Source organism: Burkholderia sp. 22PA0106 (genome assembly GCF_047497155.1).
Taxonomy (GTDB): domain Bacteria; phylum Pseudomonadota; class Gammaproteobacteria; order Burkholderiales; family Burkholderiaceae; genus Burkholderia.
Map to the genome: position 1 here is coordinate 343,079 of NZ_CP163163.1, position 55,479 is coordinate 398,557.

The 55,479-nt window shown below is 66.9% G+C and carries 53 protein-coding genes, 1 tRNA gene and 2 pseudogenes (2 of these 56 only partly in view); 20 read left to right on the plus strand and 36 right to left on the minus strand.

The genetic code is table 11. The annotated features are described in order from the left end of the window. Positions 1–62: the 5' portion of an acyltransferase family protein gene (locus AB4850_RS16410; protein WP_414444091.1), read on the minus strand. 1,051 nt of this gene lie to the left of the window's left edge; 62 of the gene's 1,113 nt are visible here — the first part of the coding sequence; the start codon lies at positions 60–62; its stop codon lies beyond the left edge, outside the window. A gap of 176 nt (positions 63–238) precedes the next feature. Between AB4850_RS16410 and AB4850_RS16415 the strand changes: the two genes are divergently transcribed. From AB4850_RS16415 to AB4850_RS16430, 4 genes are read left to right on the plus strand one after another with little or no spacing between them, the layout of a single operon-like run. Continuing rightward, on the plus strand, positions 239–1,114 hold the full coding sequence (locus AB4850_RS16415) for a glycosyltransferase family 2 protein (protein ID WP_414445532.1): 876 nt from the start codon (positions 239–241) through the stop codon (positions 1,112–1,114). After that, positions 1,111–2,070 (plus strand): UDP-glucose 4-epimerase family protein, encoded by a 960-nt coding sequence (locus tag AB4850_RS16420; RefSeq protein WP_414444092.1) that lies wholly within the window; start codon positions 1,111–1,113, stop codon positions 2,068–2,070. Before AB4850_RS16415 ends, AB4850_RS16420 begins: the two co-directional genes overlap by 4 nt. Before the next feature lie 5 nt (positions 2,071–2,075). Further along, positions 2,076–3,089, plus strand: a complete 1,014-nt coding sequence (locus AB4850_RS16425; protein WP_414444093.1) for an MraY family glycosyltransferase — start codon at positions 2,076–2,078, stop codon at positions 3,087–3,089. 10 nt (positions 3,090–3,099) lie between these two features. Further along, complete coding sequence (locus AB4850_RS16430; protein ID WP_414444094.1) at positions 3,100–4,971, plus strand: polysaccharide biosynthesis protein; 1,872 nt, start codon at positions 3,100–3,102, stop codon at positions 4,969–4,971. Positions 4,972–5,042: 71 nt separating this feature from the next. Here AB4850_RS16430 and AB4850_RS16435 read toward each other — a convergent pair whose 3' ends face one another. The 5 genes from AB4850_RS16435 to AB4850_RS16455 all read right to left on the minus strand — a co-directional run bounded on the left by AB4850_RS16435 (position 5,043) and on the right by AB4850_RS16455 (position 10,700). Beyond that, complete coding sequence (locus AB4850_RS16435) at positions 5,043–6,155, minus strand: MraY family glycosyltransferase (protein ID WP_414444095.1); 1,113 nt, start codon at positions 6,153–6,155, stop codon at positions 5,043–5,045. 250 nt (positions 6,156–6,405) lie between these two features. Beyond that, a complete protein-coding gene (gene galE, locus AB4850_RS16440; RefSeq protein WP_414444096.1) occupies positions 6,406–7,428 on the minus strand; it encodes a UDP-glucose 4-epimerase GalE in 1,023 nt (340 codons plus the stop codon). A 14-nt stretch (positions 7,429–7,442) separates the two neighbouring features. After that, the gene (locus AB4850_RS16445; protein ID WP_414444097.1) at positions 7,443–8,579 is read right to left on the minus strand and encodes a glycosyltransferase family 4 protein; all 1,137 of its coding nucleotides are present in this window, start codon (positions 8,577–8,579) and stop codon (positions 7,443–7,445) included. A gap of 34 nt (positions 8,580–8,613) precedes the next feature. Next, positions 8,614–9,441, minus strand: a complete 828-nt coding sequence (locus AB4850_RS16450) for a glycosyltransferase (protein WP_414444098.1) — start codon at positions 9,439–9,441, stop codon at positions 8,614–8,616. Continuing rightward, entirely contained in the window at positions 9,438–10,700 is a 1,263-nt protein-coding gene (locus AB4850_RS16455; RefSeq protein WP_414444099.1) for an oligosaccharide flippase family protein, read from the minus strand. The genes AB4850_RS16450 and AB4850_RS16455 overlap by 4 nt, the downstream gene beginning before the upstream one ends. A gap of 299 nt (positions 10,701–10,999) precedes the next feature. On the opposite strand from AB4850_RS16455, the gene AB4850_RS16460 reads away from it, so the two are divergent. The 4 genes and pseudogenes from AB4850_RS16460 (at position 11,000) to waaA (ending at position 15,853) form a co-directional block, all read left to right on the plus strand. Next, on the plus strand, positions 11,000–12,394 hold the full coding sequence (locus AB4850_RS16460) for a phosphomannomutase/phosphoglucomutase (RefSeq protein WP_414444100.1): 1,395 nt from the start codon (positions 11,000–11,002) through the stop codon (positions 12,392–12,394). 119 nt (positions 12,395–12,513) lie between these two features. After that, positions 12,514–13,553 (plus strand): annotated as a pseudogene (waaC, locus tag AB4850_RS16465) (lipopolysaccharide heptosyltransferase I). 10 nt (positions 13,554–13,563) lie between these two features. Further along, complete coding sequence (locus AB4850_RS16470) at positions 13,564–14,472, plus strand: Kdo hydroxylase family protein (RefSeq protein WP_414444101.1); 909 nt, start codon at positions 13,564–13,566, stop codon at positions 14,470–14,472. Positions 14,473–14,512: 40 nt separating this feature from the next. Further along, the gene (gene waaA, locus AB4850_RS16475; RefSeq protein ID WP_414444102.1) at positions 14,513–15,853 is read left to right on the plus strand and encodes a lipid IV(A) 3-deoxy-D-manno-octulosonic acid transferase; all 1,341 of its coding nucleotides are present in this window, start codon (positions 14,513–14,515) and stop codon (positions 15,851–15,853) included. Between the two features lie 62 nt (positions 15,854–15,915). On the opposite strand, the gene ureG is transcribed toward waaA, so the two are convergent. The 7 genes and pseudogenes from ureG to AB4850_RS16510 form a co-directional block, all read right to left on the minus strand. Next, positions 15,916–16,560: an urease accessory protein UreG gene (ureG, locus tag AB4850_RS16480; protein WP_414444103.1), complete on the minus strand. Its 645-nt coding sequence runs from the start codon at positions 16,558–16,560 to the stop codon at positions 15,916–15,918. Between the two features lie 10 nt (positions 16,561–16,570). Beyond that, entirely contained in the window at positions 16,571–17,251 is a 681-nt protein-coding gene (locus AB4850_RS16485; RefSeq protein ID WP_414444104.1) for an urease accessory protein UreF, read from the minus strand. A gap of 208 nt (positions 17,252–17,459) precedes the next feature. Continuing rightward, positions 17,460–18,155 (minus strand): annotated as a pseudogene (gene ureE, locus AB4850_RS16490) (urease accessory protein UreE); the annotation flags it as partial. Between the two features lie 3 nt (positions 18,156–18,158). Then, on the minus strand, positions 18,159–19,865 hold the full coding sequence (gene ureC, locus AB4850_RS16495; RefSeq protein WP_414444105.1) for an urease subunit alpha: 1,707 nt from the start codon (positions 19,863–19,865) through the stop codon (positions 18,159–18,161). An 82-nt stretch (positions 19,866–19,947) separates the two neighbouring features. Continuing rightward, positions 19,948–20,253: an urease subunit beta gene (locus tag AB4850_RS16500; protein WP_414444106.1), complete on the minus strand. Its 306-nt coding sequence runs from the start codon at positions 20,251–20,253 to the stop codon at positions 19,948–19,950. A gap of 8 nt (positions 20,254–20,261) precedes the next feature. Further along, positions 20,262–20,564, minus strand: a complete 303-nt coding sequence (gene ureA, locus AB4850_RS16505) for an urease subunit gamma (RefSeq protein ID WP_414444107.1) — start codon at positions 20,562–20,564, stop codon at positions 20,262–20,264. 226 nt (positions 20,565–20,790) lie between these two features. Then, entirely contained in the window at positions 20,791–21,678 is an 888-nt protein-coding gene (locus tag AB4850_RS16510) for an urease accessory protein UreD (RefSeq protein ID WP_414445533.1), read from the minus strand. A gap of 330 nt (positions 21,679–22,008) precedes the next feature. Between AB4850_RS16510 and AB4850_RS16515 the strand changes: the two genes are divergently transcribed. Further along, positions 22,009–24,252, plus strand: coding sequence for a filamentous hemagglutinin N-terminal domain-containing protein (locus AB4850_RS16515; protein ID WP_414444108.1), 2,244 nt, complete (start codon positions 22,009–22,011; stop codon positions 24,250–24,252). A gap of 209 nt (positions 24,253–24,461) precedes the next feature. Here AB4850_RS16515 and AB4850_RS16520 read toward each other — a convergent pair whose 3' ends face one another. After that, positions 24,462–24,680, minus strand: coding sequence for a hypothetical protein (locus AB4850_RS16520; RefSeq protein ID WP_414444109.1), 219 nt, complete (start codon positions 24,678–24,680; stop codon positions 24,462–24,464). On the opposite strand from AB4850_RS16520, the gene AB4850_RS16525 reads away from it, so the two are divergent. Further along, complete coding sequence (locus AB4850_RS16525; RefSeq protein ID WP_414444110.1) at positions 24,679–26,403, plus strand: ShlB/FhaC/HecB family hemolysin secretion/activation protein; 1,725 nt, start codon at positions 24,679–24,681, stop codon at positions 26,401–26,403. The two genes, AB4850_RS16520 and AB4850_RS16525, sit on opposite strands and share 2 nt — an antisense overlap. Positions 26,404–26,504: 101 nt before the next feature. Beyond that, positions 26,505–26,819 (plus strand): antibiotic biosynthesis monooxygenase family protein, encoded by a 315-nt coding sequence (locus AB4850_RS16530; RefSeq protein WP_414444111.1) that lies wholly within the window; start codon positions 26,505–26,507, stop codon positions 26,817–26,819. A gap of 45 nt (positions 26,820–26,864) precedes the next feature. On the opposite strand, the gene urtE is transcribed toward AB4850_RS16530, so the two are convergent. From urtE to hemN, 9 genes are all read right to left on the minus strand, one after another. After that, entirely contained in the window at positions 26,865–27,557 is a 693-nt protein-coding gene (gene urtE / locus AB4850_RS16535) for an urea ABC transporter ATP-binding subunit UrtE (RefSeq protein WP_414442280.1), read from the minus strand. Between the two features lie 12 nt (positions 27,558–27,569). After that, positions 27,570–28,433, minus strand: coding sequence for an urea ABC transporter ATP-binding protein UrtD (gene urtD, locus AB4850_RS16540; RefSeq protein WP_414444112.1), 864 nt, complete (start codon positions 28,431–28,433; stop codon positions 27,570–27,572). Further along, positions 28,430–29,617, minus strand: a complete 1,188-nt coding sequence (gene urtC, locus AB4850_RS16545; protein WP_414444113.1) for an urea ABC transporter permease subunit UrtC — start codon at positions 29,615–29,617, stop codon at positions 28,430–28,432. Before urtC ends, urtD begins: the two co-directional genes overlap by 4 nt. A gap of 3 nt (positions 29,618–29,620) precedes the next feature. Next, entirely contained in the window at positions 29,621–31,252 is a 1,632-nt protein-coding gene (urtB, locus tag AB4850_RS16550) for an urea ABC transporter permease subunit UrtB (RefSeq protein WP_414444114.1), read from the minus strand. Between the two features lie 149 nt (positions 31,253–31,401). Next, positions 31,402–32,703 carry an urea ABC transporter substrate-binding protein gene (gene urtA, locus AB4850_RS16555; RefSeq protein ID WP_414444115.1) on the minus strand — a complete coding sequence of 434 codons (1,302 nt, stop codon included), beginning with the start codon at positions 32,701–32,703 and terminating at the stop codon, positions 31,402–31,404. Between the two features lie 479 nt (positions 32,704–33,182). Beyond that, positions 33,183–33,506 carry a rhodanese-like domain-containing protein gene (locus AB4850_RS16560; protein ID WP_414445534.1) on the minus strand — a complete coding sequence of 108 codons (324 nt, stop codon included), beginning with the start codon at positions 33,504–33,506 and terminating at the stop codon, positions 33,183–33,185. A 49-nt stretch (positions 33,507–33,555) separates the two neighbouring features. Then, positions 33,556–34,209: a protein-L-isoaspartate O-methyltransferase family protein gene (locus AB4850_RS16565; protein ID WP_414444116.1), complete on the minus strand. Its 654-nt coding sequence runs from the start codon at positions 34,207–34,209 to the stop codon at positions 33,556–33,558. A gap of 111 nt (positions 34,210–34,320) precedes the next feature. After that, entirely contained in the window at positions 34,321–34,578 is a 258-nt protein-coding gene (locus AB4850_RS16570; protein WP_414444117.1) for a hypothetical protein, read from the minus strand. A gap of 78 nt (positions 34,579–34,656) precedes the next feature. Beyond that, positions 34,657–36,045, minus strand: a complete 1,389-nt coding sequence (gene hemN, locus AB4850_RS16575) for an oxygen-independent coproporphyrinogen III oxidase (RefSeq protein ID WP_414444118.1) — start codon at positions 36,043–36,045, stop codon at positions 34,657–34,659. A 130-nt stretch (positions 36,046–36,175) separates the two neighbouring features. On the opposite strand from hemN, the gene AB4850_RS16580 reads away from it, so the two are divergent. Further along, positions 36,176–36,469 carry a YkgJ family cysteine cluster protein gene (locus tag AB4850_RS16580; RefSeq protein ID WP_414444119.1) on the plus strand — a complete coding sequence of 98 codons (294 nt, stop codon included), beginning with the start codon at positions 36,176–36,178 and terminating at the stop codon, positions 36,467–36,469. 12 nt (positions 36,470–36,481) lie between these two features. Here the strand turns inward: AB4850_RS16580 and AB4850_RS16585 are convergent, their stop codons facing one another. Beyond that, a complete protein-coding gene (locus AB4850_RS16585; protein ID WP_414444120.1) occupies positions 36,482–37,045 on the minus strand; it encodes a hypothetical protein in 564 nt (187 codons plus the stop codon). A gap of 282 nt (positions 37,046–37,327) precedes the next feature. Here AB4850_RS16585 and AB4850_RS16590 point away from each other — a divergent pair, with 282 nt between their 5' ends. Further along, a complete protein-coding gene (locus AB4850_RS16590) occupies positions 37,328–37,915 on the plus strand; it encodes a DUF1439 domain-containing protein (RefSeq protein WP_414444121.1) in 588 nt (195 codons plus the stop codon). 86 nt (positions 37,916–38,001) lie between these two features. Beyond that, positions 38,002–38,832, plus strand: coding sequence for an undecaprenyl-diphosphate phosphatase (locus AB4850_RS16595; RefSeq protein ID WP_414444122.1), 831 nt, complete (start codon positions 38,002–38,004; stop codon positions 38,830–38,832). Positions 38,833–38,938: 106 nt separating this feature from the next. Here AB4850_RS16595 and trmB read toward each other — a convergent pair whose 3' ends face one another. Then, positions 38,939–39,706, minus strand: coding sequence for a tRNA (guanosine(46)-N7)-methyltransferase TrmB (gene trmB / locus AB4850_RS16600; RefSeq protein ID WP_414444123.1), 768 nt, complete (start codon positions 39,704–39,706; stop codon positions 38,939–38,941). Between the two features lie 166 nt (positions 39,707–39,872). Further along, positions 39,873–39,947: transfer RNA gene (locus tag AB4850_RS16605), tRNA-Gly, on the minus strand. A 138-nt stretch (positions 39,948–40,085) separates the two neighbouring features. Here AB4850_RS16605 and crcB point away from each other — a divergent pair. Next, positions 40,086–40,466, plus strand: a complete 381-nt coding sequence (gene crcB, locus AB4850_RS16610) for a fluoride efflux transporter CrcB (RefSeq protein WP_414444124.1) — start codon at positions 40,086–40,088, stop codon at positions 40,464–40,466. A gap of 70 nt (positions 40,467–40,536) precedes the next feature. On the opposite strand, the gene AB4850_RS16615 is transcribed toward crcB, so the two are convergent. Then, positions 40,537–41,100: a YggT family protein gene (locus AB4850_RS16615; protein ID WP_414444125.1), complete on the minus strand. Its 564-nt coding sequence runs from the start codon at positions 41,098–41,100 to the stop codon at positions 40,537–40,539. Between the two features lie 80 nt (positions 41,101–41,180). Beyond that, complete coding sequence (locus AB4850_RS16620) at positions 41,181–42,110, minus strand: Rossmann-like and DUF2520 domain-containing protein (protein ID WP_414444126.1); 930 nt, start codon at positions 42,108–42,110, stop codon at positions 41,181–41,183. A 390-nt stretch (positions 42,111–42,500) separates the two neighbouring features. On the opposite strand from AB4850_RS16620, the gene AB4850_RS16625 reads away from it, so the two are divergent. Beyond that, the gene (locus AB4850_RS16625; RefSeq protein ID WP_414444127.1) at positions 42,501–42,785 is read left to right on the plus strand and encodes a hypothetical protein; all 285 of its coding nucleotides are present in this window, start codon (positions 42,501–42,503) and stop codon (positions 42,783–42,785) included. A 103-nt stretch (positions 42,786–42,888) separates the two neighbouring features. On the opposite strand, the gene AB4850_RS16630 is transcribed toward AB4850_RS16625, so the two are convergent. After that, entirely contained in the window at positions 42,889–43,566 is a 678-nt protein-coding gene (locus tag AB4850_RS16630; protein WP_414444128.1) for a LysE family translocator, read from the minus strand. 86 nt (positions 43,567–43,652) lie between these two features. Continuing rightward, complete coding sequence (locus AB4850_RS16635) at positions 43,653–45,224, minus strand: UbiD family decarboxylase (protein WP_414444129.1); 1,572 nt, start codon at positions 45,222–45,224, stop codon at positions 43,653–43,655. A gap of 578 nt (positions 45,225–45,802) precedes the next feature. Between AB4850_RS16635 and AB4850_RS16640 the strand changes: the two genes are divergently transcribed. Beyond that, on the plus strand, positions 45,803–46,927 hold the full coding sequence (locus tag AB4850_RS16640) for a transglycosylase SLT domain-containing protein (protein ID WP_414444130.1): 1,125 nt from the start codon (positions 45,803–45,805) through the stop codon (positions 46,925–46,927). Between the two features lie 100 nt (positions 46,928–47,027). On the opposite strand, the gene AB4850_RS16645 is transcribed toward AB4850_RS16640, so the two are convergent. The 4 genes from AB4850_RS16645 to ribBA all read right to left on the minus strand — a co-directional run bounded on the left by AB4850_RS16645 (position 47,028) and on the right by ribBA (position 50,428). Then, a complete protein-coding gene (locus tag AB4850_RS16645) occupies positions 47,028–48,221 on the minus strand; it encodes a pyridoxal phosphate-dependent aminotransferase (RefSeq protein WP_414444131.1) in 1,194 nt (397 codons plus the stop codon). Positions 48,222–48,298: 77 nt separating this feature from the next. Then, complete coding sequence (gene nusB / locus AB4850_RS16650) at positions 48,299–48,730, minus strand: transcription antitermination factor NusB (RefSeq protein ID WP_414444132.1); 432 nt, start codon at positions 48,728–48,730, stop codon at positions 48,299–48,301. After that, a complete protein-coding gene (ribH, locus tag AB4850_RS16655; RefSeq protein WP_414444133.1) occupies positions 48,727–49,239 on the minus strand; it encodes a 6,7-dimethyl-8-ribityllumazine synthase in 513 nt (170 codons plus the stop codon). Before ribH ends, nusB begins: the two co-directional genes overlap by 4 nt. Before the next feature lie 61 nt (positions 49,240–49,300). Continuing rightward, a complete protein-coding gene (ribBA, locus tag AB4850_RS16660) occupies positions 49,301–50,428 on the minus strand; it encodes a bifunctional 3,4-dihydroxy-2-butanone-4-phosphate synthase/GTP cyclohydrolase II (protein WP_414444134.1) in 1,128 nt (375 codons plus the stop codon). Positions 50,429–50,718: 290 nt separating this feature from the next. Between ribBA and AB4850_RS16665 the strand changes: the two genes are divergently transcribed. Then, positions 50,719–51,363, plus strand: a complete 645-nt coding sequence (locus tag AB4850_RS16665; protein WP_414444135.1) for a LysE family translocator — start codon at positions 50,719–50,721, stop codon at positions 51,361–51,363. 37 nt (positions 51,364–51,400) lie between these two features. Here the strand turns inward: AB4850_RS16665 and tatA are convergent, their stop codons facing one another. After that, on the minus strand, positions 51,401–51,634 hold the full coding sequence (gene tatA / locus AB4850_RS16670) for a Sec-independent protein translocase subunit TatA (protein ID WP_414444136.1): 234 nt from the start codon (positions 51,632–51,634) through the stop codon (positions 51,401–51,403). A 276-nt stretch (positions 51,635–51,910) separates the two neighbouring features. Here tatA and AB4850_RS16675 point away from each other — a divergent pair, with 276 nt between their 5' ends. Together AB4850_RS16675 and AB4850_RS16680 are read left to right on the plus strand one after the other, a co-directional pair. Next, positions 51,911–53,167 (plus strand): cupin domain-containing protein, encoded by a 1,257-nt coding sequence (locus tag AB4850_RS16675; protein ID WP_414444137.1) that lies wholly within the window; start codon positions 51,911–51,913, stop codon positions 53,165–53,167. Between the two features lie 121 nt (positions 53,168–53,288). After that, positions 53,289–54,593, plus strand: a complete 1,305-nt coding sequence (locus AB4850_RS16680) for an Nramp family divalent metal transporter (protein ID WP_414444138.1) — start codon at positions 53,289–53,291, stop codon at positions 54,591–54,593. On the opposite strand, the gene AB4850_RS16685 is transcribed toward AB4850_RS16680, so the two are convergent. Further along, positions 54,480–55,479, minus strand: partial view of a LysR family transcriptional regulator gene (locus AB4850_RS16685; RefSeq protein ID WP_414444139.1) — the 3' portion only. Its footprint extends 137 nt past the window's final position; 1,000 of the gene's 1,137 nt are visible here — the last part of the coding sequence; its start codon lies off the right edge, out of view — the gene reads right to left on this strand; its stop codon occupies positions 54,480–54,482. The two genes, AB4850_RS16680 and AB4850_RS16685, sit on opposite strands and share 114 nt — an antisense overlap.

Consider the following 55,479-nt stretch of genomic DNA (forward strand, 5'->3'; position numbering starts at 1 on the left):
AGAACATAGAGCGCGGCAAGACCACGCAAGGAATCGATAAATCCAAGCTTGGGGGGATGCATCTTCGGGTCCGGCGGATGAGCGTCGGGCATCATAGCATCCTGACAGAAGGCTTCTCGGCCAAGGAAGGGCGTCCGCGCGATCGCCGAGTGCATCGCCGTACCGAGGCCGAATCCGCCGTGTCGTCGCGCAGCGCCCCGAGTCGTTCGACGTAACGATGTCCCCACCATTACTCAACATGCACGAACACGTGGCATCCGAATCCGTTCCGCTTGCGTCATCCCCGATACCGTCTTCCGACGCCGATCGTCTGTCGGTGTCGATCGTTGTCTACCACCCCGAACCGGCGGTGATCGCGCGGACGCTGTCGAGTCTTGCCGTCGCATGCGCCGCATGGCGGGCGCAGCGCGGCGGCGCGGTCGACGTCTGCCTTGTCGTCAACGGCGGCACGATTGATCTGACGGAATCGATTGCCGAACTCGAGGCGGCGGGCGTCGCCTGCACCGTGATGTCGGGGCACGGCAACGTCGGCTACGGGCGCGGCCACAACCTCGCGATCGAGCCGGCGCGCAGCCGTTATCACCTGGTGCTCAATCCCGATGTGGATCTGGAGGCGGACAGCCTCGTCCGTGGCATTGCATTCCTCGATGCCCATCCCGATGCGGGCTTGCTTGCACCGCGCACGTCCGATGGCAAGGGTCGGCTCCAGTATTTGTGCCGACGCTATCCGGCCGTGCTCGACCTGTTCGTGCGCGGCTTCCTGCCTGCGTCGCTGCGTCGGCCATTTGCCGGCCGGCTGGCGCGTTATGAAATGCGCGATTGCATCAACGCGACCGACGTGACCTGGCAGCCGCCCATCGTCAGCGGCTGTTTCATGCTGTTTCGCACCGAGGTGCTCAAGCGCCTGGGCGGTTTCGACCCGCGCTATTTCCTCTATTTCGAGGATTACGATCTCAGCGTGCGCGCGAGTCGCGTGGCGCGAATCGTCTATGTGCCGGCGGTGCGCATCGCGCATCACGGCGGGGGCGCCTCGCGCAAAGGCTTCGCCCACATCCGGATGTTTGCCGCATCGGCATTCCGCTTCTATCGACGTTTCGGCTGGAAATGGCTATGAGCAGGATTCTCGTCACCGGCGCGAACGGCTTCGTGGGCCGGGCCGTATCGCGCGCGCTGCTCGCCGATGGCCATGCCGTGACCGGGCTGGTCCGGCGCACCGGGGGCTGTGTCGACGGCGTCAGCGAATGGCGCTTCGACGGCCTCGACTTCGCCGGGCTGGCCGATGCCGATTGGCCCGAGCTGGACTGCGTGATTCATCTGGCGGCACGCGTGCATGTCATGGACGACACCGCAGCCGATCCCGACGCGGCATTCCGTGCGGCCAATGTCGATGGCGCGTTGCGGGTTGCGGAGGCGGCGCGGCGTCATGGCGTTCGACGCTTCGTACTGGTCAGCAGCGTGAAGGCGATCGCCGAGAGCGACGACGGCGCGCCGCTCTCCGAAACAGCGCAGGCGAGGCCGGGCGATCCCTATGGACGTTCGAAGCACGAAGCCGAACTGGCCTTGCGAACGTTCGGTGACGAACATGGGCTGGATGTCGTCATCGTGCGCCCGCCGCTGGTGTATGGCCCGGAGGTTCGGGCGAATTTTCTGCGCATGCTCGATATCGTCTCGCGCGGCGTGCCGCTGCCGTTCGGTTCGGTCACCGCGCGACGCAGCATCGTGTACCTGGACAATCTCGCCGATGCCCTGCGGTGCTGTGCCATCGATCCGCGTGCGGCACACGGCTGTTTTCATGTCGCCGACGACGATGCGCCGTCGGTCGCCGCGTTGCTGCGCATGGTGGGGGCGGCGCTGGGTCGGCCCGCGCGACTCCTGCCGTTCCCGGAAGCCTGGCTGCGCATGCTCGGCCGGGTGTCGGGGCGCAGCGCGCAGGTCGACCGGCTGGTCGGCAGCCTGCAGCTCGATACCGCGCACGTTCGCCGGCAACTCGGCTGGCGGCCGCCGTTCACGACACGCGAGGGGCTGGCCGCCACGGCCGACTGGTATCGCACACGGATTCACGGGAACTGATCGACATGGTTTTCCAGTTTTTGAGCTCATGGGAGCTCGTGGCGATCGCGGTCGCGTCCGCCGCGGCTTCGACGCTGATCCTGCGCGTGCTGCTGGCCACGGGCTGGGCATGGCGCCTTGCGACCGATATCCCGAACGCGCGTTCGCTGCATACGCGTCCGACCCCCCGCGTGGGAGGCTGGGGCATCGTGCCGGTGGGCGTCGTGGCGATATGGCTGCTGGCGCCGCGGCTGTGGCTGGTTGCGCTCGCCGCATTGGCGCTCGCCGCGCTGTCCCAGATCGACGATCGTCGGGGCCTGCCGGCGCGCGTGCGCTTTGCGGCTCATCTGATCGCCGTGGCTATATTGCTGGCCCTTTATCCGGCCGCCGCGCCGATCTGGTTGATTCCTGTCGGATTTCTGATGGTCTGGCTGATCAACCTCTACAACTTCATGGACGGTGCCGACGGCCTGGCGGGCGGCATGGCGCTGTTCGGCTTCGGGGGTTACGCCGTGGCGGCATTCGGCGCCGCGCCCGGCTCTCTCGATCTGGCGATCGCGGCGGCGGTGGTGGCCGGCGCCGCGTTCGGCTTCCTGCTCCTGAATTTCCATCCGGCCAGGCTGTTTCTGGGCGATGCCGGATCCATCCCGCTGGGTTTCATGGCGGGCGCACTCGGTTACTGGGGATGGAATAACGGGGTTTGGCCGATCTGGTTTCCTGCGATGGTGTTCGCGCCGTTTATTGTCGATGCATCTGTAACACTTTTACGACGTTTGTTACGTGGCGAAAAGTTTTGGGAAGCGCATCGGGAGCATTATTATCAGCGCTTGATCCGTTCCGGTCTTGGTCACCGTCGAACGGCCCTCAGTTGGTACGCCGTCATGTTTGTCGGTATTGCCCTTGCACTATTCGCTTTGACCAGCAGTGTACTGGTCCAGTGGCTGTTGTTTGTCGGATGGATTGGCGTGATTGCCTCCCTGGGGTTGGCAATCGATGCGCGATGGCGACGAACACGAGATCACGCCAACAACAATTCTTGAGGTGCCCCTGATGATGCGTCGCAAGGCTTCATGGCTTTCGCTCAGCGCTTTTCTGTTCGACCTCCTGGCCGTCGCGGTCGCGTGGTCGTTCTCGTATCTGATTCGCTTCAACGGCAGCGTGCCGTTCGAATTCCTGCACGGCGGCCTGCTGGCGATGGCCTGGGTGCTCCCCGTCTATGCCTTGCTGTTCCGCGCCCTCGGCCTCTACCGCGGCCTCTGGGTGTTCGCGAGCCTGCCCGACCTGCTGCGCATCTCCAAGGCCGTGGTGGCGGGCGGCGGCATCGTGATGGCCTGCGCGGTGATGTTTCAGCCGATGCCGTTGATTCCCCGTTCGGTGTTGCTGCTCTCGCCCATGCTGCTGTTCCTGTTCATGGGCGGCGCGCGTGCGCTCTACCGCGCGACCAAGGAGTTCTACCGCTACGGCGGCCTGGTCGGGCAAGGCAAGCCGGTGCTGGTGCTCGGCGCCGGCGGCGCGGGCGCGAGCCTCGCGCGCGAGCTGTCGCGTTCCGGCGAATGGCGGCTGGTCGGCCTGCTCGACGATGAAGCGGCCAAACGCGGCCGCGAAGTGTACGGCTACAAGGTGCTCGGGCCGATTTCCGAGCTGGAGCACTGGGCGGACGTCACCAAGGCCGAGCACGTGATCATCGCGATGCCCTCCGCCTCGGTCGAGGTGCAGCGCCGTGTCGCGACCTTGTGCGTGCGCGCCGGCGTGAACGCGATGGTGCTGCCGTCGCTGAGCACGATGCCGGGGCAGGGCATGCTGTCCCAGATCCGCCAGATCGACCTCGAAGATCTGCTCGGCCGCGACGAAATCACCATCGACACGCCCCACGTCAACGCCTTGCTGCGCGATCGCGTGGTGATGGTGACGGGCGCCGGCGGCTCGATCGGCTCCGAGCTGTGCCGCCAGATCCTCAAGTTCGCGCCGGCGCAACTGATCGCGTTCGACTTGTCCGAGTACGCGATCTACCGCCTGACCGAAGACCTCTGCGAGCGCTTTCCCGACAGCCGCGTGGTGCCGCTCATCGGCGACGCGAAGGATTCCTTGCTGCTCGATCACGTGATGTCGGCCCACACGCCGCACATCGTGTTCCACGCGGCCGCCTACAAGCACGTGCCGCTGATGGAAGAACTGAACGCGTGGCAGGCGCTGCGCAACAACGTGCTCGGCACCTACCGCGTCGCGCGCGCGGCGATCCGTCATGGCGTGCGCCACTTCGTGCTGATTTCGACCGACAAGGCCGTCAATCCGACCAACGTGATGGGCGCAAGCAAGCGGCTCGCCGAGATGGCCTGCCAGGCCCTGCAGCAATCGAGCCCGAACACGCAGTTCGAAACCGTGCGCTTCGGCAACGTGCTCGGCAGCGCCGGCAGCGTGATCCCGAAGTTCCAGCAGCAGATCGCCAAGGGCGGCCCGGTGACGGTCACGCATCCCGAAATCACGCGCTTCTTCATGACGATCCCCGAAGCGTCGCAGCTCGTGCTGCAGGCGTCGAGCATGGGGCAGGGCGGCGAGATCTTCATCCTCGACATGGGCGAGCCGGTGCGCATCGTCGATCTCGCGCGCGACCTGATCCGCCTGTACGGTTTCGACGAGGATCAGATCCGCATCGAATTTTCCGGCCTGCGGCCTGGCGAGAAGCTGTATGAAGAACTGCTCGCCGACGACGAAACCACCACGCGCACGCCGCATCCGAAGCTGCGTACCGCGAAGGCGCGCGAAGTGCCCGAAAATTTTCTCGACGAACTGTTGCCGTGGCTCATGCAGCATCGCGTGCTGGCCGACGACGAAGTGCGCCGCGACTTGCGCCGCTGGGTGCCCGAATATGCACCGGCGTGCGGGCCGACCTTGCAGAGCGTGCCGACGCGCGCACAGGCCTGAGCCGGCCGGCGTCGCGGAGAGCCCAACAAAAAAGCGCCCGAAGGGCGCTTTTTTCACATCCGCGATCGGGCTTACTGATGATGCTGCGCGCGCGTCTTGCGCACCACCATCCAGCGCGGCACGCGGAACCGCACGATGCTGACGTACAGCCACACGTACGCGAACATGAACACCAGCACGAACGCGAACAGGTGCACGGTGTGCCGCCAGAACAGCGTGGCCGGGATCACGGCGATCAGGCACAGCAGCCACAGATAGGGTGACGTCAGCGAGTTGCGGCGCGTCAGCTCGTGCGCGGCGCGCGTGCCCACGGCCCAGCGCATCAGCCGCTTGTAGACGAGCATGTGCAGATGCACGCCGTCGGGAATGCCGGGCGAGATGCCGCGAATGAACTTCTTCCGGTAGATCGAGAAACAGGTTTCGAAGATCGGGTACATGAACAGCAGCACCGGATACCAGGCCGACACCTCGCGATGCCGCATCACGAGCAGGATCGACAGTTCGCCGAGCATGAAGCCGATGAAGTACGCGCCGCCGTCGCCGAGGAAGATCAGGCCGGCCGGGAAGTTCCAGATGAAGAAGCCCATGATCGCGCCCATCATCAGCAGCGAGGCCGACAGCACGACCGGCTCGGACACCTGGAACGACACGTAGGCGAGCGAGGCGAACATCATGAACGCGACCATCGAGGCCAGGCCGTTGAAGCCGTCGATGATATTGACGGCATTGGCGAGCGCGGCCACGGCCAGCACCGTGACGACGGCCGAAATCGCGGTGTAGCCGAGCAGGAAGTCGAGCGGCGGCACGCTGATGCGCGTGATCGCGACTCCCACCAGCGCGAACGCGATCGCGGCGGCGGCCATGGTGCAGAGCAGGCGCGCGCGCGGCGAGACCTTCTTGGTCAGATCCTCGATCAGCCCCGAGCCGAACGCCGGAATGCCGCAGGCGGCGAGGCCGGCGATGCTGCCGGCGACGGTCGGGTAGCGCAGCGCGAGCGGCACGCAGCCGATCAGCAGGCCGGCGACGATGCCGAGACCGCCGACGCGCGGCACCGGATGCGCATGGAATTTCTGCACGCCGGCGAGATCGTGGTCGATCGAAAATTTCTCGTGCAGATGCGCATAGCGGATGATGAGCAGCGTGACGAGCAGGGAGGCGAGGAACGCGACGGCGAAGCTGAGCATGGACGGGCCGGGAAACGAGGCAGGGGCGAACCGGGGCAGGCCGGAATTCGAGCCAGCGGATTATACCGGACCGATGCGCGTGGCCGTTAGCCTGTCGGCGTTCGCGTTTTCCTTATTCGACAAGGACTTGCGTGCGTTGGCCAGGGCCGGTGCGGCGGGGCGTTCGGGCGTGTTCCGCCCAGTAAAAAACCCCGCCGGAGCGGGGCTTTCAGCAGGCCGTTCGATCGGGGTGGAATCGCCACCCCGTCGCTCAGGCGAACCCGCGCGGGTTTTGTTCCTGCCAGCGCCAGTGGTCGGCGCACATCCGTTCGATGCCGTACTCGGCCTGCCAGCCGATCAGCTCGGCGGCGCGCGCCGGGTTCGCGTAGCACTCGCCGACGTCGCCGGGGCGGCGCGCGACGATTTCGTAGGGCACCTTGCGGCCGCTCGCGGCCTCGAACGCGCGAATGATGTCGAGCACGCTGTAGCCGTGGCCGGTGCCGAGATTGACGACGAAGCTCGCATCGCGCTGGCGCAAGGCATCGAGCGCCTTCAGGTGGCCGCGCGCGAGATCGACCACGTGGATGTAGTCGCGCACGCCGGTGCCGTCGGGCGTCGGATAGTCGTTGCCGAACACGCGCAGTTGGTCGAGCTTGCCGACGGCGACCTGCGCGACGTACGGCATCAGGTTGTTCGGCAGGCCGGCCGGATCCTCGCCGATCAGGCCGCTTTCGTGCGCGCCGACCGGGTTGAAGTAGCGCAGCGTGGCGATGCGCCACGACGGGTCGGAGATCTCGACGTCGCGCAGGATCTGCTCGGCGATCAGCTTGGTCTGGCCGTACGGGTTGGTGGCCGACAGCGGGAACGATTCGTCGATCGGCGAGCGCTCGGGCACGCCGTACACGGTGGCCGACGAGCTGAACACGAAGTGCTTGACGTTGCGCGCGCGCATGACGTTGAGCACGGCCAGCAGGCTGTCGAGGTTGTTGCGGTAATACTCGACCGGCTTCGCGACCGATTCGCCCACCGCCTTCAGCGCGGCGAAGTGGATCGCGGCCGTGATCGGATGCGCGTCGAACACCTTGCCGAGCGCGGCTTCGTCGCAGGCGTCGATCTGGTGGAACGCGGGCGCGCGCCCGGCGATCTTCGCGATCCGTTCGACGGCCTCGCGCTTGCTGTTGACCAGGTTGTCGACGATCACGACGTCGTAGCCGTTGCCGAGCAGTTCGACGACCGTATGCGAGCCGATAAAGCCCGCACCGCCCGTCACGAGGATCGTGCCCTTGTTGCTCATTGCGTTGCCCTCCCTCAGAGTGCCGTGCCGGTCAGGGCACGAATGGTTTCCCGATAACGATCGACGACGTTCGCTTCGTCGAATTCCTTCAAGACTTTTTCGCGGCCGCGTTCACCCATCGCGCGGCGCGCCTCGGCCGGCAGATCGAGCATGGCTGCCATTTTTTCGGCCAGGCTCGCGCTGTCGCGTGCCGTGCAGAGCAGGCCGGTTTCGCCGTCGGCCACCACGTCGCGGCAGCCCGGCACGTCGGTGGCGACGATCGGCCGGCACATCGCCGAGGCCTCCATCAGCGTGCGCGGCACGCCCTCGCGATACGAGGGCAGCACCACGCAGTCGGCGGCCTCGATATGCGGACGCACGTCGTGCGCCTCGCCAAGATACTCGATCGCGCCGTCGCGCACCCATTCGTCGAGATAGGTTTGCGACACGGCGCTCGGATTGTCCACGCCCACCGGCCCGAGCAGCGCGAAGCGCGCGTGCGGATAGCGCGGCTTCAGCGCGCGCGCGGCGTCGACATATTCGCGCACGCCCTTGTCCCACAACAATCGGCCGATCAGCACGAACGTGTAAGTATCGCGCTCGGGCAGCGGCGCCGGCGCGAATTGCGCGATGTCCACGCCTTCGCCGTGCAGCAGCCGCGCGCGCGCGGGATGCGCGAGCAGGCGCTGCGATTCGAAGGTGGCGAGGTCGTCGCGGTTCAGGAACCACACCTCGCGCGGAAAGCGGAACGCAAACCGGTACAGCAGCTTGGCGACGCTCGCCGCGCGGCTCTCGCGAATGAACACGTAGCCGAGGCCGGTGGTGACCGCCACCGATGGCGTGCGCGCGAGCCACGCCGCGATCGAGCCGTAGATGTTCGGCTTGATCGTGTAATGGAACACGAGGTGTGGCCGGATCGCGCGGTAATGGCGGCGCATCGCGGCCAGCATGCGCAGGTCTTCCACCGGATCGGTGCCCTTCGAGGCGACCGGCAGTTCGATATAGCGGCAGCCCATCTGTTCGAGCGGCTCGACGGTGCGGTCGCGCGGCGCGAGCACGGTCACCTCGGCGCCGCTCGCCACGAGCATGCGGATCAGGCCGTGACGATAGGTATGGATCGCCCAGGCGGTGTTGCAGACGAGAACGATGCGCAGCGCGGAAACGGAACTCATGTCGAAGCGATGAAAGGGGAACGGGGCGCGCGCATCAGGCGGCGCGGCGCGAGGCGAACGAGCGGCGCTTGAGCTTGTGCAGCAGCGAATACGGCGTGACGAGATGCAGCAGGTATTTCGCCAGGCCGCACCAGTCGTAGGGGTTGCGAACGTCGAAATACCGGATCACGAGGGCCAGCGTCGACTGGATCTGCCGACGCCGTTTGGTGGCGCTGATGCCGCCTTCGTTCAGCTCGTAATATAGGCCGAGTTCGGGCAGGTTCGCGCAATCGTAGCGTTCCATTAAGCGCAAAAAAATGTCGAGATCCTCGGCGGCCCGATATTTGACGCGATAGTTGCCGACCTCCAGTACCCGCGGGATATCGAGCATCACCGACGGATGAACCAGCGGCGAGCGCGCGAAACGCGTGCGGCGCAGCCGGGCCGGATCGGCGGGCGGCGTCAGCATGAACAGCTGGCGGCCGTCGCGCGCGATCACCTGGGTCCAGGTGCCGACGCAGGCCACGCGCGGGTTGGCGGCCAGGAACGCGCGCTGCTTGACGAGCCGCCGCGGCGCGGCCAGGTCGCCCGCGTCGATGCGGGCCGCGTAGCGGAAGCCGCGCGCGGCCAGCGCTTCCATGCCGGCGGCCAGCGCGCGCTCGATGCCGCCGTTTTGCGGCATGCGCAGCACCTCGATGCGCAGGCCCGCGTGCTCGCCCGGCGCGACGGGCGGCGTGCTGCCGTCGTCCACCACCAGCACGTGCACGGGCGCCGGCTCGTCGAACGAGGCGAGCGTGCGTTCGAGATACTCGTGGCCGTTGTAGGCGGGAATCAGCACCGCGACGTCGTCGAGGGCGCCGGCGGGCGTGGAGGAGGGCGTCATGGGCGCAGTGTTTGGCGGATGTAATAAAAATTGACCGAGGCGGCGGCGAGATAGCCGGCGGCCAGCCCGACCAGCGCGCCGTACAGGCCCAGCGCGGGAATCGCCATGGCGTTGGTCACGGCCGCGACGGCCAGCGCCAGCGCCCATTTCGCGAGCAGCACGAATTTCGCCTGATATTTGAGCACGACCAGATTGCCGATCGCCTCGACGCCGGCCGGCACCGACAGCCACACGGCCCAGCGGAAGATCGACACCGATTGCTCGAAGCCCGGCCCGAAGACGCGGCCGATGATCAGCGGCGCGAGCAGATCGAGCACGGCCGCGCCGCCGATCATCAGCGCGCTGGTCATGCCGATCAGGCGCCACACGTTGCGGCGCAGTCGCGGCACCTCGGTCACGCGGTAGATGAAGGCCGGTGCGATGGTCTGCGCGAGCAGCAGCGCCAGCGTGATCCAGTTCTCGTTCAATTGTTGAGCCGCAGCATAACGGCCCAGCTCGGCGAACGATACGTGCTGCTGCAGCATCAGCCGGTCGAGCTTCAGGAACAGATACATGCAGACCAGGCCGATCCAGAACACCGTGCCGGCCGAGGCGAAATGGCGGAACAGCGGGGCTTCGATGCGCCAGCCGAGCCGGCCGCCGTGGCGGCGCCGGTAATAGAGCATCAGCGCCACCGCGATCGCGCCGGCTTCCAGCGCCCATAGCCAGCCGTAGCTGGCCGGCGCGGCGGCGGCGCGCACCAGCAGCCAGACCAGCAGCGCCTTGCCGAGCGCGGCGAACATGCTGGCGATCAGTTGCGGCTTGCTGTACGTCATGCTCTGCAGCCAGGCGTTGACCACTCCGACGAACGGCTCGCGCAGCACCATCGTCACGGCCAGCCCGGCCAGCATCGCGCCCACCAGCGGGTCGACGAAGCCGGCCGCGATGCCGCCCCAGGTCAGGCCGAGCGCCACCACCGATACCGAAAAGCGCAGCGCGAACGCGCTGCCGAGCACCGCGCCGAGCTGATCGGGCGGGCGCTGGACGATGGTGGGCACGAGAATTTCCGCGCCGCACACCCAGGTGAGCGGCGCGAGCACCAGCAGCAGCGTGTTCGCGTACTGCCATTTGCCGAACGCGTCGGGGCCGAGCGCGCGCGCCAGCAGGCCGCTGATCACGATCGCGACGCCGATCTGGGTCAGGCGTTCGAGGCCGAGCCAGACGAGATTCCGGGCGGCCCGGGCGACATCGGGGTTCGCGATGCGCGAAAGCTTCAGCATGAAAAAATTCGAATGAAAATAGGGCCGACGCCGGTTCGGCCCGGCCCGCCGATTTTCTAATTTGCGGCGCTGAAACATCCACGCATTAGAATGGGCGGCTTGCGGACGAAGCCCGGGCCGCGCTTAAGCGGCCTGCCGCGCTGAGCGGCCGGGTCGAAACCGGCGATTATAAGTGGTCCGGGTTCCAACCCGGCATTCACGGGGAGCGTGCCGCCGCCCGCTGGGGCGCAGGCGACGCGCCGGCCAGGCCGGCGGGCGATGCGGAGCCAATTTTTCCAAGCACGACAGAGAGTGAATCGATGATTTCCCAATCCATTTTCAAGGCGTACGACATTCGCGGTGTGATCGGCAAGACGCTCGACGCGGCCACCGCCCGCTCCATCGGTCAGGCATTCGGCAGCGAAGTGCGCGCCCAGGGTGGCGACGCCGTGGTGGTGGCCCGCGACGGCCGCCTGTCCGGCCCGGAACTGATCGGCGCACTGGCGGACGGGCTGCGCGCGGCCGGCGTGGATGTGGTTGATGTCGGCATGGTGCCGACGCCGGTCGGTTACTTCGCGGCCAGCGTGCCGCTGCCGCTGGCCGGCGGCGAACGCCGCGTCGATTCGTGCATCGTGGTGACCGGCAGCCACAACCCGCCCGACTACAACGGCTTCAAGATGGTGCTGCGCGGCGCGGCGATCTACGGCGAGCAGATCCAGGCGCTGTACCGTCGCATCGTCGAGGGCAATTTCTCCGAAGGCAGCGGCAGCTACGAGCAGCACGACGTGTCGGATGCCTACCTGCAGCGCATCGTCGGCGACATCAAGCTCGCGCGCCCGCTGAAGATCGTCGTCGATGCCGGCAACGGCGTGGCCGGCGAACTGGCGCCGCGCCTGTTCAAGGCGCTCGGCTGCGAGCTGGTCGAACTGTTCACCGAGATCGACGGCACGTTCCCGAACCACCACCCGGACCCGGCGCACCCGGAAAACCTCCAGGACGTGATTCGCGCGCTGAAGGAAACCGATGCCGAGATCGGCTTCGCGTTCGACGGCGACGGCGACCGCCTCGGCGTGGTCACGAAGGACGGCCAGATCATCTATCCGGATCGCCAGATGATGCTGTTCGCCGAGGACGTGCTGTCGCGCAACCCGGGCGCGCAGATCATCTACGACGTGAAGTGCACGCGCAATCTGGCGTTGTGGATTCGCGAGAAGGGCGGCGAGCCGCTGATGTGGAAGACGGGCCACTCGCTCGTGAAGGCCAAGCTGCGCGAAACCGGCGCACCGCTGGCCGGCGAGATGAGCGGCCACGTGTTCTTCAAGGATCGCTGGTACGGCTTCGACGACGGCCTTTATACCGGCGCGCGCCTGCTCGAGATCCTGTCGCGCGAGGCGGACCCGAGCGCGTTGCTCAACGGCCTGCCGAACGCCGAATCGACGCCCGAGCTGCAACTGAAGCTCGAGGAAGGCGAGAACGTCGAGCTGATCGAGAAGCTGCGCGCGAACGCCAAGTTCGACGGCGCCGACGAGATCGTCACGATCGACGGCCTGCGCGTCGAGTATCCGGACGGCTTCGGCCTGGCCCGGTCGTCGAACACCACGCCGGTGGTGGTGCTGCGCTTCGAGGCGAACACCGCCGAAGGGCTGGCGAGAATCCAGGACGATTTCCGCCGCGCACTGACGGCGGCGAAGCCGGACGCAAAGCTGCCGTTCTGAACGGATGGGGCAACGGAGCGGCTTGTTGTGCGGCCGCTCCGGCTGCTTGCCTCGTTCCGTGTCCTCCCGAATCCCTCCGCCATTCCCCGTTTACGAGATAAGTCCGCCGACGCGATAAAATCGCGTCTTTGGGTCCGTACCGGCCTGTCCCGGTTTTTTCAGCGTGCAAAAAATTCTGATCGTGCGTGTGTCGTCGCTTGGCGACGTCGTGCACAACATGCCGGTGATCGCCGACATCCACCGGCACCACCCGGACGCGCAGATCGACTGGCTCGTCGAGGAAAGTTTCGTCGAGCTCGTGAAGCTCGTGCGCGGCGTGCGCCGCGTGCTGCCGTTCTCGCTGCGGCGCTGGCGCAAGTCGCTCGGCAGCGCGAAGACCTGGCGCGAGATCCGCGCCTTCCGCCGCCAGATCGCCGGCGAACACTACGACCTCGTGATCGACTGCCAGGGCCTGATCAAGAGCGCCTGGGTGGCGAGTTGGGCGCGCGGCCCGCTGGTCGGGCTCGGCAATCGAACCGACGGCGCCGGCTACGAATGGCCGGCGCGCTTCTTCTACAAGCGCCACGTGCCGATCGCGCCGCGCACCCATGTGGTCGAGCGCACGCGCCAACTGGCGGCCGCCGCGCTCGGCGATCCGGCGCCCACGCCCGAGAGCGAACTCGAGTTCGGCCTTGACACGCATCAGGCCGCGCGGGCGCTCGCCGCGACCGATCTGAATCTTCCGGTACCCTACGTCGTTTTCGTCCACGCGACGTCCCGCGCCGACAAGCAATGGCCCGATGCCGCCTGGATCGAACTCGGCCAGACGCTGGTGCGGCGCGGTGCATCGCTGGTGCTGCCGTGGGGCAGCGAAGCCGAGCGCGCAACCAGCGAGCGGCTGGCGAAGGAGTTCGGCGCGGCCGCGATCGTGCCGCCGAAGCTGTCGTTGCCGGCGGTGGTCGGGCTGATCGACGGCGCGGCGGCCACGGTCGGCGTCGATACGGGCCTCGTGCATATCGCCGCGGCGCTCAAGCGGCCTACCGTCGAACTGTACAATTTCGCGACCGCGTGGCGCACGGGCGGCTACTGGTCGCCGAACGTCGTCAATCTCGGCTCGGCCGGCGCGCCGCCCACCCTGTCTCAGGTGAAGGGCGCGCTCGCGTCGTTCGGCCTTCTGTAACGGTGCGATCATGACCGAACCCCTGTCGGGCGCGCAGCCCGGGTCTCAAATCCTCGATATCGAGTCGGCCGACTGGCACGGCCAGCAGTTGTCCGTGCCGCGCGAGCAATTGCTCGCGGCGGTCGAAACCGGCAAGGTGCTGTATTTCCCGAACCTGCGGTTCGCCATCGAAGGCGGCGAGGAAGCGTTGCTCGATCCGGCGCTGGCCGATCCGCAGCGCAAGAACATCAGCCTCGCGCCGAACGGCGGCGCGGTGGCCGGCGTGCTCGGCGATGCCGTCACGCAATCGGCCGTGCGCGCGCTGGTGGCGCGCTATCAGCAGCAGGCGGCCTCGCTCGTCGACGGCCTGTTCCCCGAATATCGCGGCAAGATGCGCGTCGCGCCGACCAGCCTGCGGCTGCGTCAGGTCGAGACGCGCGAAACCTCGTGGCGCAAGGACGACAGCCGGCTGCACGTCGACGCGTTCCCGTCGCGGCCCAATTACGGCGAGCGCATCCTGCGCGTGTTCACGAACGTGAACCCGAACGGCGCACCGCGCGTGTGGCGCGTGGGCGAGCCGTTCGAGGATGTCGCCAAGCGGTTCCTGCCGTCGATCCGCCCGCAACTGCCCGGCTCGGCGTGGCTGCTGAACCTGCTGCACGTCACGAAATCGAAGCGCAGTGCCTACGACCATCTGATGCTGCATCTGCACGACGCGATGAAGGCCGATCTCGGCTATCAGCAGGATTGCCCGCAACAAACCATGCCGTTCCCGCCGGGCAGCGTCTGGATCTGCTTCTCGGACCAGACCTCGCACGCGGTGATGTCGGGGCAGTTCATGATGGAACAAACCTTCTTCCTGCCGGTCGGCGCGATGGCGCGGCCGGAATGCGCACCGCTCGGCATTCTCGAACGGCTGCAACGGCGCGCGCTCGTCTGAGCGGCCGCGCCGACGCACGGAACACAATCACGGTGGTGTCATGTTGAGAGCGGTGTATCGCGCGCTTTGGTGGATCGTGGCGCCCGCCGCGGTGCTGCGTCTGATGTGGCGTTCGCGCCGGGAGCGCGGCTATCGCGAGCATATCGGCGAGCGCTTCGGGCATATCGCGCCGGCCATGCGCGCGTTGCGCGGCCCGGACGATCCGGCGCCGCTGATCTGGGTGCATGCGGTGTCGGTCGGCGAGACGCGCGCGGCGCAGCCGCTGATCGACGCGCTGCTGGCGGCGCGGCCCGACGCGAAGCTGCTGATCACGCACATGACGCCGAGCGGCCGCGCCACCGGCGAGCAGTTGTTCGGCGCGCGCGTGCTGCGTTGTTATCTGCCCTACGACATGCCGCATCTGGTGCGCCGCTTCCTGCGCGCCTGGCGGCCCACGCTGGGCCTCGTGATGGAAACCGAGGTGTGGCCGACGCTGATCGACGAATGCCGGCGCGCCGACGTGCCGCTGGTGCTGACCAACGGCCGCATGTCGGCGCGTTCGTTCCGGCGCGCCTCGCGCTTCGGCTCGGCCGTGCGCGAGGTGTTCGGCGGGTTCTCGCGCGTGCTCGCGCAAAGCCCGGCCGATGCGGAACGGCTCGGCGCGCTCGGCGCGCGCAACCTGGCCGTGCTCGGCAATCTCAAGTTCGACATGACCACGCCGCCCGAACTGGCCGCGCGCGGCCATGCGTGGCGCGCGGCGATCGGCGCGCGTCCGGTGTGGGTGGCGGCCAGCACGCGCGAGGGTGAGGAGGTGCTGGTGTTGCGCGCGTTCGCGGCGCTGAAGACGCCCGGCGCGCTGCTGATGCTGGTGCCGCGTCACCCGCAGCGCTTTGACGAAGTGGCCGCGCTGGCCGAGCGCGAAGGGCATGCGGTGGCGCGTCGTTCGGTGTTGTGGTCGCCCGGTGCGGCGGCAGCCGCCAGCGGCGCGAGCGCGCCGGTGCCGGGCGAGGTCACGGTGCTGCTCGGCGATTCGATGGGCGAATTGGGCGCGTATTACGCGGCGGCCGACGCGGCGTTCATCGGCGGCAGCCTGCTGCCGCTCGGCGGCCAGAACCTGATCGAGGCGTGCGCCGTGGGCGTGCCGGTGCTGATCGGGCCGCACGTCTTCAATTTCACACAGGCGACGGCCGACGCGGTGGCCACGGGCGCGGCCGAGCAGGTTCAGGACCCCGAAGCATTGGCGGCGGCGCTCGACGTGCTGTTCGCCGATCCGGCGCGGCGCATCGCGATGGGCGCGGCCGGGGCCGCGTTTGCCGCACGCCATCGCGGCGCGACGGCGCGCACGGTGGACGTGCTGACAGCGCTGCTGCCGGCGGCGCGCGACGAGGGCGAGCCGGCCTGAGGTCTCCCGGCGCGCGGCGGCGCGTCGTCTGCCCCCCGCCGCGTGCCGCTACCGCTGACGCATCACGCCGTCAGCAATCCCTTCTTCTCGATGAACGCGATGACCTCGGCCACCCCCTCGAGCGCCTTCAGGTTCGTCATCACGTACGGGCGCTCGCCGCGCATCTTCTTCGTGTCCGATGCCATCACGTCGAGATTCGCGCCCACCAGCGGCGCGAGATCGGTCTTGTTGATCACGAGCAGATCCGACTTGGTGATGCCGGGGCCGCCCTTGCGCGGGATCTTCTCGCCGCCGGCCACGTCGATCACGTAGATCGTCAGGTCCGACAGCTCGGGGCTGAACGTGGCCGCGAGGTTGTCGCCGCCCGATTCGATGAAGACGATGTCCGCGTCGGGAAAGCGGCCCAGCATGCGGTCGACGGCTTCCAGGTTGATCGAGGCATCCTCGCGGATCGCCGTGTGCGGGCAGCCGCCCGTCTCCACGCCCATGATCCGTTCCTCGGGCAGCGCGCCGGCCACCGTCAGCAGGCGCTGGTCTTCCTTCGTGTAGATGTCGTTGGTGATCGCGACGAGGTCGTAGCGCTCGCGCATCGCCTTGCACAGCATTTCGAGCAGGGTCGTCTTGCCGGAGCCGACGGGGCCGCCGATGCCGACGCGCAGCGGTGGCAGTTTCTTGGTGCGGCGGGAGGAAGCGGAGGGCGTGTTCATGGTCGGGCGTTCAGGAGCGGAACAGTCGGGAGTACTGGGTTTCGTGCCGCGCCGACAGGATGCCGAGCAGCGGGGCGAACGTGTTGATGGCGTCGGGCGGCGTGGCGAGCGCGCGGCGCACGGCGTCGGCGATCGTGCCGCGCAGTGCGACGAGAATCTTCTGGCCGGCGAGCTGGCCGAGCGGCACGGCCTTCAGCGCGGCCGCGGCCTGGTTCTCGACCCAGCCGAACGCGTAGGCGGTCAGCACCGCGTCGGGCGTGGCGTCGTGCGCGGCGGCCGCGAATGCGTAGGCGGTGGGCAGCGCGACCGGCCTGATCGCCGCGAGCGTGGCGCGCCGGGCCGCGTCGCCCCATTCGAGCGAGGCGCACAGCTGCGCGAGCGACCAGCCCATCTGCTCGGTTTCGCGGCGCAGTTCGGCCGATTCGCGGCTGGCGATGAATTCGGCGTTGGCCTCGGCGAGCGCGGCCGCGTCGTGCGTGCGCCAGCGTTCGAGCTGATGCGCGAGGAACGGCAGCTCGCAGGCGGCGAGCACGTCGGCCAGGCCGCTGGCGATCCATGCGCGCGCGCTGTCGGCGTCGTGGATCAGGTTCGCGTCGAGCGCGGCCTCGAAGCCCTGCGAATAGCTGAAGCCGCCGATCGGCAGCGCCGGCGAGGCGAGGTGCAGCAGCGCGACGAGTTCAGCCGTGTCCATGCTCGCGCTTGCGGAACGTGATGGCGACGGGCTTGGGGTCGTGCGAATGGTCGTGATTGCAGGCGTCGGTGTGGACGTGGCCGGGCTGGCCGTGATCGTGCGAGTGCGAGGCGGCGTCGCCTTGCGCGTGATCGTGACCGCAGGCTGCCGTGTGAACGTGGCCGCCGTGTGAATGATCGTGGCCGTGATCGTGCGAATGCGCGGCGTCGCCATGCGCGTGATCGTGACCGCAGGCCGCCGTATGAACGTGGCCGCCGTGGGAATGGTCGTGGCCGTGATCGTGCGAATGCGCGGCATCGCCATGCGCATGATCGTGACCGCAAGCCGCCGTATGCACGTGGCCGCCGTGGGAATGGTCGTGCCCATGGTCATGCGAATGCGCATGACCATGGTGCTCGCCATACACCTGCTGCGCGAGCGCGTAATCCTCGGCGAACGTCGCGTCGTGGCCGTGCTTGTGGCCGCCGCCGTATGCGCCGGCTTCGGGCTGGAACGGCGCGTCCACGCGCTCCACCTTCGCGCCGAGTCGCGTCAGCATGTCGGCCAGCACCGGATCGTATTCGAGCACCAGCGTGTCCGCGCCGATCTGCACCGGCGTGTGGCGATTGCCGAGGTGATAGGCGGCGCGCGTGAACGTCAGCGCATTCGGCGCGCGCACGCGCATCACGGCTTCCGATGCCGCGACGATGCGCACCAGCTTGCCGTCGTCGGCCACCAGCACGTCGCCGTCGGCCAGCACGGTGCCGCGCGGCAGCACCACGCCCACCTCCTCGCCGTTGTCGAGCGTCGCGGCGAAGCGGCTCTTGCAGCGGGCGTCGTAGGCCAGCGTGAGGGTGGGCGCGCGCGCGACCAGCGAGGCCGCGAGCTTGACGTTGGGGGCGATGCGTTTGTCGAGAGTGCGCATGAATCAGAACAGGAAGTAGCGCTGCGCCATCGGCAGCACGGTGGCGGGTTCGCAGGTCAGCAACAGGCCGTTCGCGACCACGTCGTAGGTTTCCGGGTCGACGGTGATGTCGGGCCGCCACGCGTTGTGGACCATGTCGGCCTTGGTCACGGTACGGCAGCCGCGCACCGGCACCACGCGCTTGGCGAGGCCGTAGCGGGCCGCGACGCCGTTGTCGAGCGCGAGCTGCGAGACGAAGGTCAGCGAGGTGCGGCCGAGCGCACCGCCGCGGGTGGCGAACATCTCGCGGAAATGCACCGGCTGCGGCGTCGGGATCGACGCGTTCGGGTCGCCCATCTGCGCGACCGCGATCATGCCGCCCTTGAGGATCATGGCCGGCTTCACGCCGAAGAACGCCGGTTCCCACAGCACCAGGTCGGCCCACTTGCCCGGCTCGATCGAGCCGACTTCGTGCGCGATGCCGTGCGTGAGCGCCGGGTTGATGGTGTACTTCGCGACATAGCGTTTGGCGCGGAAGTTGTCGTTGCGCGCGCCATCTTCAGGCAGCTTGCCGCGCTGCACCTTCATCTTGTGCGCGGTCTGCCAGGCGCGGATGATCACCTCGCCCACCCGGCCCATCGCCTGCGAATCCGACGACATCATCGACAGCGCGCCGAGGTCGTGCAGGATGTCCTCGGCGGCGATCGTCTCGCGGCGGATTCGCGATTCGGCGAACGCCAGATCCTCGGCGATCGACGGGTCGAGGTGATGGCACACCATCAGCATGTCGAGGTGTTCGTCGAGCGTGTTGATCGTGTAGGGCCGCGTCGGGTTGGTCGACGACGGCAGCACGTTCAGCTCCGAGCACACCTTGAGGATGTCGGGTGCGTGGCCGCCGCCCGCGCCTTCGGTGTGATACGTGTGGATCGTGCGGCCCTTGAACGCGGCCACCGTCGATTCGACGAAACCGCCTTCGTTCAGCGTATCGGTGTGGATCGCCACCTGCGTATCGGTTGCGTCCGCAACGGTGAGGCAGTTGTCGATCGCGGCGGGCGTCGAACCCCAATCCTCGTGCAGCTTCAGGCCGATCGCGCCGGCCGCGATCTGTTCCTCGGCCGGCTGCGGCAGGCTCACGTTGCCCTTGCCGAGAAAGCCGATGTTGATCGGCCAGCCGTCGGCGGCCTGCAGCATCCGTTCGATGTGCCACGGGCCGGGCGTGCAGGTGGTGGCGTTGGTGCCGGCCGCCGGGCCGGTGCCGCCGCCGATCATGGTGGTGACGCCCGAGGCCAGCGCCTCGTCGATCTGCTGCGGGCTGATGAAGTGGATGTGGGTGTCGATGCCGCCCGCCGTCACGATCATGCCTTCGCCCGCGATCACTTCCGTGGCCGCGCCGATCGCGATCGTCACGCCGGGCTGGATGTCGGGGTTGCCGGCCTTGCCGATCGCCTGGATGCGGCCGTCCTTGAGGGCGATGTCGGCCTTCACGATGCCCCAGTGATCGAGGATCACGGCATTGGTGATGACGGTGTCGGCCACCTCGGTGGCGACGCGCTGCGACTGGCCCATGCCGTCGCGAATCACCTTGCCGCCGCCGAATTTCACTTCCTCGCCATAGATCGTGCAGTCGCGCTCGACCTCGATCAGCAGCTCGGTATCGGCCAGGCGGATGCGGTCGCCGGTGGTCGGGCCGAACATTTCCGCGTAGGCGCGGCGGCTCAAGCGTAGTGTCATGGTGTCGAATCCTTGGAGCACCCGGCGATGCGCCGGGCTGCGAACAACTGTTACGGGCTGCGAACGAACTGCGCGGGCGCGCTCAGAGCTTGCCCATCACCTTGCCCTGAAAGCCGTAGACGATGCGGTCGCCGGCCAGCTCGACCAGCTCGACGGTGCGCGTCTGGCCCGGCTCGAAGCGCACGGCCGTGCCCGACGCGATGTTGAGCCGGAAGCCGCGGGCGGCGGCGCGGTCGAACGACAGCGCATCGTTGACTTCGTGGAAGTGGTAATGCGAGCCGACCTGCACCGGCCGGTCGCCGGTATTGGCGACGGCCAGCGTGATGGTGGGGCGGCCGGCGTTCAGCTCGTGATCGCCGTCATCGGTGAGGATTTCGCCGGGAATCATCGTGGGCCTCAGGGAATCGGGTGGTGGACGGTGACCAGCTTGGTGCCGTCGGGGAAGGTGGCCTCGACCTGGATGTCGGGGATCATCTCCGCGATGCCGTCCATCACGTCGTCGCGCGTGAGCAGCGTGGTGCCGTAGTGCATGACCTCGGCCACCGTCTTGCCGTCGCGCGCCGCTTCCATCAGCGCGGCGGTGATGAACGCGATCGTCTCCGGATAGTTGAGCTTCAGGCCGCGGGCGCGGCGGCGCTCGGCGAGCAGCGCGGCGGTGAAGATCAACAGTTTGTCTTTCTCTCGTGGAGTCAGCTTCATGAAAGCTCGATGTTTAGCTAGACGTAATAATTCGGCCGCGCGTTGCATGCACGGCAACCGGCCGATCGTAGCATCGTGTGCCGTGCGCGGCACGGCGGCATGTCAAGAACGCAAGCCGTGTGCCATGCGGTAGTGCGTCGTGTGTCGGGTTTGCGTGCGTGCGTTCACCGCCTCGGTGCGAAGCGGTCGGCGTGATGCCTCACGGTGGTGCAGGGGAAAGGGGCGATCAGGTCTGCCAGAGCCGCAGCGCTCGCGCCTCGACGCCGTGCACCAGCGGACGCAGCCGCGTCCATTGCTCGACGAACAGGTTCTGCAGCGCCTCGACCGAGCCGGCCAGCGCGCGGATCAGCATCACGCGCGGCGCGACGCAGGTGATGCCGGCGCGCAGCGTGTCGCCGAACGGCAGCGCGGGGGCCAGCGATTCGGCCAGCGCATCGGTGCAGGCGTCGCCGATCGCCCACAGCGTGCCGTAGACGGGAAAGCCCGCCAGCCCCTGCGGCGTGACGCGCAGCGGTTCGGTCGCGCCGAGATGTGCGCGCTCGATCCAGAGCGGCGCGCCATCGGCGCCCGCGATGCGCGCCGACGAGGCGATCCGGCCGACCGACCAGGTTTCGCCGGCCGCCTGCCGGCCCAGTTGCGAGACGTCCCAGCCGATCACGCTGGCGCGCTTGCCCACCGTCAGCGAGAACTCCAGCGAGGCCTGCGTGGCGTCGAAGAACAGGTTGTTTTGCGGCAGCCAGTCGAGCTTCGCGTCGTCGGCCACCGCGATGGCGATCCGTTGCCGCGCGTCGAGGCCGTTGGACTTGTACCACTTGGTGGCGCCCGGCGTGGTGATCACCGCGTGCGAACCGCTGCCGACCTGCACGGCGATGTCGAGCCGGTCGCCGCCCGCGACGCCGCCGGGCGGATGCACGATCACCGCGTGGCAGATCGCGTCGCCTTCGGGGTAGAGCGGGCGCTGGATGCGCAGCGGGCCGTCGTGACGGCGATGCACGAGCGCCGAGCGCCCGGTGCGCTGCCGCTCGAAGCCGAGTTCGAGCATCGCGCGCCAGGCTTTCTTGGTGGGGGCGGTGGCGGCTGCGGGACGGGCGGGAGGTGAGTCGGCGGCGGGCATCGAACGGGTTGACATGGGATAGAGGCGCGATGAAATCGAGAGGTGCTTGAGCGCGCCGTCATGCTACCTCAAGGCGTGACGACGAAGAAAAGATTGTCGTCGGGAAAAGCCGTGGTTTGATAATCCCATGAACCGTTATGAATATGAAATAAATCGATTATTAAAATATATTTATATGAAAAATAAAACTCGTCTCGATCAATTTTACTTGATGTAACGCGTAGTTTTGTTTGTTTTCAGATGGAATTAAGAATTTTTACATCTGCATCGGCGAAGGAGTTGAGCGATGATGGCCGCTGGTTTAAACATTGTGAGTGGAGAAAAAATATCATGGCAAAGAAAATGTGTCACTTGCGGCCGGTTGCATTTGCGGTTCTCGTGCTCTTGGCCAATCAAGCGCACGCCGTGGGGGTGGGGACCATTGCCAGCGGTACCGGCAATATCAGCAAGAATGGTGCGACCACGACAGTCAATCAGTCCACCGACAAGATGGTGGTCAACTGGAACAACATGGATGTCCGCGCGCGGGAAACGCTCAACTTCGTGCAGAAGGATGCGAAATCCGCCGTGCTCAATCGTATCAACTCGTTCATGAGCCCGACGCAGATCAATGGTGCGCTCAATGCCAACGGGCGCGTGCTCATCGTCAACCCGAACGGCGTGGTGATCGGCAATGGCGCGCGCGTCAACGTGGGCGGCCTGATTGCCTCGTCGCTCGATATCAGCGACGAGAATTTCAACAACGGCAAGCTGAAATTTTCGGGTGACAAAGCGGGGGTGGTGTACGTCGGTGGCCGCGTTGCGGCGAAGGAGTCGGTCGGCCTGTTCGGCACGACCGTGGTCAACAATGGAGCGATCCGCAGCGAAAACGGCAATGTCGTTCTCGGCGCGGCCCAGGATGTCACCGTCAGTTTCGATGGCGGCCGCATGCAGGCTCGGCTGGATCAAGCCGCTGTCCATGCGCTCGTGGAAAACAACGGCCTCATCAAGACGGACAACGGCGATATCGTGATGACGGCCTGGGCGCGTGACGCCGTCGCACGTAACGTGATCAACAACACCGGCACACTCGAAGCCGACGGCCTGGACAAACTCGGCGGCATCACGCTTCTCGGCAAGGGCCACGGCAATATCGGCCTGTCGGGCAAGCAGGACGGCTCGAGCGACAGCGTCGTGAGCAGCGAGGGCGACATCAACCTGAGCAGCAACCTGAAGACGCGAGGCAATCTGGCCTTGCGCGGCAACAATGTGATTGCGACGGAGTACACGGCGGGCCCGGATCTGCTGGGCGCTCGTCGTCATGCAATCCTCGCGGGCGGCGACGTGGTGATCGATACGCACGGCGGCAACATCCGTCTCGGCGACGTCAGTGGCAAGAACGTGTCTGTCGTGGCGGACGCCGGAGCGGTTACCAGCCAGGCGATGACGGCGCACGGTTCGCTGACGATGCATGCCGGCAAGGATCTGACCTATGGCGGGAACCTCGTGGCAGGCGGCAAGATTTCGCTGGCGGGCGAAAACGTAAAGGCGGGCGTGTTGCCGGACACCTGGGGCAGCAATGTAGGCGATTCCGACTACTTTGGCACGCCGGTCAGCTGGAATGGTTTCGGCGCGTACGGCCAAAGCTTTTATCGCGAATACGCCAAGATCAAGGCGGCCGATGACGTGGTGATCGATACGCACGGCGGCAACATCCGTCTCGGCGACGTCAGTGGCAAGAACGTGTCTGTCGTGGCGGACGCCGGAGCGGTTACCAGCCAGGCGATGACGGCGCACGGTTCGCTGACGATGCATGCCGGCAAGGATCTGACCTATGGCGGGAACCTCGTGGCAGGCGGCAAGATTTCGCTGGCGGGCGAAAACGTAAAGGCGGGCGTGTTGCCGGACACCTGGGGCAGCAATGTAGGCGATTCCGACTACTTTGGCACGCCGGTCAGCTGGAATGGTTTCGGCGCGTACGGCCAAAGCTTTTATCGCGAATACGCCAAGATCAAGGCGGCCGATGACGTGGTGATCGATACGCACGGCGGCAACATCCGTCTCGGTGACGTCAGTGGCAAGAACGTGTCTGTCGTGGCGGACGCCGGAGCGGTTACCAGCCAGGCGATGACGGCGCACGGTTCGCTGACGATGCATGCCGGCAAGGATCTGACCTATGGCGGGAACCTCTTGGCAGGCGGCCAGATTTCGCTGGCGGGAGAAAACGTCACGGCGGGCGTGTTGCCGAACATCTGGGGCAGCCATGTAGGCAAGCGCGCTGCGATCGATAGCCGCAACGGCGACGTGATCGTGAAGGCAGGCAACAAAGCTGCGCTCGGCGCGATTGCCGGCATGAATGCCGATGTGTCGGATGCCGGCGGCAAGGTGTCGCTGCGCTGGCACAGCCATGAATACGGCAACATGTACGGTTTCGACGAAGTGTGGCCGTCCGATGCCAAGGTGGTCGGCCTGGTGGAAGGGTTCGACGGTATCAAGCCGCTTGTGCCGGTGGAGGGTGGCTACATTGTCGCCACCGAGAACGGTCCGAAGTTCATGGATCGGGGCCAGGTTTACGTGATTTATTCCCGGTCCTAACCGCAGTCGTCGGTAAGCATTCGGCCGCTTCGATATAGCGGTTTCAATGGAATCCGTTTCAACGGATTCCATTTTCATTTTTCGGCGTGGAGTGAAGCAAGTTCGAATTTCTGCCGGCCGAGCGAATTCCTGCGCTTATCTTGTCGAGGAGATGTTCTGGTCATCTCGATCTAAATATATCCCGGATATTCGATTGAATGCCGGGTTCTTTAAATCGATCTCGATGCCAGGCTCGGTGGCGATGTGATCTGCATAAATCGCGGCCGATAAAAAAGGAACGCGTCGTTTTTAAATATGCGGCAATGGCAGGTGCCTATTTTCGGCAGGCTTGCATTCGCGATGCCGGGCATGGGCCGAACCTGTTCGCCCGTGCCGCTAATCGCTACGTCTGCCGCCTGAAGCAGGCGCACCGCCTTCACCTCAATCATGAAAAAGATCGAATTGAAAGCCGCCGTGTCCGGCGTGCTGACCTGCCTGACCCTGATTGCCGCGCCCTGCGGTTTCGCGCAAAGCCCGCAGGCTGGCGCAACGCTGCCCTCGGCCGGCGCGATTCTGCAACACAACTCGTTCCTCGGCACGCCGGCGCCGCCCAAAGGAGACGCGCAGCCGACGATTCGCGACAACGCTGCCTCCGGCGAAACGGCGGACACCGGCGCGTTGCTTGTGCATGTCGCTCGCATCGTCGTCGACGATGTGCCGGGGGCGTTGAAGCAAGACGTCGAGGCCATCGTGGCGCCTTACCGGGACCGCTCGATGAGCTTGAGCGAATTGCGCGGCGTCGCGGTGCAGATCACCGGGGTTTTGCTCGATCACGGCGAAAGTATTTCGCGCGCCTACTTGCCGCAACAGAAGGTGGTCGGCGACGTGATTCACCTTGCGATCCTGCGCGGTCATCTCGAATCGGCGAAGCTCGGCGTCAATCGTTCGCATGTGCGCGACAAGGTGCTGGAAGCGTATTTGAAGCGCGGGATCTCGGCATCCGGCGATGTGAAGGTCATGCAGGACCAATTGGCCCGCATGAGCGACCTCCCGGGGCTCGGGGCGCTTACGCCCACGCTGTCTCCCGGAAGCACGCCGGGCGGCTCGTCGCTCGTGGTGACGGCGGAGCAGGCGCCGCGTGTGGTGGCGGCGCTGGTGGGCGACAACGCCGGGCAGCGTACCACGGGCCGCAATCGAATCGGTGCACAGATTGTGGTGAACAGCCCGCTTGGGATCGGGGACCAACTGCAGGCGCTCGGTTATGCCGCGCCTGATTTCTTTCAGGCCAACCACGACAGTGACGCAGGACGGACGTTGATCGGCCGCGTGTCCTACGACTTGCCGGTCGGCACGCGCGGTGTGCGGGCCGGGGTGGCCGTGTCGCGCGTCGATTATCGGGTGGGCGGGGAAACCTATGGCGATCTGGATATGGACGGGTACGCCATGGTCTACAGCGTGTACGGCAGTGTGCCGCTCGTGAGCGGTCTCGACCGCCATCTCACGATCGCGGCAAACCTCGATTACAAGCGCATGTCAGATTCGTATCTCGAAGAAGACCCCAATACGCGAAGCTCGAAGAACGCCACGCTGGAGCTTTCCGGCGACCGGCGTGGGCAACTGGCCGGGTTGGTCAATATTTTCGAGTTCCGGGCCGGGGCGAGCGTGGGCTACCTCGACAACGTGCCCGATTGGAATGGCGCCGATACGCGCGGCACGTTCGCGAAAACCACGCAGGCAGCCAAGTTTACGCAGATGCTCGCGCCGCGCGCAGGGCTGTATCTGCAATTGTCGGTCGATGCGCAGCAGGCGTCGCGCAATCTCGACAGCTCGGAAAAAATGACGATCGGCGGCCCGTATGCCGTGCGGGCGTTCAGCAACGATACGGTCAGCGGCGATCAGGGTTTCGTCGCGTCGGCCAGCCTTCATGCGAACGTGCCCGGCGTTTCGGGCCTGGCGGCGCAATTGTTCTTCGATTACGCCCACGCCACCGTGCAGAAATTCGTGGCATCGAACGAAGACGCGAGCCTGAGCCTGGCCGGCGCCGGCGTCGGCTTCGATTACGCAATCGGCAAGTATGTGACGCTGTCGGTCAGCTATGCGATGCGCACGCACAACGAGCTCGGCGACCAACCGCGCGGGATGACCTGGGTGAACGGCGTGCTGCGCTTCTGAGCGCGACAACGTGGATCGGGGCGAGCGCGTTACACTGCCGGTTCGGTTCAGTCGCGCGGGCATCGCGTCGCGCACATTGTTCGATCAGGAGGAAACCCGGCATGTATATCGCAATGAATCGTTTCAAGGTCGCGCTCGGTTCGGAAGCGGCCTTCGAGCAGGTCTGGCTCGAACGCGACACGCAACTGAAAACGGTCCCGGGGTTCGTCGAATTCCATCTGCTGCGCGGCCCTGCGCGGGACGATCATGTGCTCTATGCGAGCCACACGATCTGGGCGAACCATGCGGCGTTCGTCGACTGGACGCAGTCGGAGGCGTTTCGCGCGGCCCATCGCAACGCGGGCGGCGCGAACCGTCCGCTTTATCTCGGGCATCCCGAGTTCGAGGGCTTCGAGGTCATCCAGACCGTTGCCTGAGCGGCGGCCCGGCGCGGCGCGCCGGCCGCCCGCACACCGGCGTGTTCACACCGCGATCAACTCGCGCACGCCGTTCGCCTCCATCTCGCTGCCGGCGCCGCCCGTGACGATCTCGCCGCGGCTCATCACCCAATACTGATCGGCGATCGAGCGTGCGAAATCGTAGTACTGCTCGACCAGCAGCACCGTCATGTTGGTTTCGTCGACGAGCTGGCGCAGCGTGCGGCCGATGTCCTGGATGATCGACGGCTGGATGCCTTCGGTCGGCTCGTCGAGGATCAGCAATTGCGGCTCGCTCATCAACGCACGGCCGATCGCAAGCTGCTGTTGCTGCCCGCCCGACAGGTCGCCGCCGCGCCGCGCGCGCATGTCCTTCAGCACCGGAAACAGCTCGTAGATGCGGTCGGGCACCTTCGACGGCGCCTTGCGGCTCGCCGCGCCCACCAGCAGGTTTTCCTCGACCGTCAGGCGCGGAAAGATGTCGCGGCCCTGCGGCACGTAGGCCAGCCCGGCGGCGACGCGCGCATGCGGTGCCAATGCGTCGAGCGGCTTGCCGCGCCACGCCACGCTGCCGTTCTTCGCGGCCACCACGCCCATCAGGCAGCGCAGCAGCGTGGTCTTGCCCACGCCGTTGCGCCCGAGCAGCACGGTCAGCTTGCCGTCCTCGGCGGTGAGGTTGACGTTGCGCAGGATGTGGCTGCCGCCATAGAACTGATTCAGCGATTCGATCTTCAACATGCTGGGGATTCCTTATCGACCGAGGTAGGACTCGATCACGGCTTCGTCGCGCTTGACCGTGTCGAGCGTGCCCTGCGCGAGCACCGCGCCTTCGGCCATCACGGTCACGCGGCCGGTGTCGCCCGCGAGCGCCGCGACGAACTCCATGTCGTGTTCGACCACCATCATCGAGCAGGTGCCGCGCAGCGTGTTCAAAAGCTGCGCGAGTTCCATGGTTTCGTGGTCGGTCATGCCGGCCGCCGGTTCGTCGAGCAGCAGCAGCGCCGGTTGCTGCATCAGCAGCATGCCGATTTCGAGCCGCTGCTTCTGGCCGTGCGACAGCTCGCCGGCCAGCCGATAGGCGCTGTCTTCGAGCTTGATCAGTTCGAGGGTTTCCTCGATGCGTTGCTGGGCGTGGCGATCCAGACGCGAGCGCAGCGATGCGAACCAGCCTTTATCCGCTTTCATCGCCAGTTCGAGGTTTTCCCAGACGGGATGCGCCTCGAACACGGTCGGCTTCTGGAACTTGCGGCCGATGCCGGTGCGCGCGATCTCGGGCTCGTTCATGCGCGACAGGTCGATGGTCTGGCCGAGGAACACCTTGCCGGAATCGGCCTTCGTCTTGCCGGTGATCACGTCCATCATGGTGGTCTTGCCCGCGCCGTTCGGGCCGATGATGCAGCGCAACTCGCCCGCATCGATCGTCAGCGAGAGTTTTTTGAGCGCGCGAAAGCCGTCGAAACTTACTTCGATATCCTCAAGATAGAGGATCGTGCCATGCGAGGTGTCGATCGCGCCCGGTTCGACCACGCGCGACATCGAGGCCACGCCGCTGACGGCCAGCGCATCGCTGCCATCCGGTTGGGCCAGGTCGGGCATCATGCCGTTCTCGTTCATCGGCTGCCTCCACGTTTCATGACGGATTCGATCACGCCCACGATGCCGCGCGGCATCAGGAGCGGCACCAGCACGAAGATCAGGCCAAGAAAGAACAGCCAGTATTCGGCGAAGTAGGCCGTGAAGAAGCTCTTCGCGCCGTTTACCGCGAACGCGCCGATGATCGGGCCGATCAGCGTGCCGCGCCCGCCCACCGCCACCCAGATCGCCATCTCGATCGAGTTGCCCGGAGACATCTCGCTCGGGTTGATGATGCCGACCTGCGGCACATAGAGCGCGCCGGCGATGCCGCACAGCACGGCCGACACGGTCCACACGAACAGCTTGTAGGCGAGCGGGCTGTAGCCGAGGAACATCAGCCGCGTTTCGCCGTCGCGCACGGCGGTGACCACCCGCCCGAGCTTCGAGGTGACGATCGCGCGCGCGGCGATGAACGCGAGCACCAGCGTGGCGAACGTCAGTAGCAGCAACACCGTGCGCATGCCGGGCGAGGTGATGGTGTAGCCGGCCAGGCGCTTGAAATCGGTGAAGCCGTTGTTGCCGCCGAAGCCGGTTTCGTTGCGATAGAACAGCAGCATCGCGGCGAACGTCATGGCCTGCGTGATGATCGACAGGTACACGCCCTTCACGCGCGAGCGGAACGTGAAGAAGCCGAACACCCAGGCGATCACGGCCGGGGCCAGCACCACCAGCGCCAGCGCGACGATCAGGTGATCGGAGCCGTTCCAGTACCACGGCAGCGATTTCCAGTTCAGGAACACCATGAAGTCGGGCAGGTTGCTGCCGTACACGCCGTCGTGGCCGATCTCGCGCATCAGGTACATGCCGATCGCATAGCCGCCGATCGCGAAGAACAGGCCGTGGCCGAGGCTCAGGATGCCGCAGTAGCCCCACACGAGGTCGAGCGCGAGCGCACCGATCGCGTAGCACATGAACTTGCCGGCGATCGTCATCGCATAGGACGACAAATGAAACGTGCTCGACTCGGGCGTGACGAGCGCCGCGATCGGCACGCCGATGCCGATCACGATGCACAGCGCGACCAGCGCGAGCCAAGCGCGGCGCGACAGCAGCGCGGCGCGCGGCGGCAGGCCGAGCGCGAAGCCGGATGTGCCGCCCGCGCCCGGGGTGGGCAGCGTGGCCGGCGTGACCGGCGCGGCGGCGAGGGACGAGGTCGAAGTCATGTTTCAGGCCTCCGCGCTACGGCCCTTCAGGGCGAACATGCCCTGCGGGCGTTTCTGAATGAACAGCACGATCATGACGAGCACCACGATCTTGGCGAGCACGGCGCCCCAGAACGGCTCGATCGCCTTGCTGACGAGGCCGAGGCCGAAGCCGCCCACCACCGTGCCGGCGATCTGGCCCACGCCGCCGAGCACCACCGCCATGAACGAATCGATGATGTAGTTCTGGCCGAGGTCGGGGCCGACGTTGCCGATCTGCGAGAGCGCGCAGCCGCCGAGCCCGGCGATGCCCGCGCCGAACGCGAATGCATAGGAATCCACACGAGCCGTTTTCACGCCGACGCAGGCCGCCATCCGGCGGTTCTGCGTGACGGCGCGCACGAACAGGCCGAGGCGGGTTTGGGTCAGCACGGCCCAGGCGATGCCGACCACGATCAGCGAGAACGCCAGGATCGCGATGCGGTTGTACGGCAGGATCAGGTTCTGCATGACGCTCACGCCGCCGCTCATCCACGACGGGTTCGAGACCTGCACGTTCTGCGCGCCGAAGATCATGCGGGTGGCCTGAATCAGGATCAGGCTCACGCCGAAGGTGGCCAGCAGCGTTTCGAGCGGGCGGCCGTACAGATGCTTGAGCACGGTGCGCTCCAGCACCACGCCCACCACGGCGGCGGCCACGAACGAGGCCGGCACGGCCAGCAGCGGATACCAGTCGAACGCGCCCGGCGCGTAGCGCTGGAACAGCGTCTGCACCACGTAGGTGGCGTAGGCGCCGATCATCAGGAACTCGCCGTGCGCCATGTTGATCACGCCGATCAGGCCATAGGTGATCGCCAGGCCGAGCGCGGCGAGCAGCAGCACGCTGCCGAGCGAGAGACCGGCGAACAGCGTGCTGGCGATCTCGCCGCGTTCCTGCAGCGAATGCAGCGCGTCGAGGCCTTCCTGCGCCGCCGCGCGCACTTGCGCATCGGGTTCGGCGAAGCTGCCGTCGGGGTTCTTCGCGACGAGCGGGCGCAACTGCTCGATCATGTCGAGATCGTGGCGCGCGGCCACCACCTTCACGGCTTCGAGCCGCTTGGCGGCGTCCTTGTCGTGCAGCGCGGCGATCGCCCACAGCGCGTCGAGGCGGCGCTTGAGCGTGGCATCGGTTTCCTTCGCGCGCGCTTTTTCGATCAGCGGCTTGATCGACGAATCGGGATTCTTGAGCAGGGCATCGACCGCGGCGGTGCGCGTGGCGAGATCGGGCGAGGCGAGGTCGAGCGCCGACAGCGCGTTGGCCACCTTGCTGCGCAGCAGGTTGTTGAGCGTGATGGCTTGCGCGTCGCCGGGCTGCACGGTGGCGCCGCTCAGGGCGTCCTTGGTGCTGCCGTCGTCGGCCTGCACCAGCAGCTTGCCGTCGTCGGTGGCGAGCACGCCGCCGTCGGCCAGCGCGTGCAGCAGCGCGACCGATGCGGCATCGCCTGCCGCCGAGAGATGGTCGATCGCGGCGAGCTTCGCATCGAAATCGTCGCCGGCCAGTGCGGCCGTATCGGCGGCATCGAGCGCGAACGCCGGGCTGGGCGCGACGCATGCGAGCGCGGCGAAAGCAGCGAGCGCGGCAAGGCCGTGTCGGGCGCGGCGTGGGAACGTGAGCATCGGAAAATCCTGGCTGTCGGTTGAACCGCAGGGTGAACAACCGCGCGACCGGCCGGCCGCGCGGGGAGAAGCGGCCGCGCACGGCGCGCGAGGCGCGGTGCGCGGAGGCCATGACGGCCACCCATGCCGCCTCGCGGGCGGCCGCCCGTTCAGGCGAGCGCGGCGCGGCGGCGGCGCAGGAAGTCGCCGATCGAGCTGACCACGTCGGGCTTGCCCGCGTTGCCCGGGATATACGGGCTCCACGGTTGCGCGCGCACCGTCGTCTTGGTGCGCCACACCACGTTGAACTGGCCGTCGGCGCGGATCTCGCCGATCATCACCGGCTTGTGCAGGTGGTGATTGCCGTCCATCTCCAGCACGAAGCCCGACGGCGCGTTGAACTTCTGGCCGATCATCGCCACGCGCACCTTGTCGACGTCCGTGCTCTTGGCCTTCTCGACCGCCTGCTTCCACATGTGGATGCCGACGAAGGTCGCTTCCATCGGATCGTTCGTCACGCGCTTGGCGCCGCCCGGCAGGTTGTTCTTCTTGACCCAGTCCGCGAACATCGCCTTGAACTTCGCGTTCTCGGGATTGCGCAGCGACATGAAGTAGTTCCAGGCGGCCAGGTTGCCGACCAGCGGCTTGGTGTCGATGCCGCGCAGTTCTTCCTCGCCCACCGAGAACGCCACCACCGGCACGTCGGTGGCCTTGAGGCCCTGGTTGCCGAGTTCCTTGTAGAACGGCACGTTCGAATCGCCGTTGATGGTGGAGATCACGCAGGTCTTGCCGCCTTGCGAGAAGGTGCGGATGTTCGAGACGATGGTCTGGTAGTCGCTATGACCGAACGGCGTGTAGACCTCCTGAATATCGGCGTCCTGAACGCCCTTCGATTTCAGGAACGCGCGCAGGATCTTGTTGGTCGTGCGCGGGTACACGTAGTCGGTGCCGAGCAGGAAGAAGCGCTTGGCGGCGCCGCCTTCGGCGCTCATCAGGTATTCGGTGGCGGGGATCGCCTGCTGGTTCGGCGCGGCGCCCGTGTAGAACACGTTGCGCGACATTTCCTCGCCTTCGTACTGCACCGGGTAGAACAGCAGGCCGTTCAGTTCCTCGAACACCGGCAGCACCGATTTGCGCGACACCGAGGTCCAGCAGCCGAACGTGACGGCGACCTTGTCCTGCGTGAGCAGCCCGCGCGCCTTCTCGGCGAACAGCGGCCAGTTCGAGGCCGGATCGACCACCACCGGCTGCAACTGGCGGCCCATCACGCCGCCCGACTTGTTGATTTCCGCGATGGTCATCAGCGCGGTGTCCTTCAACGAGGTCTCGGAGATCGCCATCGTGCCCGACAGCGAATGCAGGATGCCGACCTTGATCGGACCTTTTTCATCCGCGTGGGCCAGCGGCAGGCGGCTTGCCAGCGTGAGTGCACCCGCCATCGATCCGATCTTCAACAGACTGCGACGCTTCATCGAGTTCCCCTTGACGTTGTTGGCTTGCGTGCGCCGGTGCGGCGCCTCGGAAGCGAATAACGCAAGGCATGTGCCAGGGGCCGTGAAATCCTTGTACGGCGCGGCTCGACGTGTACGCGATGCCGCGCGCGGACGGTTGCGGTGCGGCGGCGCGTGGCGAGGGTGGTCCGTCGCGGTGCAGGCTTGCGGCCGTTCGTGGTGCATCGCGGGGCGATGCACGATGGCGGATCATCGGGCCTTGGGCGTCGTGCAGACAGCCTGCGCGTTGCACGCTTGAGACGCATGGCGCGCACCGCGATGCGTCGCGGCGGCCCATTGGCGGGTCATGGGTGGGCTTGGCAGGCGGGCGTGATGGCGTATCGGCCAGGGAGCGGGCCGCAGATCGGTGCATGCCGCCTCGATCTGCCGGCTCCGCAAAGCACAACGCCGCAGCCTGGGGGCTGCGGCGTTGCGAGAGAAGGCGGTGCGTCAGGTGCGGATCAGTAGCGCGGCACCGACGGATCGACATCGCGCGACCACGCGTCGATGCCGCCTTGCAGGTTGTAGATCTTCGTGAAGCCGCGCGATTCGAGGAACATCGCGACCTGCGCGCTGCGCATGCCGTGATGGCAGAGGCAGACGATTTCGGCTTCGTCGTCGAGCTCTTCGCTGCGCGCGGGGATCTGCTGCATCGGGATCGACACGCTGCCCGCGAGGCTGGCGGTGGCGACTTCCCACGGTTCGCGCACGTCGAGCACGACGGGCGCCGGGCGGGATGCGTCGCCGAGCCATGCGGCCAGGGCGGGAGCGGTCAGGATTTGCATCGGCATGACGGTGTCGGGATGAGGCGTGAAAGGAAGAGGTGCGACGCGATCAGAACCGGAAGCGCGACGGCTCCATCGCGTTGACGAGGTGATCGACGTAGGTTTCGAACACGTCGGCGACCCGGAACTGCTTGTCGTCGATGCGGGTGATGATCTGTGCCTTCATGACCGGGCGCGAGCCGACGAACGCCGCGAGCCGGCCGCCCACCTTCAGTTGCTCGAGCAGCTCCTGCGGCACCACGGGCAGGCCGCCCGACACGCAGATCACGTCGTACGGGGCTTGCTCCGGCAGGCCGCGCGCGGCGTCGGCCAGCACCACTTCGGCATTGGTCACGCCGTTGTCGCGCAAATTGTCGGTGGCGAACTGCACGAGATCCGGCGCGATGTCGACCGTTACCACGTGCTGGCCGCGATGGGCCAGCAGCGCAGCCATGTAGCCCGAGCCGGCGCCGATTTCGAGGATGGTTTCGTGCTTCTTGACGGCCAGTTCCTGCAGGATGCGGGCCTCGACGCGCGGCGCCAGCATCTTCTGGCCGCCGGGCAGCGGCAGTTCGAGATCGGCGAACGCGAGGTCGCGATAGACGCCCTGCACGTAGTGTTCGCGCTTGACGACCGACAGCAGGCTCAGGACCTCCGGGTCCAGCACTTCCCACGGCCGGATCTGCTGTTCGATCATGTTGAAGCGCGCATTTTCGATGTTCATGGTGGTCATGCCGCGAGGCGGCCGTCAGCGGGGAAATTAACTCGGCGATTGTACCAAACGAGCCGCGATTCGAGCGCCGGAACACGCCCGCGCCTTGCTGCGGCGCGGGTTTTAGCGCTTGGCGTTGCGGATCTTTTCCTCGAAGGCCTCATCGAGCTTGCTGGCCCTGCGCGGCGCGGGCGGCGCCACGCCGTTGACGAACTTGACGAACTCGTCGAGCGGCAGCGGCGCGCAGAGCTTTTCGGCCGTGCCGCTGGCGCGGTCGGTCAGATAGAACAGGTCGCCGGGCAGGCTGACGGCGGCGTAGCGCGCATTGCCCGTGCGGGTTTTCAGGCGTTCGACCGCGAGGGTCGCTTTGGTCGTGCGCATCGTGGCGGGGCGGGGATCGGCGGAAACCGCCACTGTAGCGCAGAAGGCCCCCGCCCGCCGACGGTCGGGGGCGGACGGTCAGACGGTTTTCGAGCAGCGCCCGGCGGTGGCGCCGGACAGGTAAGCGTCGAAGCACATCGCGATGTTGCGCACGAACAGCCGCCCGGCCGGGTGGATCGTCAGGCGGCGCGGCTCGATCGACAGCAGGCCGTCGCGCTCGAAATCGCGCAGCCGGGCCAGTTCGGGCGCGAAACGCTCGGCGAAGCGGATGCCGTACACGGTTTCCAGTTCGGCGAACGGCAACGAGAGATGGCACATCAGCCGCATGATCACGTCGCGCCGCAGGCGGTCGTCCGCGTTCAGCCTGACGCCGCGCGCGATCGGCAGCCGCCCCGCGTCGATCGCGGCGCTCCAGGCGGCGATGTCCTTCTCGTTCTGCACGTAGACATCGCCGACCTTGCCGATCGACGACATGCCGATGCCGATCAGATCGGTATCGGCGCACGTGCTGTAGCCCTGGAAGTTGCGTTGCAGCGTGCCGTTGCGTTGGGCCGCGACCAGCTCGTCGGTTGGCCGCGCGAAGTGATCCATGCCGATATAGACATAGCCGGCCTGCGTCAGCGTCTCGATCGCGAGGCCCAGCAGCGCGATGCGCGCGGCCGGCGTGGGCAGCGTGGCGTCGTCGATGCGGCGCTGCATCTTGAACAGGCCCGGCAGGTGCGCGTAACCGAACACCGAGATGCGGTCGGGCGCCAGTTCGATCACGGTGTCGAGCGTGTGCGCGAAGCTCGCCACCGTCTGCTTCGGCAGCCCGTAGATCAGGTCGACGCTGACCGAGCGATAGCCGATCAGCCGCGCCGCCGTGATCAGGCTCGCGGTGCGCTCGATCGGTTGCACGCGGTTCACGGCGCGCTGCACCTCGGGGTCGACGTCCTGCACGCCGAGGCTCAGGCGATTGAAGCCCTGCATGCGCAGGTGCGCGAGCGTGGCCGGGGTGGCCGTGCGCGGGTCGATCTCGACCGAGATTTCGGCTTCGTCGTCGGGCGCGATCGGGAACTGCGCGCGCGTGGCCGCCATCAGTTCGGCGATCTCGGGCTCGGACAGGAACGTCGGCGTGCCGCCGCCCCAGTGCAGTTGCGTGATCGTGCGCGACGGATCGAAGCGGTCCGCCTGCAACGCCAGCTCCTGCTTGAGCCGGTCGAGGTAGGGCCGCGCGTGCGCGTGGTTGCGGGTGGCGATGCGGTTGCAGCCGCAGTAGAAGCAGGCGGTGGCGCAGAACGGAATATGGACGTACAGCGACAGCGCGTTCGAGGCGCCCGGATCGGCTGCGGCGCGCGTGTAGTCGGCGACGTCGAAGCGATCGTCGAACTGCAGCGCGGTGGGGTACGACGTGTAGCGCGGGCCGTTCGCCGCATATTTCGCGAGCAGATCGGGACGGAACGAGGGGGCGGGGGAACAGGACGTCATGAGGTAGACCGACAGGCGACGAGCGACGCGGTTCAGTCTAGTCGCTGCCGGTGATAACGAGATAGGCCGATATCGTCGAAGTTTGCGATGGCACAATGCCGGTTTGCATCGGCAGGGAAGGCGGGAAAACGTGGAAGCGGCAGGACAATCAGGGCCGGACAACGCACATGCGTGCCGCGCGGGATGCGGCGCGTGCTGCACCGCGCCATCGATCACGAGCCCGATCCCGGGCATGCCGAACGGCAAGCCGGCCGGCACCCCGTGCGTCCAACTGGACGCGGCGCTCAACTGCCGGATCTTCGGGCAGCCCGAGCGGCCTGCCTGCTGCTCGGGCCTGCAGCCGTCGGCCGAGATGTGCGGCGCAAGCCGTCACGAGGCGATGGCGTGGCTCACACAGCTCGAGGTGCTGACCGCGCCGCGTTGAATGCCCGGGGCGCTACATCAGCGAGTGCTCGAAGAAGTTGGGCACCTGGCCCGCGCCGATCTTGCGCTCCCAGATATCGAGCCAGGCCGCGCCGGCGGGCCAGAAGCCGCGGCAGCGCATCAGATAGTCGAGCACGGGGATGGCCTCGCCTTCGCGCAGCAACGCCTTGGCCAGTTGCATCGTCGGCCCGAAGCTGGCGAGTTGCGGCGAGCCGGGCGTGGCGGCCGAGGCCAGCAGCGCGGTCACGGCGAGGCCGTGCCGGTGAGCGCCGTCGCGCAGCGCCAGCAGGCCCAGCACCGTATTGCCGAGATGCACCGCGTTGCCGTGGTTCCAGACGGCCGGGTGGCGTGGCGCGAGTGCGAGGCTTTCCTCGGCGTGCGCCCGCGCTTCCGCGTAGAGCCCGAGATGGAACGCGGCGGCGGCCGCGCGCGGCAGGCGGTCGAAGCGCTCGTCTTCCGACGCCGCGCTGGCCAGCTTGGCCAGCCGCACGGGCGCGCGACTCAGCGCCAGTTCGACGAGCGCGGCTTCGATCTCCGCGGTGAAGGGCACGAGTTCCGACGCTTCTTCATAAGTCATGTCCCCTCCAGTGACGCCGCGCGATGCGTGTCGCGCGGCCGCTCCGCAGATGCCGGCGTGGCGATTGTCGCGCTGCGCGGGCGCCGCGTCGAGCCGTTGCTCTACCGACCGGCCGGCGTGCCTTCCGGCGATCGGCCGTTGCGGATGCGTCGGGGGGCGTCATGCTAGGCTTGTGCCCCCGGGCCTGCGGCGGCATTACCACGTCGCGGCGGGCCGCAATGCAATCCGAGGGCAGGGCCGCGGCGCGCGGTCGCCCGGCTCGCCGGCCGCAGGAGAATCCGCATGAATCCATCGCGCGCAAGCGGCCGTCGCCGCTTCGTGACCGCCGCGTTCGCGGCATTGGGCGTATCCGTGTCGCTGGCCGCATGCGCCGCGACGCCCACGTTTCCGTTCATCCCCAATCACTACACGTTCTCGCGCGGCGACGTGCAGCGCGCGGTGGCGCGCAAATTTCCGTATCAGCGCACCGTGTCGCAGGTGTTCGACGTCGCGCTCGCCAACCCGGCGGTGGGCATGCTGCCCGAGCAGAACCGCATCGCCGTGCAACTCGACGCGCATTTCACCAGCCCGTTCCTGCGCGAACCGGTCAGCGGCACGTTTACCATTTCCGCACAACTTGCTTACGACCCGACCAGCCTGTCGGTCGTGCTGCGCGCACCGGCCGTCGACAGCGTCAACCTCGCGGGCGATGCGCAGATGTACGCGCCGCAAGTCGGGCAAGCCGCCGGCCTGCTCGCCACGCAGTTGCTGACCAACTATCCGATCTACACGTTCAAGCCCGATCAACTGCAATTTGCCGGGGTTCACTACGAACCCGGTACAATTACGATCCTTACAAACGGCATACGCGTCGAAATCGTCGAAAAGTGACGATTCCGATCGTGCGGCCGGCCGGGCCGCGCGTTGTCGTGATGGGGGGCGGCCCGTTTCCTGCAACTCTGACGAACGGGCCCACGATGGACTGGATACTGATCTGCAAGGCGCTGATACTCGGCGTCGTCGAAGGACTGACCGAATTTCTACCGGTGTCGAGCACCGGCCACCTGATCGTTGCCGGCAGCTTTCTCAATTTCAATGCGGATCAGGCGAAGACCTTCGACGTCGTGATCCAGTTCGGCGCGATCCTCGCCGTCTGCTGGGAATATCGCCGCCGGATCGGCACGGTCATCGCGGGGCTGCCGTCGCGGCCCGAGGCGCGGCGCTTCGCGCTGAACGTGGTGATCGCCACGCTGCCGGCCATCGTGCTGGCGCTGCTGTTCGAGAAGGCCATCAAGCGCGTGCTGTTCTCGCCGGTGCCGGTGGCGTTCGCGCTGGTGGCCGGCGGCGCCGTGATCCTCTGGGCCGAGTCGCGGCAGCGCGAACGCCGCGAGCCGGCGCGCGTGATGTCGATCGATGCGCTCACGCCGCTCGATGCGCTGAAGGTGGGCATCGCGCAATGCTGCGCGCTGATTCCGGGCGTGTCGCGCTCGGGCTCGACCATCATCGGCGGGATGCTGGCCGGGCTCGACCGGCGCGTCGCCACCGAGTTCTCGTTCTTCCTCGCAATCCCGATCATCTTCGGCGCCACGTTCTACGAGACGGTGAAGGACTGGCACGCGTTCTCGGTCGATTCGATCGGGCTGTTCGCGGTGGGGATCGTGGCGGCGTTTGTCAGCGCGTTCGCCTGTGTGCGCTGGCTGCTGCGCTATGTGGCCTCGCACGATTTCACGGCGTTCGCGTGGTACCGGATCGTGTTCGGCTTGCTGGTGTTGCTGGTGGGATATAGCGGCTGGCTGAACTGGAGCTGAAGCGGCCTGGCGGGATAAAAAACGGCAACGCGTCGAACGATGCGTTGCCGTTTTTTCATGCGGATTCGTTTCGGAATCCTGGCGATCCTGCCGTGCGTCGCGTTCGTTATGCGCCGATGCGCTTGCGGAACACCAGATCCCACACGCCGTGGCCGAGACGCAGGCCGCGCCGCTCGAACTTCGTGATCGGGCGGTAGTCGGGGCGCGGCGCGTAGCCGTCGGCCGTGTTCTCGAGATGCGGATCGGCGGCCAGCACGTCCAGCATCTGCTCGGCGTAGTTCTGCCAGTCGGTCGCGCAGTGAAGGTACGCGCCCGGCTTCAGGCGCGACACCAGTTGCGCGACGAACGGCGGCTGGATCAGGCGGCGCTTGTGATGACGCGCCTTGTGCCACGGATCGGGGAAGAAGATATGCACGCCGTCGAGGCTGTCCGGCGCGAGCATGTTCTCCAGCACCTCGACCGCGTCGTGCTGGATGATGCGGATGTTCGTCAGGCTCTGTTCGCCGATCAGCTTGAGCAGCGCGCCCACGCCGGGCTCATGCACTTCGACGCCGAGGAAATCGTCGTCGCGGCGATGCGCGGCGATCTCCGCCGTGGAGGCGCCCATGCCGAAGCCGATTTCGAGAATGCGTGGCGCGTCGCGGTTGAACACCGCGGCCCAGTCGGGCTGTTCGGGCGCATACGGCACCACGTAGCGCGGGCCGAATTCGTCGAGCGCGCGACGCTGGCCCGTCGACACGCGGCCGGCGCGCGTCACGAAGCTGCGGATGCGGCGCAGGCGCAGCGGGTTGTCGTCGTCGGACGGCGTGTCGGGCGTGGCATCGTCGGGCGTGCCGTCTTGCGGCAGGCCGGTGTCGTCGGGAGTGTGGTTCATGGTGTTCTGAATGGGCGAATCGCGCCGGTGCGCAGCACCGCGGCGCCGCACGTTCGGCCGGACGGGGCGTGGCCCGGATGCCGGTACGAAAAAGCCGCCTTCGGTGAGGCGGCTTCGCGCGGGGTTCGGGCCGAAGCTGGGCGCCGAGATTGCGATACGGGGATGCTGGAGCGGGCGATGGGAATCGAACCCACGTCATCAGCTTGGGAAGCTGAGGTAATGGCCATTATACGACGCCCGCAGAACGCGAGATTTTACAGGGATTTGCCCCGGCAGGGCAAGCCCGCGATCCCAGGGCGACCCCGCCACACATTGCCACCTCCACCCCTCAGCGCCTACAGTGACGCCAATCGTCACTTTCTCCGCCCAAGGATTCCCCGTGTTCCCCTCGATCGTTGCGATCTTCGTCGGCGCCGGCCTCGGCGCCTTGCTCCGCTGGGGCTTGAGCCTGGCCTTGAATCTCGTCGTGCCGAACCTGCCGCTCGGCACGCTGGCCTCGAACCTGATCGGCGGCTATCTGATCGGCGTCGCGATCGTTTTTTTCGGTGCGAAGGCCGGCCTTGCGCCCGAGTGGCGGCTGTTCGTGATTACCGGCTTCATGGGTGGCCTCACAACGTTCTCGACCTATTCGGCCGAAGTCATCACGCATGTCGTCGACGGGCGGCTCGGCTGGGCGGCAGCGGTTGCCTTCGTGCATCTGGTCGGCTCGTTCGCGCTGACCTTCCTCGGCATCTGGACCGCCCGCACCTGGCTGGTCTGAGCCATGGCAATAAAAAAGCGCCGCCCAAGGGCGGCGCTTCTCTTTGCGTGCGAAAAACCACCATCGACGCCTACAGCGTCAACATCGTCATCGAAATCGTCGCACGCGTCACGACCATCAGCAGCACCTGCACGATCACGAACAACAGGATCGGCGACAGATCCATGCCGCCGATGCTCGGCAGCACGCGGCGCAGCGGGTTGAGCAGCGGCGCGGTCAGCGGGAACAGGATCGCCATCGCGGGCGAGCGGGGGTTCAGCCAGGACAGCAGCGCCATCAGGATGGTCATCCACAGCACCAGGTTCAGCGCCCATTTCACGACGGTCAGCAGCGCGACGATCGCGAGCGTGGGCAGGATCGACATCACGTCGAAGCCGCCCAGCGACAGCATCAGCACGACATAGACGAACGCGGTGACGACCGCGGCCACCACGCTGGCCCAGTCGATGCCGCGTGTGCCGCTGATCACGCGGCGCAGCGGCAGCACGAGCCAGTTGGTCGCCTGCAGCACGGCCTGCGTGACGGGGTTGTACGGCGGTACGCGTACCGCCTGCATCCAGGCGCGCAGCAACAGGGCGGCGCCGAATAGCGTGAACAGTGTATTGATCAGAAAGCGGGCGATCTCGCCGAGCATCGTTGGAATCCTTGTCAGACAGTCGGGTAGCGTGGCATGCGGCCGCCATCGGGCAGCGACCTGCATCGGGCGTCACATTATCACGGCTCGCGGCCATCGGGGGCGGCCTTGGAGAGCCGCGCGGCCAGCAGCGCTTCGACGCTGCGTCCGACCGCGTCGAGCCCGGCCGGCGGCACGGCACGCTGGCCGGCGAGTTCGACGGCGCGGCGCGTCATCAGCGCGTAGAGCGTGGCGTGGTCGCCGCCGAGCGCATCGAGCAGCGTCAACTGCTTCGCGACGATGCCCGCGTCGCCGCGCGACACCGGCCCGGCCAGCGCGTTCGCGAGGCCCTTGTCGCGGCCGGTCTCGATGGTGCCGGCGAGCATCGGCAGCAGCGCGCGCAGCGCATCGGCTTCGTCGATGCCGAGCGTGCGCCACAGCGACACGGCCTCGGCCAACCCGCACAGCGCGAAGCTGGCCGCGTAATTGGCGGCGGCGTGATACAGCATGCGGCCGCCGGCCGGAATCGCGAGCGGATGGCAGCCGAGCGCGACAACCAGCGCGTCGAGCACGGGGCGCAGCGTGCCGCCGGCCTCGATCGTCACGGAGCAGCCGGCGATCCGTTCGAGATCGGCGTCGCCGCCACCGAACAGATAGAGCGGGTGGAATCCGCCCGTCTGCACCTGCTGGTCGCGCGCGGGCGACAGCAATGCGACGCTCGACGCGCCGCTGCAATGCACGAGCGCCTGCGATGGCGCGCGCGCCGGATCGAAGCGCAACGATGCGGCGACGGGGCCGATGCCGTCGTCGGAAACGGTCACGAAGATCAGGTCGGCCGCCTCGACCACCGCCTGCGGTGTGGCGACGGCCGTACAGCCGTCGATCATGGCGGCCAGCGCTTCGGCCGAGGCCGGCGTGCGGCTCGTGATGGCCGTGACCGGAAAGCCGGCCTGCGCGAAGCGGCGGGCAAGGCAGCGGGCGAGCCGGCCGGCGCCAATGAAACCGAGACGGGGAGTGGACGGGAGCGGCATGGCAAGGGGGCGGAAAGTCGGCAGGGCGTCAGTATCCTGCATTTGAACGTACAGCCGGATGAGACGGCCCGGCGCGCAAGCCGTGTCGCCGAGGTCAGAATTTGTAATCAATCATTACCGAGCGGCCCGGATCTTCGGCTTTATCTATCGGAAATCCTGACCGATTTGCCGGTTTCATCGCGCAATCCGCTCCGGCGCACGTGCCTGGCAGGCCATGGCAGGCCGCGAAATGTCGCGCCGGGCGTGGTGCGAACCGGCACGGCAATTGCAATTTGCAACAAATGCGGTTGGCTCGCGGGAGGGGTTTTCGCTACATTGGATCCCGTACCGCAGCGCATTCGTCGCTGTTCATGTGGCGGCCAAATCGAACCTGCCGCCAGGAGAACCGAAGTGAAAAAACTCGTTCCGTTCATCGCTGCCGCCGCGCTCGGCCTGGGTGTTGCAAGCGCCGCCGAGGCCCACGTTTCGATCGGCGTCGGGATCGGCCTGCCGATCGCCCCTGCGTATCCGGTCTATGCCGCGCCGCCGCCGGTTGTCTACGCGCCGCCGCCTCCGGTCGTCTATGCGCCGGCCCCGGCCTACTACGGCCCGCCGCCGGTCGTCTACGGTGGTGGCTACTATGGCCGCCCATACTGGCATCACTACCATCACGGCTACTACGGCCGTCACTGGTAAGCATGGCTCGCGCGCCTCACCGGCGCGCGGCAACGCGCGGCGCGACACGGAACACCGTGCCGCGCCGTTTGTTTTTGCGTGAACGAAAGACGGGGCGGATGCCTCAGGCGGCCGCGTGCACGATCAGGTCGCGATAGCCGCCGACGATCACGCTATATGAGAAGTACGCGAACAGCAGCGCCGACACGACGTGGCAGGCGCGCATCAGGCCCGCGCCCGCGCGCTTGCGGCCCTGGCTGGCGAGGCCGCACAGGAACAGCGTCCAGGCGAGGCCGCCGAGAAAGAAGCCGCTAAGAAACACCGAGGCCGTGACCGGCGTGGTCGCGCCGGCCTTGGCGATCAGCGCGCCGCCAACGGCGGCGAACCACAGAATGGCAGATGGCGACGACATCGCCAGCAGCATGCCGCGCAGGAAGCTGCGCGGGGCGCTTGCCTTGGCCGCACCCGATGCGGCGGCGGCCTCGCCGGCCTCGGCCGGCTTCGGCGGAAACAGCGCCTCGCGCGCCATCTTCCAGGTCAGAAACAGCAGCACCGCGCCGCCGCCGAGCCACACCACCCAGCGCACCGCCTCGAATTGCAGCAGCACGGCCATGCCGGCCAGCGCGAGCGCGGCATAGGCGAGATCGCCGAAGCAGGAACCGAGGCCGAGCCAGAAGCCCGGCTTGAAGCCGTGCGACAGCGTCAGCGAGAGGATCGCGACGTTGACGAGGCCGATGTCGAGACACAGCGACAGCGACAGGAAAAAGCCGTCGGACAGCATCGAGGCAGAGGGAAGCGCCATTTTTTAGTTCAGTGCGTGGGCGGATTGGTATGCAAACGTAACGCGGTGGGCGGCGCGGCCTTGGCCGCGCGCCGCCCACCGGGCGATCAGCCCAGGCCGATCTCGGTCCAGAGCGTGTCGACGCGCGCCTTGACGGCGGCGTCCATCTCGATCGTGCGGCCCCATTCGCGCTGGGTTTCGCCGGGCCACTTGTTGGTGGCGTCGATGCCCATCTTCGAGCCGAGGCCGGCGACGGGCGAGGCGAAGTCGAGGTAATCGATCGGCGTGTTGTCGACCAGCACGGTGTCGCGCACCGGATCGACGCGCGTCGTGATCGCCCAGATCACTTCCTTCCAGTCGCGGATATCGACGTCCTCGTCCACCACCACGATGAACTTCGTATACATGAACTGCCGCAGGAAGCTCCAGACGCCGAACATCACGCGTTTCGCGTGGCCGGCGTAGCTCTTCTTCATCTGCACGATCGCCATCCGGTAGCTGCATCCCTCGGGCGGCAGATAGAAATCGGTGATCTCGGAGAACTGCTTCTGCAACAGCGGCACGAACACTTCGTTGAGCGCGACGCCGAGCACGGCCGGCTCGTCGGGCGGCTTGCCGGTGTAGGTCGAGTGATAGATGGCATCGCGTCGCATCGTGATGCGCTCGACGGTGAACACGGGGAACCACTCCTGCTCGTTGTAATAGCCGGTGTGATCGCCGTACGGGCCTTCGAGCGCGTGCTCGTAGGCGGCCGCGCCGCGCACGCCGGTCGGGCGCGGCGGTGCGCCGGCCGGCGCCGCGTCGGGCTCGCCCTGTTGCGGGTAGATGAAGCCTTCCAGCACGATCTCGGCGCGGGCGGGCACCTGCAGCGTGTCGACGCCGGGCGTCAGGCACTTCGCCAGTTCGGTGCGCGCGCCGCGCAGCAGGCCGGCGAATTGATATTCGGACAGCGAATCGGGCACCGGCGTGACGGCGCCAAGCATGGTGGCCGGGTCCGCGCCGAGCACGACCGCGACCGGGTAGGGCTTGCCGGGGTTGGCCAGCGCGAACTCGCGGAAATCGAGCGCGCCGCCGCGATGGGCGAGCCAGCGCATGATCAGTTTGTTGCGTCCGATCAACTGCTGGCGATAAATGCCGAGGTTCTGGCGCGTCTTGTTCGGGCCACGCGTGACGGTCAGCCCCCACGTCAGCAGCGGGCCGGCGTCGCCGGGCCAGCAGGTCTGGATCGGCAGCTTCGCCAGATCGACATCATTGCCTTCCCAGACGATTTCCTGGCACGGCGGCGACGACACGGTTTTCGGCGCCATGTCCCACACGGCCTTGGCCAGCGACAGCAGCTTGCCGGCGTCGGCGAGGCGCTTGGGGGGCTCCGGCTCCTTCAGCGCGGACAGCAGGTGGCCGATGTCGCGCAGCGAGGTGAGGGCCGAGCCGTCGTCGGCGCGGTCCGCATCCACCCCCATGCCGAGCGCCACGCGGCGCGGCGTGCCGAACAGGTTGCCGATCACCGGAAACCGGTAGCCGGTCGGTGAGTCGAACCGCAGCGCCGGGCCGCCGACACGCAATACCCGGTCGCACAGCTCGGTCATTTCGAGGACGGGCGAGACGCTCTGGCTGACCCGCCGCAGCTCGCCCAAGCCTTCGAGGCGTTCGGTAAAATCTCGTAAGTCTTTGTATTTCATCGGAATATTGGCATCGACCGCACGCGGCGGCGGGGTGCATTGACGGCGCGGCGCGCCGAAAAACGAGCCCCGATTCTACCCGGGCGACCGTTTTATCGAGCGCGAACCGCAAATTTGTTAAGCGCCCGTGAAACCCAGACAGCGCGCGGCTTTTCGATCCGCGACGTAACAAATCATTACTTTTTGTTATGATTTGCGGACTTTATAGTGTTGACGATCTATAAAACCCTCCCTAGAATCCGCTCACATTGTTCGCCGGACCCCCTGGCAGACAGCCAGTCCGCTCCGGTCTACCCGACGCTCCGCGTCGCCGTCCGCCGCGATGAAACGGCATGTGACGGTTGTTTTTCGTCCTAGCCAGCGCCTTAGCGACGCTGGTTTTTTGCGTGGAAGCCACCGCGCGTCACCTTGCCCGCCGGGCATTGTTCTCGTGACCGCCCTGGCCCCCGAACGGTACTCATACCGTTTCTCCGACGTCGCAGCCCCATCTGGGCCCGCGGTGTCCTGATTCCGCGGTTTCGCGTCCTTCTCGCTTCGAGTCGAGCGAGCCGCACGAGTCATGTTCATGGGAGATCTGAATGAACGCTTGGTTATCGTGGCGTCCCAACGAACGGCACGCGCAGTTGCTGCGCGACGTGCTGCGTCGCGGGACGCGTGTCAGTCACCACCTTTTCAGCATCGTCGGCGGTTGCGCCGTGCTCGTCGCGTTGGCGCTCTGGATGTTGCCGAACGCGCGCGGCACCCTGGCCGCCAAGCTGATGCCCGTGCTGTCGGCCGCCGTCAAGGCCGGCCCCGCGCGGCTGCTGTCCGGGCACCCGCTGCCCGCCTTCGGCCCCGGCAATGCCGATACCGATGACGATATCGATACCGACGGCCAGGTGTCGCCGGTGTCCTACCAGCCCGCCACGGCGGATCTGGGCGCCAGCGACGCGGCCGCCCTGGCCACCGCGGAAGCCGTGCGCAACGGCCAGTCGCCGGTCACGCTGGCGAAGCTGATCCCGATCCAGCGCGTCGCCGCCGATGCCCGCAGCGATCGCATCTACAGCAGCCGCGAGCAGGCGCTCGTCGCCACCTATCTCGCGCGTCGCTATCACGTCGCCCAGGAGGCGGTCGGCCGGCTCGTGACGGCCGCGTTCGACACCGGCCGCGATGTCGGCCTCGATCCCTTGCTGCTGCTGTCGGTGATGGCGATCGAATCGGGCTTCAACCCGTACGCCGAAAGCGGCGCCGGCGCCCAGGGCCTGATGCAGGTGATGTCGAAGATCCATTCCGACAAGTTCGAATACGCGGGCGGCACCGACGCGGCGCTGCGCCCCGTGGTCAACCTGCAGGTCGGCGCGCTGGTGTTGAAGGACTGCATCGCCCGCGGCGGCTCGCTGCAGGGCGGCCTGCGCCTCTACAACGGCGTGACCGGCCCGGACGACGGCGGCTACAGCGCCAAGGTGCTCGGCGAACGCGCCCGCCTGCGCGATGTGTCGCGCGGCCGCAATGTGTCGATCTACGCGCCGCTGCTGTCGACGCCGGTCACGACGACGGCCTCCACCGCGGCCCCGAAGCGCGTGCAAGCCACGCTCGACGGCGCGCACCCGCTCACGATCAAGGCCGGCGCACCGGCCGAACCGAAGCCGGCCGCACCGCCGCAAGCCGACGCCAGCGCCGAGACGGGCGTGAAGCACGATGGCTCGTCGGAAGTCGGAACCTGATCGCGGGTTGCCGCAGTCATGAAAAACGGGGCGCTGTCGAGCGCCCCGTTTTACTTTGTCCCGCCAATTGCAACTTTCTGTTTCGCCGGGTCGGTGGCGTTCAGCCGCCGAACAGCGTCCGCAATCGCGCGACGGCTTCCTCGATCCGCCCGTAGGCGGTGGCATACGAGAGCCGGATATAGTTGCGCGGCGCATGCGAACCGAAATCCATCCCCGGCACCAGCACCACGCCCGCGTCCTGCAGCATCGCATCGACGAGCTTCGCGCTGTCGCTGGCGGCCGGATGCGCCACCTTGCCGCAGCGTGCGTATACATAGAACGCGCCGTCCGGCTTCACGGGCACTTCGAAACCTAGCGATTCGAGCGCCGGCACGATGTAGTCGCGGCGGCGCATGAATTCGAGGCGGCGCGTTTCGTAGATGGCCAGCGTATCGGCCTCGAAGCAGGCCAGCGCCGCGTGCTGGGCCAGCGCCGAGGCGCAGATGAACAGGTTCTGCGCCAGTTTCTCGAACACGCCGACCAGCGCCGGCGGCACCACCAGCCAGCCGAGCCGCCAGCCTGTCATGTTGAAGTACTTCGAGAAGCTGTTGACGGTGATCGCGTCGTCGCTGAACGACAGCGCCGAGACGGGCGGGCCGTCGTAGCTGAGGCCCTGGTAGATCTCGTCGATGATCGCGAAGCCGCCGTGCTCGCGTACGGCGCCGAGAATCCGGCCGAGTTCGTCGGGCGCGAGCGAGGTGCCGGTCGGGTTCGACGGCGAGGCGAGCAGCACGCCGCGCGTGCGGTCGCCCCAGCGTTCGCGCACGTCGTCGGCGGTGAGCTGGAAGCGCGCTTCGGGGCCACTCGGCACCAGCACCGGCCGGCCTTCGGCGGCGGCCACGAAGTGGCGGTTGCACGGGTACGACGGGTCCGGCATCAGCACTTCGTCGTCACGGCCGACCAGCGCCAGGCAGGCCAGCAGCAGCGCGGCAGACGCGCCGGCCGTCACGACGATGCGCTCGGGCGCGATCGTCAGGCCGTAGGTGCGCAGGTAGTGCGCGGCAATCGCCTCGCGCAGCGGCGCGATGCCGAGCGCGCTGGTGTATTGCGTCACGCCGCGCCGCATCGCGGCGGCGGCCGCTTCGATCACTGGCTCCGGCGCCGTGAAATCCGGCTCGCCGATGCTCATGTGGATCACGTCGCGGCCCGCTTGTTCGAGCAGCGCGGCCTGCTTGACGACTTCCATCACATGGAACGGCTGGATCGCGTCGACGCGCGACGCCAGCCGGATCAGCGATTCGGCGGCAGTATTCATGGCGGAGAAAACCAGAAGTGGAAAAGAGGGCGGGCGCCGTAGCGCCCGCGGGAGTGCCTTTCGGCGGATATCAATTATCAGCGGCGCGCGACGGCTTCGTCCGGGCGCAGCTTGACGGCCAGCTTGTCGAGTACGCCATTGACGTACTTGTAGCCGTCCGAGCCGCCGAACGTCTTGGTCAACTCCACGGCCTCGTTGATGATGACGCGGTACGGCGTTTCGATCTGATGCTTCAGCTCGAACGTCGCGGCCAGCAGCACCGCGCGTTCGACGGGCGACAGTTGCTCGATCGGGCGATCGAGATTCGGCGTCAGCGCGGCGGCGAGATCCACGTGTTCGCGGATCACGCCGTACAGGATGGTTTCAAGCAGTTCGCGGTCGGCCTTGTCGTAACCCTGCGCGCCGCGCAACTGCGCGTCGATCTCGCCGGTGGACGCGTTCGACAGCAGCCATTGATACAGGCCCTGCGTCGCCAGTTCGCGCGATTGTCGGCGTGCACTCTTCTTCATTCGTTTTCCTCTTCTTCGTCTTCGTCCTCTTCTTCCTCGTCGTCGCTCAATTGGTCGAGCGTCATCGTGAGGTTGGCCATCTCGACGGCCGTGCGGGCCGCGTCGCGGCCTTTTTCGGTCATGCGGGCGATGGCCTGCTCGTCGTTCTCGGTGGTCAGCACGGCGTTGGCGATCGGCGTGTTGAAATCGAGCGCGATGCGCGAGATGCCGGCGCCGCTTTCGTTCGAGACGAGTTCGAAGTGGTAGGTTTCGCCGCGGATCACGGCGCCGAGCGCGATCAGCGCATCGAATTGGTTGCTTTCGGCCAGCTTTTGCAGCGCCAGCGGGATTTCGAGCGCACCGGGCACGGTGACCAGCAGCACGTCTTCGCCGGTCACGCCGAGGCGTTCGAGCTCCTCGACGCACGCATCGGCCAGGCCGTTGCAGACGGGCTCGTTGAAGCGCGACTGCACGATGCCGATGCGCAGGCCTTCACCCTCGTGATTCGGTTGGTATTGTCCGATTTCCATGTTCATTCCGTGGTTGGGTTCAGCGTGGTTGGGAGCGGCGGGTCAGTCGGTTGCGTGGAACTCAGACCTCGGACGCCGCGCCGCCAGGCATCGGCACGAAGCCCGTCACTTCGAGACCCCAGCCCGACATGCTGCCGAGCTTGCGCGGGTTCGCGAGCACCTGCATCTTGCCGACGCCGACGTCGCGCAGAATTTGCGCGCCGATGCCGAACGTCTTGAAATCGACCGGGCGGCGCTTGAGCACCGCGGCCTTTTCTTCCTCGTCGAACGCGCGGAACACGTCGACGAGATGCTCCTTGTTGTCGCCGCAATTGAGCAGCACCACCGCGCCGAGGTCGCGCGCGGCGATTTCCTTCATCGCGGCGTCGAGCGTCCACGAGTGCGTGGAGGTGCTCGTTTCGAGCAGGTCGAGCACCGACAGCGGCTCGTGCACGCGCACCGGCGTGTCGACGTCGGGCGAGGGCGTGCCGCGCACCAGCGCGATGTGCGGCGAGCCGGTGGGCTTGTCGCGGTACAGCACGGCCTGGAACGCGCCGTGGGCCGTTTGCATGGTGCGCTCGGCCACGCGCTCGACGATCGATTCGGTGCGGCTGCGGTAATGGATCAGGTCGGCGATCGTGCCGATCAGGATGCCATGCTGCTCGCCGAACGCGATCAGGTCGGGCAGGCGCGCCATCGAGCCGTCGTCCTTGATCACTTCGCAGATCACGGCGGCCGGCGTGAGGCCCGCGAGCGCCGTCAGGTCGCAACCGGCTTCGGTATGGCCGGCGCGCACCAGCACGCCGCCCGGTTGCGCCATGATCGGGAACACGTGGCCCGGCTGGACGATCTGGTCGGCGCGCGTGTCGCGTGCGACGGCCGTGGCGATGGTATGCGAACGGTCCGCCGCCGAGATGCCGGTGGTGACGCCTTCGGCCGCCTCGATGCTGACCGTGAACGCGGTGCCGTACTGCGTGCCGTTGCGGTAGGTCATCAGCGGCAGGTTCAGGTGCTTGCAGCGTTCCTGCGTCAGCGTCAGGCAGATCAGGCCGCGGCCGTAGCGGGCCATGAAGTTGATCGCTTCCGGCGTGACGAAATCGGCGGCGAGGATCAGGTCGCCTTCGTTTTCGCGGTCTTCCTCGTCGACGAGGATCACCATGCGGCCGGCTTTCAGCTCGGCGATGATGTCGGGCGTGGAGGCGAGCTTCATATCGGAAAAAGGGAGTCCGCTGGGGAAAAGCGCTATTTTACGTCACGGCGGGCCGGCTGCCTTGGAAATCGGGCCGCGTGGGGTCGCGTGACGGGCCGCGCGTGAGGCCGCTGATGGGGCCACGGCGCCGGCCGGCCCGCGCACCGGCTTTCGTGGGCCGCGCGAGCGCGGTGTCGGGCGGCGGCGCGCGTCCCGCGCCGGCGTGGCATGATCGGCGCTGGCGGCCTTGCCGGCCCGTCGCGGCTGTTCCGGCCCCACCATTCCCGCCCATTCGCCTTCCGGAGATGTCGATGTCCGCCCACACCTGGCTGCTGTTCGCCTTCGCCTATCTGCTGACCACGCTGACGCCCGGCCCGAACGTGCTGCTCGTGATCCGCAACACGGTGCGTCACGGCGCGCGCGGCACGGTCGTGTCGATCGCCGGCAACCTGTTCGTGCAACTGGTGGTGGTGTCGCTGGTGGCGCTCGGCGTCGGCGCGATCCTGGCCGCCATGCCGCCGCTGTTCATCGCGCTGAAGCTGGCCGGGGCGGCCTATCTGATCTTCATCGGCATCCGGCAATGGCGCGACGCCGGGCGCCCCGTGGCCGCCGGCGCCGATGCGGGCGGCGCGCCGGGCACGGCCGTGCCGGTCAGCCGCTGGCGGCTGCTGCGCGAATCGATGATCGTGGCCGGCAGCAACCCGAAGACGATGATCTTCCTGTCCGCGTTCATGCCGCAGTTCGTCGATCATCAATGCTCGCTGCCGCTGCAGTTCACCGAGATGTACCTGACCATCGCGCTGACGGTGCTGGTGGTGCACGCGATCTATTCGACCGGCGTGCGCCATCTGCACGGGCGCCTGCGCGCGAGCCGCGCGGTGGCGGCGATGCGGCGCACGACCGGCCTCGTGTTTGTCGGCTTCGGCGTGGAACTGCTGACGGCGAAGCAGCCGTGATGCATCTCGTGATGCGCCTGGCGCCTGCGCGCCGCGTTCAGGATTGCGCGACCGGGCGCTTCGCCTGAACGTCCAGCGCGGCGTCGTTCGAGACGGCCGCCTGCGCGAGCGCCTCGGGTGCGGCCGCCGCTTCGTCTTCCTTGATCCCCTCCTTGAAGCCCTTGATCGCGCCGCCCAGATCGGTGCCGAGGCTGCGCAGTTTCTTCGTTCCGAACACCAGCGACACGATCGCCAGGACGATCAGCCAATGCGTCATGCTGAGGCTACCCATGTTCACACTCCTTGCGTTTGCTTCCGTTTGAATTGAACCGCGCGTTGCACCGGTTCGAACACCGGCGCATGCGCAAATCCTAGGTGCGATCGGCGCGGCGATCCATCAAACCTGCTTATGCACTCGCCAAGAATTCCTGATTGTTCATCCTGAGCTTGCGTCCCTAGTATTGGCGTCACGGAGCAGACAGCAAGGTTCCGATCGATCGACAGCGCCGCGTGCCAAGCGCCGCGAGAGCCGATCCTCATCAGGAAAAGATATTCAGGAGAACAGAGCATGACCGATATGAAACGTCGCAGTGTGCTGGTCGGCGCGGCAGCAGGGGCCGTCGCGATGGGTGCCGCGGTGGCCGCCAAGGCCGCCGAATTCGGCAACCCCGACACGCCGCCGCAAGGCGCGATCAACTCCACGCCGGCCGCGCTGTCCGAGCCCGGCCCGCAGAATCCGCAACTGCGCGACGTGCTGCCGTCGTTCAACAATCCGCCCGCGACCGACGTCGGCGGCATGCCGATTCCGTGGGCCTCGTTCAACCTCGCCCACAAGCGTATCCAGGCCGGCGGCTGGGCGCGCGAAGTGACCACCAAGGCGTTCCCGATCTCGAAGGACATCGCCGGCGTGAACATGCGCCTCGGGCCGGGCGGCGTGCGCGAACTGCATTGGCACCAGCAGGCCGAGTGGGCGATCATGGTCAGCGGCCAGGTGCGCGTGACCACCATCGACACCAAGGGCCGCGCCGAAGTGGCCGACGTGGCGGCCGGCGACATCTGGTATTTCCCGCCGGGCCTGCCGCACTCGCTGCAGGGCCTGGGCGACAACGGCGGCGAATTCGTGCTGGCCTTCGATAACGGCTCGTCGGGCGAATTCAACACGTTGATGGTGTCCGACTGGTTCGCCCACACGCCGCCGGACATCCTCGCGCAGAACTTCGGCGTGCCGGCCGAGAAGTTCAAGGAGATCCCGCTCGAACAGCTGTGGATCTATCAAGGCGCGAAGGCCGGCCCGCTCGCCGCCGATCAGGCCTACTGCGCATCGCCGGCCGGTCGCCCCGATCATCCGTTCATCTTCCGCATGGGCGCGATGGCGCCGACGATCTCGAATGCCGGCGGCGAAGTGCGCATCGTCGACAGCCGCAACTTCCCGGTGTCGAAGACGGTGGCCGCGGCGCTCGTGACGGTCAAGCCGGGCGGCCTGCGCGAAATGCACTGGCACCCGGACAACGACGAATGGCAGTACTTCATCAAGGGCTCGGCGCGCATGACGGTGTTCAACACCGGGCCGGCCGCGCAAACGGTGGACTTCAACCCGGGCGATGTGGGTTACGTCGAGAAAAATCTCGGCCACTACATCAAGAACACCGGCAAGGAAGACCTGGTGTTCCTCGAGATCTTCAAGTCGGATCACTTCTCGGAGATCACGCTGTCGCAATGGCTGGCGAACGTGCCGAGACAGTTGCTGCGCGAGCATCTGCGCGTCGATGACGAGACGCTCGATGCGATCCACCGCCTGAAGGACCGGCGCGACGTGCTCGCCTGAGGTGACGTGCGCGTGCGCGCAGGCTCGACGCCTGCCGCACGACGCGCGGCTGCCCGCTTCCTCGTTGTTTGTCGTTATCGAAATCCAGCACATTCGCAAGAATTCGCAAGAGGCTCTCACCATGCCGATGGCACTCAAACGCACCGCCAGCCAGGCCTTGTCCGGCACGACGACCGCCGACGCCGTCTCGGCGATGCGCGACACGCTCGACAACGAACGGCGCGGCCTGCGCGCGCTGCTGCCGTTCGCGGGGCCGGCGGTGATCGCCTCGGTCGGCTATATGGACCCGGGCAACTTCGCCACCAATATCCAGGCCGGCTCCACCTATGGCTATGACCTGCTGTGGGTGGTGATGCTGTCGTCGCTGGTGGCGATGCTGTTCCAGGCGATGTCCGCCAAGCTCGGCATCGTGACCGGCCGCAGCCTGGCCGAAGTGTGCCGCGACGAATTCCCGAAGCCGCTCGTGATCGCCATGTGGATCGGCTCCGAGATCGCCGCGATCGCCACCGACCTGGCCGAATTCATGGGCGCGGCGATGGGCATCTCGCTGCTGTTTCATCTCGCGCTGGCCTGGGGGCTGCTGATCACCGGCATCGTGACGGTGGGCATCCTGTCGCTCGACAAGAAGGGCTTTCGCCCGCTCGAACTGGTGATCGGCGCGTTCATCGCCGTGATCGGCCTCAGCTATCTGGGCGAGCTGTTCATCGCGCCGCCCGATTGGCATGCGGCGATCTTTCATACCTTCGTGCCGCAACTGCACGGCAGCCAGGCACTGATGCTGGCCGTGGGAATCGTCGGCGCGACCATCATGCCGCACACGATTTATCTGCACTCCGGATTGACGCAGAACCGCGCGCCGGCACGCAACGACTATCAACGCCGCCGCCTGGTGCGCTTCTCGAATCGCGAGGTATTGATCGCGCTGGGCTTGGCCGGGTTCGTGAACATGGCGATGGTGGCGATGTCCGCATCGGTGTTCAGCAAGAGCGCGCCCGGCATTGCCGACATCGCGGCGGCGTATCACACGCTGACGCCCGTGCTCGGCGCCGGTGCCGGCGTGCTGTTTCTCGTTTCGCTGCTGGCCTCGGGCATCTCCAGCTCGGTGGTGGGCACCATGGCCGGGCAGAACATCATGCAGGGCTTCGTGGGCTTTCGCACGCCGGTCATGGTGCGTCGCCTGATCACCATCGTGCCGGCCGTGATCGTGTGCCTGACCTGCGACCCGATGCACGCGATGATCGACAGCCAGATCGTGCTCAGCATCGTGTTGCCGGTGCCGCTGATCGCCCTCGTGGTGCTGTCGTCGCGTCGTTCAGTGATGGGCAGTTTTGCCGCGAGCCGCAAGATTGTCGTCGTGGCGGGCTTCGCCACCGCCGTGATTCTCGCCTTGAATATCGCCCTGGTCTGGCAGGCTGTCGTCGCGTAACAGGGCGCGGGTGCGCAGCGCGACGTCGAGGCTCGCCGTACTCGCGACGGGCCGCGCCGGCCCCGAAGCATAAGCGGAGCGTCGAAGCGCCATGTCAGCCTGCACCTTGTCGATCCCCGTGATGTGTTCGAGCCGCGCGCTGCCTTCGGTCAGAAGGAATTCGCGGAAATGGACGGCCGCCGGCGGCAGATGGCGGTCGGCGCGATGGACCACGCACCAGTTGCGCTTGCGCGGAAAGCCTTGCACGTCGAGCACCGCGAGCAGGCCGGCGCGCAGTTCGGATTGAACCGTCTGCTTCGGCAGCAGGCTGATGCCCATGCCGGCCATCACCGATTGCTTGATTGCCTCGGCGCAGCCGATCTCCATGAAGCGCGGGGCGTACGGTTGGCCGCGAAAGCTGTCGTCGGCGGCGCTGCGCGTGTCGGTGCCGCTTTCGCGCACCAGCAGGCACTCCTGAGCGATGCGCGAGCGGGCGATGTCGCGCACGCCGGCCAGCGGATGATCGGGCGTCGCCACCAGCACGAACGGATTCGGCGCGAACGGCTCGGCGACGATGGCGGCGTCGTCCGGCGCCTGCACCATCACCGCGAGATCGAGACTATCGCTGCGCAACTGGGCGACCAACTGGTCGCGGCTGCGCACCGACATGTCGAGATCGACGCCGGGCTTCTGCTGCATGAAGGCGCCGATCAGCTGCGGGAAGAAGTAGCTGCACGAGGTGATCAGGCCGACGCGCAGGCGCTGCGCGCTGCCCGTCTTCAGGGTGGCGAACGATTGCTCGGCGGCTTTCAGATCGGCGAGGATCGCGAGGCTGTGACGCAGCATCAGCTCGCCGGCATCGGTCAGCGCGATGCGCTTGCCGACATGGCTGAACAGCGACACGCCG

Coding starts and splice junctions, on each gene's coding strand:
- AB4850_RS16520 (WP_414444109.1), bottom strand. CDS start 24,680: ATGATTGAGGTGAAGGCGGTGCGCCTGCTTCAGGCGGCAGACGTAGCG.
- AB4850_RS16560 (WP_414445534.1), bottom strand. CDS start 33,506: ATGCAAATCCTGACCGCTCCCGCCCTGGCCGCATGGCTCGGCGACGCA.
- urtE (WP_414442280.1), bottom strand. CDS start 27,557: ATGTTGAAGATCGAATCGCTGAATCAGTTCTATGGCGGCAGCCACATC.
- tatA (WP_414444136.1), bottom strand. CDS start 51,634: ATGGGTAGCCTCAGCATGACGCATTGGCTGATCGTCCTGGCGATCGTG.
- galE (WP_414444096.1), bottom strand. CDS start 7,428: ATGAGCAACAAGGGCACGATCCTCGTGACGGGCGGTGCGGGCTTTATC.
- AB4850_RS16455 (WP_414444099.1), bottom strand. CDS start 10,700: ATGCTGAAGCTTTCGCGCATCGCGAACCCCGATGTCGCCCGGGCCGCC.
- AB4850_RS16530 (WP_414444111.1), top strand. CDS start 26,505: ATGTATATCGCAATGAATCGTTTCAAGGTCGCGCTCGGTTCGGAAGCG.
- AB4850_RS16500 (WP_414444106.1), bottom strand. CDS start 20,253: ATGATTCCCGGCGAAATCCTCACCGATGACGGCGATCACGAGCTGAAC.
- trmB (WP_414444123.1), bottom strand. CDS start 39,706: ATGAACCACACTCCCGACGACACCGGCCTGCCGCAAGACGGCACGCCC.
- AB4850_RS16515 (WP_414444108.1), top strand. CDS start 22,009: ATGGCAAAGAAAATGTGTCACTTGCGGCCGGTTGCATTTGCGGTTCTC.
- hemN (WP_414444118.1), bottom strand. CDS start 36,045: ATGACGTCCTGTTCCCCCGCCCCCTCGTTCCGTCCCGATCTGCTCGCG.
- AB4850_RS16620 (WP_414444126.1), bottom strand. CDS start 42,110: ATGCCGCTCCCGTCCACTCCCCGTCTCGGTTTCATTGGCGCCGGCCGG.
- AB4850_RS16585 (WP_414444120.1), bottom strand. CDS start 37,045: ATGACTTATGAAGAAGCGTCGGAACTCGTGCCCTTCACCGCGGAGATC.
- AB4850_RS16525 (WP_414444110.1), top strand. CDS start 24,679: ATGAAAAAGATCGAATTGAAAGCCGCCGTGTCCGGCGTGCTGACCTGC.
- urtC (WP_414444113.1), bottom strand. CDS start 29,617: ATGACTTCGACCTCGTCCCTCGCCGCCGCGCCGGTCACGCCGGCCACG.
- AB4850_RS16635 (WP_414444129.1), bottom strand. CDS start 45,224: ATGAAATACAAAGACTTACGAGATTTTACCGAACGCCTCGAAGGCTTG.
- AB4850_RS16665 (WP_414444135.1), top strand. CDS start 50,719: ATGTCCGCCCACACCTGGCTGCTGTTCGCCTTCGCCTATCTGCTGACC.
- AB4850_RS16630 (WP_414444128.1), bottom strand. CDS start 43,566: ATGGCGCTTCCCTCTGCCTCGATGCTGTCCGACGGCTTTTTCCTGTCG.
- AB4850_RS16430 (WP_414444094.1), top strand. CDS start 3,100: ATGATGCGTCGCAAGGCTTCATGGCTTTCGCTCAGCGCTTTTCTGTTC.
- nusB (WP_414444132.1), bottom strand. CDS start 48,730: ATGAAGAAGAGTGCACGCCGACAATCGCGCGAACTGGCGACGCAGGGC.
- AB4850_RS16450 (WP_414444098.1), bottom strand. CDS start 9,441: ATGACGCCCTCCTCCACGCCCGCCGGCGCCCTCGACGACGTCGCGGTG.
- AB4850_RS16565 (WP_414444116.1), bottom strand. CDS start 34,209: ATGAACATCGAAAATGCGCGCTTCAACATGATCGAACAGCAGATCCGG.
- AB4850_RS16570 (WP_414444117.1), bottom strand. CDS start 34,578: ATGCGCACGACCAAAGCGACCCTCGCGGTCGAACGCCTGAAAACCCGC.
- AB4850_RS16640 (WP_414444130.1), top strand. CDS start 45,803: ATGAACGCTTGGTTATCGTGGCGTCCCAACGAACGGCACGCGCAGTTG.
- AB4850_RS16460 (WP_414444100.1), top strand. CDS start 11,000: ATGATTTCCCAATCCATTTTCAAGGCGTACGACATTCGCGGTGTGATC.
- ureA (WP_414444107.1), bottom strand. CDS start 20,564: ATGAAGCTGACTCCACGAGAGAAAGACAAACTGTTGATCTTCACCGCC.
- AB4850_RS16680 (WP_414444138.1), top strand. CDS start 53,289: ATGCCGATGGCACTCAAACGCACCGCCAGCCAGGCCTTGTCCGGCACG.
- AB4850_RS16435 (WP_414444095.1), bottom strand. CDS start 6,155: ATGCTCAGCTTCGCCGTCGCGTTCCTCGCCTCCCTGCTCGTCACGCTG.
- AB4850_RS16675 (WP_414444137.1), top strand. CDS start 51,911: ATGACCGATATGAAACGTCGCAGTGTGCTGGTCGGCGCGGCAGCAGGG.
- ureG (WP_414444103.1), bottom strand. CDS start 16,560: ATGAACACGCCCTCCGCTTCCTCCCGCCGCACCAAGAAACTGCCACCG.
- ribH (WP_414444133.1), bottom strand. CDS start 49,239: ATGGAAATCGGACAATACCAACCGAATCACGAGGGTGAAGGCCTGCGC.
- waaA (WP_414444102.1), top strand. CDS start 14,513: ATGTTGAGAGCGGTGTATCGCGCGCTTTGGTGGATCGTGGCGCCCGCC.
- AB4850_RS16425 (WP_414444093.1), top strand. CDS start 2,076: ATGGTTTTCCAGTTTTTGAGCTCATGGGAGCTCGTGGCGATCGCGGTC.
- AB4850_RS16470 (WP_414444101.1), top strand. CDS start 13,564: ATGACCGAACCCCTGTCGGGCGCGCAGCCCGGGTCTCAAATCCTCGAT.
- ureC (WP_414444105.1), bottom strand. CDS start 19,865: ATGACACTACGCTTGAGCCGCCGCGCCTACGCGGAAATGTTCGGCCCG.
- AB4850_RS16590 (WP_414444121.1), top strand. CDS start 37,328: ATGAATCCATCGCGCGCAAGCGGCCGTCGCCGCTTCGTGACCGCCGCG.
- AB4850_RS16420 (WP_414444092.1), top strand. CDS start 1,111: ATGAGCAGGATTCTCGTCACCGGCGCGAACGGCTTCGTGGGCCGGGCC.
- urtB (WP_414444114.1), bottom strand. CDS start 31,252: ATGCTCACGTTCCCACGCCGCGCCCGACACGGCCTTGCCGCGCTCGCT.
- ribBA (WP_414444134.1), bottom strand. CDS start 50,428: ATGAAGCTCGCCTCCACGCCCGACATCATCGCCGAGCTGAAAGCCGGC.
- AB4850_RS16415 (WP_414445532.1), top strand. CDS start 239: ATGCACGAACACGTGGCATCCGAATCCGTTCCGCTTGCGTCATCCCCG.
- AB4850_RS16445 (WP_414444097.1), bottom strand. CDS start 8,579: ATGAGTTCCGTTTCCGCGCTGCGCATCGTTCTCGTCTGCAACACCGCC.
- AB4850_RS16510 (WP_414445533.1), bottom strand. CDS start 21,678: ATGCCCGCCGCCGACTCACCTCCCGCCCGTCCCGCAGCCGCCACCGCC.
- AB4850_RS16595 (WP_414444122.1), top strand. CDS start 38,002: ATGGACTGGATACTGATCTGCAAGGCGCTGATACTCGGCGTCGTCGAA.
- AB4850_RS16485 (WP_414444104.1), bottom strand. CDS start 17,251: ATGGACACGGCTGAACTCGTCGCGCTGCTGCACCTCGCCTCGCCGGCG.
- AB4850_RS16615 (WP_414444125.1), bottom strand. CDS start 41,100: ATGCTCGGCGAGATCGCCCGCTTTCTGATCAATACACTGTTCACGCTA.
- urtD (WP_414444112.1), bottom strand. CDS start 28,433: ATGAACGAGAACGGCATGATGCCCGACCTGGCCCAACCGGATGGCAGC.
- AB4850_RS16645 (WP_414444131.1), bottom strand. CDS start 48,221: ATGAATACTGCCGCCGAATCGCTGATCCGGCTGGCGTCGCGCGTCGAC.
- urtA (WP_414444115.1), bottom strand. CDS start 32,703: ATGAAGCGTCGCAGTCTGTTGAAGATCGGATCGATGGCGGGTGCACTC.